This window comes from Candidatus Limnocylindrales bacterium (assembly GCA_035559535.1).
GTDB lineage: Bacteria > Moduliflexota > Moduliflexia > Moduliflexales > JAUQPW01 > JAUQPW01.
In genome coordinates, this window is the sequence record DATMBG010000006.1 from 1 (window position 1) to 57,671 (window position 57,671).

Below are 57,671 nucleotides of genomic sequence, written 5' to 3' on the forward strand. Positions count from 1 at the left end.
GATGGAGGTAATGAGGCCGGTTTCTTCGGCCAGTCGGATAAAGTTTCCTGGGAGGACCAGTCCCAATTCTGGGTGTTGCCAGCGGATCAAGGCTTCCACGCCGACCATCTTTCCGGTTTTGAGATTTACCTGGGGTTGATAATATACCACAAATTGTTCTTGTTCCACGGCACGGCGTAATTTGGTTTCCAGGGCCAGGCGCTCCATGGTCGCCTTGTTCATGGCCGGTGTATAGAACTGATAGTTATTACGCCCCTGCTCTTTAGCCCGGTACATGGCAATATCGGCGTTTTTCAGTAGGGTTTGAGTATCCTGACCGTCTGTAGGGTAGATGGCAATCCCTAAACTTGTAGTAATATGGAGTTCATGTCCATCCAGATAAAAGGGGGGTTTAAGGGTGTCCAGGATTCTTTGAGCAATCCTGGCTATGTCGTTTACATGATTGACTTTAGGTAGGAGAATGGTAAATTCATCCCCTCCCAAACGAGAGATGGTATATTTATCGCTTTTGAAACGAGAGATGGTATCTCCTTTACGGAGACAGTTTGTGAGCCGGTCGGAGACCTCGCGCAACAACCGGTCTCCGAGGGTATGACCCAGGGTATCATTGATGGTTTTAAAGCGATCCAGGTCGAGGAAGATCAGGGCCAACATGTGCTGGTCGCGGGAGGCTTGAGCCAGGGCCAGATTGAGGCGGTCGTTGAAGAGAGCCCGATTAGGTAGACCTGTGAGGGCATCAAAGTAGGCTAACTGCTTAATAGTTTCTTCTGCCCGCTTACGCTGGGTAATATCCTGAAAATAAACGGTGAGTCCCTCCTTAGACGGATAGGCTCGTACTTCAAACCAGCTATTGAGGGGCGAATAAAAATACTCGAACTCAACCCTTACCTGCTCGGTGATGGCACGATGGAATTGCTCATATACTATCGAGTTCCCCAGATGGGGGAACAATTCCCAAACATTCTTGTTAAGCACCTTCTCGCGGGTCAATTGGAGGCGTGTGAGGAGTTTTTCTGCTTCCTGATTTAAATATGTGATACACCATTCTTTGTCGAAGGTGCAAAAGCCATCGGCGATACTTTCAAGGATATTAGCGATTTGTTTTTGTGTTGCCTCCGCCCGGGTTCTTTCATTTTGGACCAATTCAAACAGCCGGGCGTTGTCTATGGCGATGGCTGCCTGGGCTGCAAGCCCCACTACGATCCGCTCGTGGCGTTCTGTGAAGACTCCGGCTTCCGGATGCCCAAAGAAAAGTCCGCCCAGTACCTCACCTGAACGGGAGATAACCGGAGCAGCCAGATAACTGGTCACAGGTAAATGACCGGGAGGCATTCCATAGTAAGGAGGGTTTTTTCCATAACGGGGATCCTTCGTCACATCGGCAATACGAATAACCTCCTCACCCCGAAAGGTAGGTCCAAAAAGATCTGTGTTGTGCGGCATGGGAAAATGACCAAAGGCCTCACGGGGAACGCCTGAGAGGGTGTAAAGCATGTAAGATTCGCCACGTTCATCTATAACATTGTAGAAAAAAGAGCCAAATGCGGCACCTGTGAGTTCGGTAGCAGCATCGGTCAGAGCCTGCACGACCTTTTGCAGATCAAGCTCTGCTGACAGTATTTGCCCGATACGGTTGATGGTCTCAACCACCTCGGTTTGCTCACGCAGGTTGGCCTCCGTCTGCTTACGCTCGGTAATGTCCTCCATGCTCCCAGTGAGGCCAGAGAGTTCTCCATGCTCATCCCAGACTCGAAAGGCACGATTTTGGACCCAACGTATTGACCCATCGGGTCGCAGGATACGAAACTCCTCATCCAAATCTGCCCGGCCTTCCATGAGTCTGGCTAAACTGTCAACCACTCGCCCACGATCCTCGGGAAGGATGGCCTCAAGAAAGGATTTCGGATCCTTGTAAAAACTTTCGCAGGTACGACCCCATACCTTCTCATAGGCAGGACTCATATAAAAACACCGGGTCATCGGAGGATCGACCATCCAGAGAACCGCAGGGATATTCTCCGCCATCTGGTGAAATCGCCTTTCGCTCTCCCGTAGTGCTTCCTCTCTTTTCTTACGTTCCATCTCTCTTACTTCGAGCTCGGCCAGTCGTCGGCGGAGTTCCGTTAATTCATTTACAAGCTGTCCTTTGGTTTTCGCTTCATCTTTCATTGCATCTTCTCTCCTGGAGGTCATGGGGTGAACCATCAAAAACCATCAAAAATAAAGATAAAAATGTCCCAAACTGATACAGTAATAAATTAGAAGGTCTTTCAAAGCCGAAAGGCAATCCATGGCACCCTGTTAGGCTAATGAAGCCGAATCAACTGAAAGATGAGGTTCTTAAGTGCAAAATATATGCGATGTATCTGTTGATAATAGAAACTACCCGATTCCCCTCGGCCTTTCCGGGGTAGGGTTTTTCTAACCTAACCCTTTCGCCCCCTACACGCCAGGTTATGGTGCCTCCCGCCCAGTCCTTCCTCCCTTTCCTGAAGAAGGGAACTTCGTTTCAGAGCTCCTTCCCCAATAGATTTGTCGAAAGTCTTTTTTCTCAAAGACTTCCAAGAGATGTGGGTAATGTATAGCTTGAGGGAGGAAGGGGATTCGGAGGGGTCAGGCCCAAAAAACCTGTCCCAGAAAGCCCTTGACCTCCCCTTTGGAGTAACTGAAGAAAGCAAAGAGGTGAGTATCTTATTCAGCTTGTCTTCCGTCAAAGTATAGAAGAAGAAACTGGATTCCGGCTATTTGCCGCAATTCGCAGAACCGGGTAACAAATTTTTATGGGATGTAATAAATGAGATCTTGACAAGAAAAAAGAATTCACACAATTTTTTAGCATGGTTTTTGATGGATGATATCAAGAAACTTAATTTCTGGTATAAGGCTTAGTAAAGGAGGAGAGGTAACTCATGAGTGTACTCAGAAAGGTTGCTATTGTTACAGGAGCAGGGACGGGAATTGGTAAAGCTGTCTCACTCGCTCTTTTACGGGAAGGATATTCAGTTGTTCTGGCTGGGCGTCGTTTGGAGCCTTTAGAGATGGCTGTAAAGGAAGCCGGGCCGCTGGGTTCTCAAGCGCTGGTTGTGCCTACCGACGTAAGAGAGCCTGAATCGGTTCGCGCCTTGTTCGCCAAGACTAAGGAGACCTTTGGTCGACTGGATCTTTTGTTTAACAATGCCGGGGTCGGTGCCCCCCCTGTACTTTTAGAAGATCTAACCTACGAGCAGTGGAAAACCGTCGTGGACATCAACCTGACCGGAGCCTTCCTGTGCACGCAGGAAGCCTTCAAGATTATGAAAAGTCAGACTCCCCGGGGAGGCCGCATCATTAATAACGGGTCTATCTCAGCCCATGCTCCCCGCCCTAACTCGGCACCCTATACGGCTACCAAGCATGCCATCACAGGTCTCACCAAGTCAACAGCCCTGGATGGACGTAAATATGATATTGCCTGCGGTCAGATCGATATCGGTAATGCGGCAACTGAATTGACGGCAAGAATGAAGGATGGGGTCTTACAGGCCAACGGGACAATTGCGGTTGAACCGACTATGGATGTCGAGCATGTAGCGCGTGCAGTGGTATATATGGCCAGCTTACCACTAGATGCGAATGTACTCTTCATGACCGTTATGGCAACCAAGATGCCCTTCGTTGGACGGGGTTGATCGAAAGATCACAAGATCTCCCTCTACGTCGCTGAAGCTTAGTCTATAAGGGTCTTTGAGGCAAAAATGATACGTGTGGTCTATCGGTGGAAAGTAAAGTTAAGTGAAGAAGACCTGTTCGTGAAGGCATGGATTCGGGTAACCAGGGCGATTCGAGCCCAACTCAAAGGAGCCCGGGGAAGTCAGCTACTTCGGAGCCGTAACAACTCTCAGGAGTTTATGGCCATTGCCCGTTGGGAAAGTTTCGAGGACTGGCAGGCTTTTCGACAGGGTGAGAGGGTAGATCTGGAGGGTATTGAAGCGATGCATGCCGTAGGGGAGCTTTTGTCCATGGAGGTATGGGACGAAGTGGAAAATCTCTTGAAGGAAGAGGTATAGCTTCCATCCATTGGAGTCGGGGCCAGGTAAACACAGGGACTGAGGAGTCCCTGTGTTTACCTGGCCCCGACTCCAATGGTATTAAGTTAAGATCAAATAGTAAAGCTGAAGGGCTTTTAGCTCCGTCAGGAGTGTTCTCTTTATAATCAAGGTGCGCGTCTAAAACCCTAAACCCTTAGAAGAGAACGGTAGAAGAGAACGGCGTTAAGTTAAGGTCTCCTTCCTGACCTTCCTCTGCTATCGCGGCTTTCTGGACTTAACCCCTCTGACTCCTATAGGCGCCAGGATAAGAAGGTCAGCCCCAGCGGGGCGACCTGTGGATAGCCCCTGGCGTAAGGGCACGGCGCCGCCGTGCCCCTACAACGTCGTCGTCTCTTTTCAGCTTAAAAAAGGCGCCTATGCCTCCGACTTTCCTTCCCTGTGAAGGAAGGGAAGAGTGGGGACCTGTACAATCTCCGAGTTCTCTCTTCCTGGGTCGGGAAGAGGGGTTAGGTTAGAAAAACCCTACCCAGAAAGTACTATCGCAGGGGAAGGAACGTTGCAGTCAAGATCTCTGCCCCTTTAAAGCAAGGAAGGGAATTGTGTCATTGCAAAGGCCGATGAGCCGAACAAAGCTCCGCTAACCTTAACCCCTCAGATAGCTTGTTGAAGATTCCTTTTTTTTAACTCCGACGGATCCTTCCACCTCATCGGAAATAATAATTTCTATAAAACGTTCCATCACCTGATCCCATTGAAAATTTTTTGCTACATAGGCCTGCCCGTTTTCTCCCATCCTTTGACGTTTTTCAGGATGGTTTAAGAAAAAATGAACACATTCCTCAAATTCTAAATAGTTCTTAAAAAAAAGCCCTCCTTGACTTCGACGGCAATGATCTGAGGTCACGGCACACCGTGCATGGACCAGAACCGGAGTTTTACAGACCCAGGATTCCATAATAACATAGGAAAAACTCTCATGGATAGAAGGCTGACAGGTGAAGGTAGCCGCTGCAAAAGCATCATACTTATCCGTTTCAGAAAGAAATCCCAGGTCCAGAACTTCCCCTTGCAAAGACTCCGGAATAACGACCTGACCTCCTCCACTGAGAACGAGTTTTAAAGGAGTCGAGTGACGGTCTTTATATTTTTTAAAATACTCCAGAAGCAAAGGGGTATTTTTCTCCGGAAGTTTTCTTCCCGGACAGAAAATAAAATCTTCGTTCAGAGAAAATTTCTTTCTGAAACGACTTCCATCAAAATCTTTTCGCAGATCTATCCCTAATCCTAACACAAGGGGCTCCCTTTTGAGATCTAATACCCGTTCTGCCAGTTGCTTTTCGGGTTCTGCATATAGAATGAGCCGTCGAACTCGCTCCAGGGCCTTACGATAGCCGATTAGATTTAGGTAATTTTCTTCATGTAAGCAAGGGATAATAAAGGAATTTTCCGGCGTAATCCAACTGCCCCAATAGGTCGTTCCGAAGAGATAAGGGGTAAAAATAAACCAATACTTATCTCGATGCTCTGCGATGTAGTGGTAAAGATTCTGACTGTTGATCATCTCTTCTATGAAACTCCTGGCTTCATCGACCGTCAGGGGTTCTCCCCGGAGAATTTTTAAGTTAATTCGATCGAAACAGAACCGATCCCTTGGATCTACTTCAAAACGTCGCACTTTTATCCCATGGACTTCATAAATTCCTTCTTCATAAAAATTTTCCCAAAAATAAAAATCCCGTGCACAAGTGGTCAAAATTTCTACGGGAATTCCCCTTTGATAAAGATGTTCTGCCAGCTCCCGACAGGCTCTCTCGGCTCCTCCCAGGAGGTTCTCCCCATACCAGGGAATAACAAAGGCAATGGGTTTGTGTATCATGGTTAAAAGTCGAAAATCAGGGAAGAAAGATCACGGTTTTCTATCTTCTATGCCGGATCTTTTCAAGGAGAAAGTTAGATGTTGGATTTAGAGGTTTAATTTTTTCTCCAGTTCCTGGATCTTTGTTTGCAATTCTTTAATTTGGGTTTCCATAATTTCCTGCCGGTGTTCCATAAACGCACAGTAGCTGGATACGGACGATATGGCATCTAACTTGGTCGTCAGATCCTGGATCAGTCTGGATTCGTGGGCCAGTTTTCTGTCTATTCTAAAGGTTTCCCGATCTATTTTTCGATCGATCCGAGTGGTCTCCTCTATCAGAAAGCGAACCACTTCATTGTAGAACTTAACCGCTTCTCCGCTCAAGGCTCTCTGCTTATCCAGCTTTCGTTCAAGCCTTATGATTCGTGAGAGAAGCTGAACCAGGCGGTCTACAAGTTCGTTAATGAATTGCACTAAAGTGCTGTTAAAGATCTGCTGAGCTTCGAGTACAGGGTGGAGCCAGGTATAGAGTTTGAGCCTGAGAGAGTTAAGAATTCGACCTATCAAAGGTCTGGGAGAAGCCGGAAGAGGTTGGATATGGGTGAGTTGCCATTTTTGATTGAGCGCCGTTAAGAAACGGTGCCAAAACTCAAATTTAACCACCTTTGTTTCTTCGCTCTCCAACTGTTCCTCGGTCATAAGTTCTTTCCATAGATTGTTGATCAATAAAAGATGCCGATCCCAGAAATGAAACTCCAGGTTCTTTCTATGCTGTTCCCAAAAGGCGTCCTGTTTGGCTTCATCGAAATTTCCCTCTTCTTCAGGCGATTCTAACTCAGGTGGAAGGACTTCTGCTCCTTGCTCTCGCTCGATCTTTTCGTATATCTTAGCCATGATTTCCTCAACCCTGAGGGGTTCTTTTTCTGAATTAAGTTCTGACATTGTTCTTATTTATTGTCGGTTGTCCGTTGCCGGTTGTTATCTGGCCGATCGATCTGCCAACCTTACTCCAGACAACTGACGGGTGATAAAATCCACATACTTTTTTTCTATGACATCTTCCGGATAACGGGCTTTAACATATTTTTTTCCCTGCTTTCCTAAATGATGGCGCAGGTTATCGTCTTGGAGCAGCAGGTCGAGACAGGCGGCAAATTCTGGATAATTTTTGTACCATAAACCCGCCTGGCTTTGGATACAATGATCCCTTAATACATCGCATTGTCCATTAACCAGAACCGGTTTTCCGGATCCCCAGGCTTCCAATATGGCAATGGATAAACTTTCAAAGGGAGAGGGGTTGACGATCACGGTGGCTGCGGCAATGGCATTGTATTTATCCGTATCCGGAACAAAACCTACATAACGAATTGCTGCATTCTGGGGAAGTGTCCCGTTCAGCCTTCCCATTAATACCAGTTGGATCTGTTGGTCTGATTCACGTCGGTATTTCAGAAAATAATCGAAGAGTTCCTCACAACCCTTGGATTTGGCAATTCGACCCATATAGAGAAGGAACTTTCCCTCGATTCCGTATTGTTTACAAAACAGATGAGGTTCTACCTTTTCAGGAAGGTTTAATCCTATCCCGATCACCTCAGAGGGAATTCCTTCATTATGGAAAACCCGGTTCACCAGGTTTTTTTCTTCTTCTGTCAGGTAAATAATGGCTCGAGGCTTACGGAAGACCGGCTCGAAGATTTGGAGGAAGAGCGGAGGTTCATTATGGGCGGTGGGAACTAAAATACTTTTATCGGGATTGAGCTGAATCCCGAAGTAGGTGGGGTAATACAGGTAAGTGAAGAAAATTATCAGGTCGTATCGGTCCTGGTGCTTCTGGAGATACTCCACCAATCGCGTCGATTGGGGACCTTGTTTCTTCATCCACTGAAGTTGATCATAATAGCTGGTCCCTGGTTGGAAAACCTTCTGAGATTGTTTAAGGAAGTCTTCGTAATTCCGTTCCGCCTCTACCGGAAACCGTCGAACCTTGACCCCATTAAGCCGTGTTTCTCCTTCAGGATACACATTGGTCCAGAGGTTATAATCCATGGCGCAGGTGGTTAAAACTTCCAAGTCAAAGTATCTGGATAGGTGCTCTGCAACCCACCGACAAAGGAACTCCGACCCCCCGGTGACTTCTAAGCCATAGCGTTGGACGACAAAAGCAAGTCGAGGACGTGACGATGCCAGGATAAGTTCTTCCTTCTCAGGTTTCTGTATCTTCCTGTCTCCGAGTTTCCATCTTCCCCTGTCATTATCAAAATGGGTCTTAACCAGTTGTATCAGTTCCTCCTCTAACCGCTTTTCGGTAAAGAGTTCTGCCCGTTCCCGGCATTTAATTTTTAGCTTTTGATAGGTATCCAGATCTTCCCATATCTGTTGGATGGTTTGAGCAATAACTTCGGGTTCTAACTTATCCACCAGGATTCCGGCATCTTCCAGAACTTCTGGAATCGCAGTAGCATTATAACCGATAACGGGAGTTCCGAAGAACATGGATTCGAGTAACGGTACACAAAAGCTTTCCCATTTGGAAAGGTAGAGGGAAAATCTGGCATGTTTATAGAAGCTGGCCAGTTGGGCAGGTTTAGAAATTCTTCCGGTAAATAGAATATCCTTTTCCAGCTTCAATTGTTTAACTAAATCTAGAGCTTTTAAATAATACCGATCTTGAGGAAAGTAGTGACCGACCAGAAAGAGTTTGATTTTGGAAGGGTCTGAGGTCTGGGGTTTATTTTCTCGTAGCTTTTTAAAATGGTAGAAGGTTTCCAGAATTTCTAAAATGGATTTCTGGGGAGTGATTTTTCCCACAAACAGAAGGTAATCCAATCTCTTTAAATAAGAGGAAAGTTCCAGATCTTCGATTGGCCGTTTTTCGTTATTCATTGTCTGTTGCGGGGGGGGAGGGTCTATGGGAGACGTAAATCGGGAAGTATCTACCACAAGGGGGATTTTGATAATGTGGGGGTAGCCCTTTTCTCGGAGCAGAGAAGCCGAATATTCAGAATGGGCTATGCAGAGGTCGAATTCTCCAGAAAGGCGGTTTAATAAAAGTTCCCCGCGTTGACACAGTTCTTCAATCCCCGGGTTATATTCAGCGGGAGATACGCCATGGAAGTCCATGATCTTAAAATCCTTGCTTTGTTGAATGATACGTAAATTCGGGGAGGCAATGGAATAATGATACCAGAGAATGTCGTGTCCGGTGGGACGATAATAGCTCGAATGTTGGCAATGGGACTTCAGATGGGGCTCATAATGATCTGCGAAGACCTTCACCGTAAAGCCCAGCTTAGATAAAATACGAAGCTGGGTTTGAATCCAATTGCCGATGGCATCCCCCTGGATATAGGTAGCCGTCATGATATTTATCGTAGGCATTTCTTTTAAATCTCCTCTGCAAAAGTTCCACGTAATTTTTCGAAAATAAGGTGTCCGACCACATAAGTGATTATACCAATGATAGCTACACGTGCCAGTTCATAGTAATTGGGAGCGCGCCCATAGTAGATGATATCATGATACGCGGCAATGAGAGATGCGACCGGGTTTAAAACGATGGTGAATCGCCATTTCTCGGGAATATCCAAGATTCGGTAGATGACCGGGGTTACAAAAAACCAGAGAGTTAGTACATTGGCCAGGATGTGTTGAATGTCCCGGAAATGAACGCAAAGGGCTGATACCATCAAAGCCAGGCCTAGGGTGAAAATCAACTGAATCAGCATAATAAGGGGTAAAACCAACATGACCGAATGGAGCTTAAATCCAAACAGCAGGCTGAGTAAAATGAGAATGGGCAACCCCAGGAGAAAATTAACTAAATTGGAAAGAACGGTCACAATAGGAAGAACTTCGGCAGGAAATAGAACTTTCTTAACCAGACTTCCACCTGCTAAAATAGAAACAGAGGCTTCCTGGAGTGAACTGGAAAACCACAACCAGGGGAGTAGGCCACTGAATAGGAAAACAACATAATGATCCATTCCAAAACGGAAATAAATGGAAAAAACCAAGGTGTAGACGGAAATAAGTAAGAGGGGATTCAAAAAAGACCATAAAAATCCTAAAATAGAGCCTCGATATCTTGCTTTTAATTCTCTGATTACAAGGCTTTGGATAAGGCTTCGAAATTTATAGAGTTCTTTCAATTGTGCCCAGATGTCATGAATCCACATAATACAAACCATAGACCTTCAGGGTTTTAAAAATCTGAGAGATCCGTAAAGGATCTATTTTACAACTTCGATTTCCTCGATCATAACCCCTAAATCCCGTAAATCTGGAACATTCAAAGCATCTCTGGGATTCCAGGTGGGTACGACCAGGGTTAGAGTTAAGGGATCTTCGATGAGATTTGCCGGTATGACCACCTCGTAATCCTGAAAATCTGAGGGTGAGCTACCGGGGGTAAGGAGTTGAATAACTGCAGCCAGGGTATTTTTGGTAAAAACTTCCATGTTAACTTTAGGGAGAAAATCGGGTCGCCAGGCTCGCATGCGAATCCGAAATTTAGACTCTCCAGGAACAAGTACTTTAGCCGTTCCCTTTGTCCAACGATACTTCCTGTTTCCATCGGGTAAATCCTCAATGTGATAAAAGCCTTCAATCAACCCAAAATCGTTAATTCCTAATTTCAAAAGATATTTACTTACTCCATCCTTTTCTGTCAACCGGTAAACATATAAATCGCTGTAAAGTTCATTGATTTTCTTCGGTAAATGTCCAATGGCATACTCCATTTCAGGTACTTTCAGGGTAAATTTTTTGGTCAGTTCCAAACTCTGAGGGAGCGGGGTTACAAAATAAACCTCCTGCCCTTCCTGGATCCACCGATGGACCAGTTGAATAAACTTTTGATAACTCTCCAGGGTGTTCTGATAAAGGACCAGGGCTTTTTTCTGATAAATATATTCTAAGGGAGGAGCGATCCGGATTGTGACATCAAAATTATCCATCACCACAACAGCATTACCCGGAAATACCTTGGCTATTTGATCCATCAGACGAATAATCCCTGAATATTCCCGGTGGGTCAGTATAGGTCTGGCAACCACCAAAGAATACGTCAGCAAGAAGATTAAAACGACGGAAAAGATCAATTTGGGGAGTTGAGGAGTTCCGTTGAAACTTAAGGTGCGAAACTTAAGAAGGTGCCAGAGTGCGTAGGCTGTGAACAGGAGAAACACCGGGATTACCACCGGTACAAATCGCCGCATGATCCAAAAATGATCCCAGGCATCTTCGGTACCCTTTAAAACAGAAAAAGAAAAGGTCAAACCGATGAGAAGAAAAAACAGGTTAACCCGGTCCAGCCGGTTGTGGATGAATAAACAGGCCCCCAGGACTCCCAGAAAAACGGCAACCGGAGATATGTACCATCCCAGATGAACCAGACTATCCATGGCGTAATCTCGATCCAGTCGGGCCATCTCGGGGTGATAGACTTCTTGGGCCAGTTGAGGCCGTATAAAGTATGCGTACAGGCTTAAAGCGATAACCAGGAGGGACAGGGAAAGGCGGAAATAGGGAGAGGTAAAAATCCCTTGGGATACTAAAATACGAAGGCGTGGAGATAATTTGATGCTTAACCAGAAAAGGATCCCCAGGATGATCAGCAGGGAGATTAAAAACTTATGGGATTGGAGTCGTTCCAGGTGTCCCAACATGTAATAAGAATTAAACCAGTAGATGTGAAGAACCGCATGGAGTAAATTCAGCAGGAAAGGAAAGATAAAGTATCCCTCCAGGGGGGTATAACCCAAAGAAGTTTTTCCATAAACATACAGACCGATGGGGATGAGCAAGAGAAAGGCCAGAGGTTTAACCAAAAGAGTTAGCCCCAGGGCAACAGCCGAAATCATACCTAACCACCTGTTGGTTTCACGTTGATAGCGGTCATAGGTATAAATTCCGGCAAAAATCAGAAATTGGAGCAAAATTTCCGGGGAAGGATAGCGCATATACCAGATTTGAGTTGCATTAACGGTCAGGAGAAGCGCGGATAGAAGTCCTACCAGGGGGTGGAATATTTGCCTTCCAGCCAGATAAACTCCAAAAATACCTAAAATCCCGAAGAACCCACTAACCCCCAAAGCTCCTTTTAATCCAAAGGTTAAATAAAAAATGGCTATCCAGACAGAAAATAAAGGAAGAAATTGAGGTAGGATCGTCGACCCTTCTCCAAAAAAGCCCGGATATTTCGCATAATTATAATAGGCCGGTTTGTAAAAAAGCTCTTGCTGGGAGGTATCCATACCTTCCAGCAGCTTATCCTGGATTATGAGGGAACCGGTATGGGCCAGGTTAATTCCAGTATTTATATAGACACCGGGATCCCGACCACCTAAAATGTACTCAAAAGAATAACTCCCTAAACCCAAGGCAAGTAAGAGGATACAAATAAAAAGAAACTGATAGAATGAAGGGGTCGGAGAAGGGGTAAGATCTCCTGCTCTTTCGGCCATCCATTCTTTGACCCGTAATTTCTTGGTGAAGAATAATCCTGCTAACAGCAAGAGACAATAAAACCCTGACAAAATTAAAAGCCTGGGGAGTGAAAAAACACTTAACTCGGCCAGGATGACTCCAAGGATAGAAACTACCAGGATACTGATCAGTAAAACGAGGAAGGAGGTCTCAAAAAAATCCCATGCTTTCTTTTTCACATAAGGAAAGGTTACAAGTCCTGGAAGAAGAAGGATACCGATGAGAAGGAGACCTTTTATTATCATGGCAGCTTTCTGGCTATAATGGCATAGTCCCGGTAGCCAAATAAAAGTGTATTCAGCTTTTCCAGGTTTTCGTTCATGACCTGAACATAACTTTGCAGGTCGGTATTTTTTAAAGTTTCCGTAAAAGTGAGAAGCTTTACCCCATCGGGTACCGGTGAAGTATATCGAATTTGTACATCTGTGAACCCATGGGCCTTCATAAGAAATTCTGCTGTCTGGGGATGGAGAGGTGTTTTATGGGAGAGGTCTACAAAGAAGAATAAAAAGGGTAAAATCGAGGAGACATTGACCGTCTCCAGAACCACATAGGAATCAGGTTTCAATTTGGCATAGCATAATTTGATCAACTGAATCAGGCTGTCCGGGTCCAAATGTTCTATCACTTGAGAAGAAAAGATCCCGTCCAGGGAGTTATCTGCCAGGGAATTCAGGTGAGTTAAGGCGTCTGCAACTTCGGCTTTGAGTCCTTTCCCTGTACAGTAGGCCACCATCTCCCCGTTGGTATCGATTCCATAGCCTCCAATGTGGTTTTCCCGCATCAGTTCAAGGAATTCTCCTCGCCCACAGCCAATATCCAGAACCTGTTCACAGTGTTGGAAGAAGGGGAGATAATCGGCCTGCCGCTTTTTGATTTCTAGAGGATCTCCCCGGAATTGATTCTCAAACTGAAGGTACTTATGGGCATCGATTTCCCTCCGGTACCGGGATAGCTCTTCTTTAAATTCAGCCGATAAAGAATTTCGATCTACCGGGTGGGGATAAAGTGCTGAATTATCCGGGTTTAGAATCGACAGTATCCGCTCGAACTTTCGGTTTTGAATATAATAGCCTTGCAAACAGCTCTCCAGCTTCTGTCGAAGCTCCGAGAGGGTTTCTTTACCAAAAGATATTTTTTCAAAGATAATTTGTTGGATATAGGCCGTTCTCTCGTTCAACACCTGACTGATATAGGCGATTCTCTCATCCAGAATCTGCTGGGTTTTCAAGGATCGTTCATCTAACAACTGACGAAACAGTTCCGTACGCTCGTCCAGCATTTTTTTTAATCCCATAACCTCTTTCTCCAGATATCTCAAAATGTCTCGATCGATATAGTCTATCAAGGCATTGAAGGATTGAACGAATTTGGCATTAACCTCTTTTTGAAGTTCTATCTTCTGAACCAGGATATCCAGGTGATCGGTTATTTTACCAAGGGTTCGTACAGTTCGGGCATTAAATTCCCGCTGATCTGAAAAAACAGGAGTAAGATACGCATGAATCCAGCGATAAACCAGCTTTTTTAAAGGAAACAGGAGATACCCCAGCCAGGAGGATGGGGGGGATAGGATGGGTTTTGGCTCGACCTGCCAGGAGTGATGAAGTTCCGAAAGACTTTCGCCTATGTTACCGGACTCGGGTGGGGTTCGTACACCTTCTAGATCCCAGATTCGGTTTAAGACCTTTAGATATTGGTCCCACATTTGAAAATGAAAAGAAGAGCGTTCAGATTGTGGAGAATTGCTTTCAGGCATATAGGTTTCCTATCAACAGCTTGATTTGGTCAAGATGGTTAAGATAACCCTTGCAAATAGATCAATGAATTATCAGTTACCAGGTTTTGGAGGTATTGTCAAGGAAATGTTAGGGTCTGTCCTGTAATCCTCGGATAGGCGGTATCTAAAAGTGTTATAGATTCCGGCTAAAAAAATCTTGACACCTTTTAAGGACAGGGGCTAGTCTGGAAGAAAAAAAGTCAGACTTTTTCTCAACTTAACTAAACCTACTGATGGGATGGGATATCTACTCTAGGAAGGAGACTTCTACCTATGGTTAAAAGAAAACTCTGGACGTGTTGGATTATTCCATTAATAATGGGGATTATACATTTAGTTTTGCTATTTATTAACTCGGGAAATCTTGTTTTGGCTCGGGATGCTATTTTAATCGGAGGTACCCTTTCTGAGACCGGTACTTTTAATACCGACGTAGGTCCTTTTCGAAAACTTATGGAAAGCTGGGCCGCCATGATCAATGAACGGGGAGGATTACCGGTGGATGGACAAAAGCTTCCCGTTAAGTTCATCCTTTACGATGATAAAAGTGATCGGGATACGGTTTTGAAGTTTTATGAGAAGTTGGTAACTGAAGATAAAGTAGATTTACTCATAGGTCCTTACAGCAGCTTTCTGACCCTGGCAGCCAGTACCGTTGCTGAGAGGCATGGGATTCCCTTTATTGCGGTTGAAGCCAACTCACCCAAGATCTACGAAAGGGGATTCAAATGGATTGTAGGGGTTTTAGCTCCTGCAACAATCTGGTCTGAGCATTATTTCAATATGATCCGGGCGGAAGGTAAAGCTAAGAGTATCGCTTTTATCTCGGAAGATATCGTTCATGCACGGGAAGTTTACGAAGGTGCCATCAAAAAGGCTGAAGAAATCGGGCTTAAAGTTCTCTTTAAAGAAATAGCACCCTCCAAAACAGTAGATTTCAGTGCACCTATCGCTAAAATGAAGGAATTGGATCCCGATATCGTTTACATTTCCTCTTTCCATCCCTTTGCGGTTGCCTTTATGAAACAGGCTAAAGAGTTAGATCTCAATCCCAGGGAGTTTCATCCTATCCATCATGGTATTGGTTTTCTAAGTGCTTTGGGCAAAGATGCCGAGTATGCCGTCGGTGAAACCTATTGGGTCCCAGGGATTCAAAAAGGGGATGCTAAATTCTTCGAAGAACTTCTCAAAAGATCTGGAATTGATGTAGGAGAGTGGCCCTGGGCAGGTATTCGAATGGGTGCCTTTGACGCCATTAAGGCAGGAATCGAAAAAGCAGGAACTCTAGAACCTGCCAAATTGATGAACGCTTTGAAGACTCTGTCGGTGGAGACCATTACGGGAACTCTTCGATTCGATGAAAAAGGGGTAGGTACGATGAATACGATTCCAACTCAGATTCAAAATGGGAAATATGTTTTGATCTGGCCAAAAGAGGAAGGGATGCCCACCGGTAAACACTGGTATCCGACACCTAAATGGTCAGAACGCCGGTAGATTGCAGGAGTAAGGAAGTGTGGAAGTGTGGGGGTATGGGGGTATGGGAGTGTGGAAGTGTGGGAGAATAAGTACTTATATTCCCATACCCCCACACTCCCATACCCCCATATATTCTACCTTTATTCAGTCAGCGCAGTGTCAGCTCAACTTTTTATACAGATCCTGATAGGGGGACTTCTCCAGGGTGGAATCTATGCCCTGGCAGCCTTTGGGCTTTCCATCTGCTTTGGGGTTTTGGGGGTTTTAAATGTAGCCCATGGGGAGTTCTTGATGCTGGGGGCTATAACAGCTTATGGACTTTTTAAGTTCTTACATTTTCCCCCCTTATTAACGGCTGTAGGGATTTTTCCTTTGTTTCTACTGATCGGTTTTCTCTTTGAACGCTGGCTACTACGACCTATCCGGGCAGGTTCACAACATGAGTTCTTAATTGCTTCGATTTTGGTGACCCTGGGGGCTTCCTTAACCATAGAGGACGTAGCTTTCTTCCTGCTGGAACAGGCTTCTATAAGTATTCCTTTTTCTCTACCTTCGCTGAAATGGAGGGGAATTGTCATTCCTTCGATTCGATTAATCATCTTAGGCATTATAGTTTGTTTAACCTTACTGGTTCACTTTTATCTCAGGTATTCCTTTACAGGAAAAGCAATGCGGGCTATTACCCAGAATCGAGAGGGCGCTCTGGTTGTGGGAGTGAATGTCTCCCGTATCGCCATGATTACCTTTGGAATTGGCACGGCTCTGGCCGCTACCGCAGGAGCGTTCTATGTGATTCTCTTTGCGGTAACCCCCTCTATGGGCATTCCCCTGACAGTTCGCTATCTTTCCATAGTGGTTCTGGGTGGACTCGGTAGTTTAATGGGCTCTTTACTGGGTGGGATCATCCTGGGTCTTACTGAGGCGATTACCAGCTTTTATGTGGGAGGTCATTGGGTTCCGGCTTCGTCTTTTTTTCTCTTAATTTTGGTTTTGCTTCTAAGACCTCAAGGATTGCTGGGATATAAATCTTAGTTTTGCCATTTTATCTATCTGCCTGCTGGCAGATAGAAACCAGGATCATCTATTATCTCCTTTGCCTATGGTCAATAGAGGCAGTAAATGATAGCAAGAACAAATGGCAAAGAGGGTAAGTTACAACGATTGGCATCCCTGTTCAGTTTGCAACGCCTTCCGATTTTCATTATTTTAGTTATCCTCTTGCTTGCTCCCTACCTGGTAGGGTCCTATAAGGTGATTTTCCTTTACCTGATCTTTAAATATTTATCCCTGGCCGCCAGCTATGATATAATAGGTGGTCGGATGGGGTATATGAATTTAGGGCATTCGTCATTTTTCGGTATTGGGACTTACACGTTTGGTATTCTTTTCTCCAAAGGATTTGGAATGGTTTTCTCTCTCACGGCGGCAGTTATATTGGCCGTTCTCTTTGCTTTAGGTATAAGTTACCCGCTCTTTCGCCTTAGAGAAGCGTACTTTGCTCTGGCTACCTTTGGCTTGATGACACTCCTTGAATTGCTGGCCTTCAATCTAACGGGTCTGACAGAAGGTGCAGCCGGATTATCCATTATGCCAGGGGTATCCGGTAGGTGGCTTCTTCTGATTTCTTACTATCTGGCTTTGACCACAGCCCTGGTAACGTTGATAACCAATTACTTGATTGCCAACAGTCGATTTGGACTTGCCCTCGCAAGTATTCGAGAAGATGAAGAAGTTGCAGAAACCTCCGGAGTTCCTACCTTTCGATATAAGCAACGGGCCCTGGTGATAAGTTCTATTTTTCCGGCTCTCATGGGTGGGATTAACATGTGGCAGTTAACTTTTACAGATCCCGAAGGAGCTTTTGGTATTGAAGTTGCACTAACACCCGTTATCATGGCTATGCTCGGTGGTACCGGGACTCTTTGGGGTCCCGTAATTGGAGTTGTTTTTGTTACCCTTGTCCAAGAACTTCTCTGGACGCGAATGCCATATTTGCATCTGGCTGTTTATGGAGTGGCGTTGCTTTGGGTAGGCCTTCTTTTACCAGGTGGCCTGGTGAGTATTAAAGGATTTAATTTTTTTAAAAAGCTATTTTTACCCATTGGTAAAAACAGTCGGAAATAGTTGGATGGAGGTAAGTTAGAAGGAATTTAACATCGCCAGGATAAGTGGTTTTGAGTAGAACAGCCTGCTTCCGGCTGTCCTGTTTAAAGGCAATTAGAAAAATTACCCCAAGGTAATCAGATAATACCTTCTTTAAGAGATCGGTATAAGAAGAGAGAATTAGAATCAAAAAAGATCTAAAAACCTCTTCTGGGAAGAATAACCGTGAGCAATCGGACCATTTTAATTGTTGACGATAACGAAACCGTTTGCAACCTTCTGAAAGCCCAACTTCAGGCAAAAGGATTTCCCCATGTTTTGACGGCATTTAATGGAAGCGAGGCCCTAGATGTTATTGTAAAGCAAACACCAGATCTTATTATTTCAGATATTCATATGCCCGTTCTAGATGGGTATCAACTCTGCCGGGTTTTGAAATCTGAGGAATTCCGAGAGTATAATCATATTCCCGTTATCTTGATTTCAAAATTTTATCAGGATAGCGATGCAGAGCGTCAGGCCAGAGAAGTTGGAGCTATTGCCTGCTTGCAGGTTCCTTATCAGGAAAAAGCCTTGCTGGATCTCATCCACAATAAACTGACGACCCCGACAACCCCTTCGCTGGAGCAGGTCAGGTATAAAGGGAAGCTTCTCATTGCAGAAAATGATCCTGAAGTCGCCAGAACCCTGGAACAATGCCTGGTTAAGCATGGATATCAGGTGGCTGTTGTTGAGGATGGGATCCGGGCCATGAATTATATTAAAAACCAACACCCCGAGTTGATTCTCTTAGACTTTCAGCTTCCTGAGCTTAGCGGTATAGAAATATTGAAATGGATTAAAACCGAGTATCCCGAAATCCTCATCATAGTCATGACCAATTTTGTCTCTGAACAAACGGCAGTAGAGCTTTTTAAGGCCGGGGCCGATGAATATCTTAGAAAACCCTTTGATGCCGAGCTGGTTCCTATAATCTGCGATAATGTCTTCAAACGTGCAAATATTCGGCTCATCTCAAAACAATTTGAGAAAAGAGCCAACATGCTGGCTGAACTTTATCAGAAAGAGAAAGAGGCCAGGCGGAGGGAGGAGGAAAAAACCCGGAAACTGATGGCCCTTATGAAGGCTACTCAATTTATGACCTCTTCCTTAAATCTGGATCAGGTTCTTAATTCTATCATTCGTTTATCTCAAGATTTTATCTACGGATCCGAATGCAGTCTTATGTTGTTAACAGAGAATCAAGAACTTAAGGTAGTAGCCAGTACGGCAGATTTTGAAGGTTGGGGGGCTCTACGAATTAGAGTAGGGGAAGGCTTACCGGGTTGGGTCATCGAGAATAAAGAAACCTTAGTCGTTCCAGATCTTCTCTCAGATGCACGTTGTTCTTCTTACGAGCTGGCTCGGGCCCATCAGTTTAAATGCTACCTGGGAATTCCGCTCCAGGTTAAAGAAAAAATCATCGGGGTTCTTAATGTTTATGCTGCCGGACCGGGCTCTTTTTCCGAAGAAGATATTCATCTGCTTCAAAGTTTCGCAAACCAGGCCGGTATTGCCATTGAAAATGCGCAACTTTACGAACGTGAACAAAGGGATAGGCAAATTCAAGAAAAACTGGCTATTACCGATGGACTGACGGGAATTCCTAATCATCGACATTTACAGGATTTCCTGGCTAAGGAATTTGAACGGGCCCGGCGCTATATGCATCCGCTCTCACTTATCATGCTGGATATCGACTCTTTCAAAAATATTAATGATACCTGTGGACATGAAGTCGGTGATTTGGTTCTGAAGGAAATAGCCAAACTTTTGGCTATTTCGGTTCGTGAAGTCGATCTGGTGGCCAGATACGGTGGTGAGGAATTTGCCATTGTCTTGCCGGAAACCTCTCTAGAAAGTGCTTTTAATACCGCTGAGCGGCTCCGGCTGAGAATAGAGAGGAGCAAAATCCAGACCCCTAAGGGAGAGCTTCAAGTAACAATCAGCCTGGGTATTTCTTGCCTGAAAGCCAGCCATCAAACAAAGGATGAATTAATTAGCGCGGCAGATGAAGCTTTATATAGAGCAAAAAGAGGTGGAAAGAACCGGGTCGAGCTTCAACGTGAATAAAGGGTCAAAACCCTGGAGGTTCACTTTTGATTTCTCTTCCCTCTTTCAAAATAGTTAAAGGAGATCTGATCTCCCTCATCGGAAGTGGCGGCAAAACCACCCTGATGTATAAACTGGCCCGGGAAGCCACCCGTATGGGAATGAAGGTTATCTCTACCACGACAACCCATATGTATGTTCCCACGCCGGGTCAGACGGAGAAGTTTATCCTCCTCCGTCAAATACAAGGAGGAATGATGGTAGGTCAACCGTCCCCGGTTGATGAATACGAACGGATAAAGACTTCCTCCCCCTCTTCATACTCTCAGACTCCTCTCTTTGATTATTTAAAGGCCCAGTTTCATCAATACTCTCATATTACTTTAGCACAGGATTATGTAGAAGATCGCAAGGTCAAAGGTCTTCCACCCGATTTAATTTGTGAGATTTATGCCCAAAACCTGGCGGATCTGATCTTAGTTGAGGCTGACGGAGCCAGACAAAAACTCTTTAAGGCCCCTAAAGACCATGAGCCGGTTGTTCCATCCTGTAGCTCAGGCTGCATTCTTGTTGTTAATCTGGCGGTCATTGGAAAGCCTTTAGATGAAAGATATGTACATCGGATCCAGCTTGTTTCTGAAATTACGGGTTTGACTCCAGGAGAAACCCTGACCCCTCAAGCGATTTGTGAAGTGATCAACAATCCAAAGACTTATCGAAATAAGATTCCACCCTCTGCACGAAGAATCCTTTTTTTGAATGGGATCCAAACTTTGAAAAATCAAAGCTGGGCGGAAGAAGTAAAAGCGAGAGTAGATCCGGAATTCATTCAGGAGATTGTAGGAGGGGATTGACCGTATTCAAAGTTCTGAGAGAATTTTCACAATCCGCTCGGCCGTCTTTCCATCCCACAGCTTGGGAATGCGACCTGCTTTTCCTTCCCCCCGTAGGATCTTTTGACTTTCGAAGATAATCTTCTCCGGGTCTGTTCCGACCAGGGTATTGGTTCCTTCGGTAATGGTTACAGGGCGCTCCGTGTTTTCTCGTAAGGTTAAACAGGGTATTCCCAGTGCTGTGGTCTCTTCCTGTAAACCCCCAGAATCTGTGAGGATGAATTTAGCCCGGGACATTAAACCGAGAAAATCCAGATATCCCAAAGGTTCTATCATTCCAATGAAGCCTTTGGTTGATTCTACCGAAGTAGTTTCCAGATCTTTAAAAAAAGATTGATAGCCAAAGGCTGCTATCTGTTTTCGGGTTCTGGGATGTACCGGGAAGATAATAGGGAGATGTTGAGAAACCCCGGTGAGTGCCTGGATAATTCTCAAGAAGACCTCAGGATCGTCTACGTTAGAGGGACGATGGAGGGTCAATACGGCATAGTCCAGAAGATTTTCCACCATAGGAGCAGTTTTCAGATTCTTCTGGATCAATCCTAATTTCTTCAAAATATGGGTCCTTTTAGCTTTTTCCAGATGTTGAAGTAGACTATCGATCATGACGTTGCCGACAAAAAAGATTTTTTCTTCCGGTATTCCTTCCCTTTTTAGATTGAGGTTTGCGTCTTCGGAGGTTGTAAACAGATATTCACTCAAGGCGTCTGTTACCACACGGTTAATTTCCTCGGGCATCGTGCGATCGAAACTCCTCAATCCAGCTTCCACATGGGCGATAGGCACAAGCAATTTTGCCGCTACCACCGAGCAAGCCAGGGTTGAATTCACATCTCCAACCACCACAATGAGATTTGGTTTTTCCTGTTCCAGGACCTTCTCAAATTCTACCATGATTCTGGCCGTTTGAGCCGCATGACTTCCAGAGCCAACTCCCAGGTAAATATCCGGTTCTGGAAGTTCCAGATCCTCAAAAAAAGCCCGAGACATGGTTACATCATAATGCTGTCCAGTATGAACGAGAATCGGGTTAAGCCGGGGATAAGAGGACATAACTTTCAGGATGGGAGCCATCTTCATAAAGTTAGGTCGAGCCCCTACCACATTGATAATTTTCATTTTCAACGACCCCTTGAGAAGGGGGTGCAGAAGTATGGGAGTGTGGGGGTATGGGGGTATGGGAGTATAAGTACTTATTCTCCAGTACTTATTCTCCCACACTTCCACACTTCCCTACTTCCCTACTCCCACACTTCCACACCCCCATACTCCCGTACTCCCATACCCCCATACCCCCATACCCCCACACTCCCATACTTCTGCACTTTATAAATACCCCAGCGTGCTTAATCGAATCCGAACTTTTTCTTCCTCTTCGGGGGAGTAGATTTCTGTACCAAAACCGTCCGATGGCGACAGATAACCCAGTTCTTCCAGTTTTCTGATGACTTTCATGGCACTCTCCTCTGGAGTTTCCTTATCGGTTTCCAGGACAACTTCCGGATTTAAGGGTTCTTCATAGGGATCTGAAATACCCGTAAAAGCTTTTACCTCCCCGGCCAGAGCTTTCTTGTAAAGTCCCTTGACATCCCGCTGAATGCAGGTTTCTAGAGAGCATTTAACGTAGACTTCTATGAAATGCTGGATTTCTTTTCGGGCATATTCCCGGGCTTCCCGATAAGGAGAAATGGCCGCTGCAATATTGACGACTCCATTTCGGGTTAACAGTTTACAGACAAAGGCAATTCTCTTAATATTGGTATCTCGATCTTCTTTACTAAAACCTAAGCCTTTACTTAAATTTTCTCTGATAACATCCCCATCCAGAATTTCTACGTTGGGAATCCCTCGATCCAGAAGTTTATTTTTTACAATATGAGAAATGGTTGTTTTTCCTGCTCCAGAGAGCCCTGTAAACCAAATCGTAAATCCTCGTCTATTCATGACCGGTATGATTAACCTCCTTTAATAAGCCGTTGATATTAAACCTAGAGTTCTGTCGGTTAAAGTATCTAAAAGGTAATTCCAAATTGAGCAAGAGACCAGCCCAGGTTTCTTATATGCTAAAAATGAGCCAAAAGATAAGGCATCGTAATGAAATAAAATAATCATAACAAAAGTAGAGTGTAAATACCTTCTAAAATTTTATATTTTATATTTAAGGTTTGGAGTGTGCCAGGAATTTTACAGAAAAGCAAAAACCTTTTCGCATTTATCCGGGTACTTTTGGTGTTGATGAAGGGAAAAAGTTCCCCCCTGTTCCCAGTCGGACCTTCGGTCAGTTAAGGATTAAAATCCCTCAGAGGCGGTGGACATAGGGTCACGGGAGTGTAATCTTTCTCAAAACCCTATAGAAGCGCTCTGAATAAGAGGGTACTTCCTGGAATAAGCTCAGAACCGTGACCCAAGGGCTCATGGGATGAACATCCTGGTCTGGCAGGTGGGGTTCTGAAGGATAGCCTGCCGGTGCGAATGGATGGAATCAAGATTTCCTGGTGTAAACCTTGCACGATGTATAAAGGAGAAAATCTCCTATTAACCCGGCTCCTAAGATTTAAGAAATTAGGAACTTAGTGTATTTAGCTTAGAGGAAAAAAGAATCATGCAGCCCTATAAAGTACTCGTTATTGGAATGGATGGAGCAACTTTTGATCTCATTTTACCTTGGACGGCCGATAATCGGTTACCCAACCTGGCTTCCTTAATTCAAAAAGGAACCAGATCCTTTCTTAGATCTACGATTCCGCCCATGACTCCGCCGGCCTGGGCTTCTTTTTTTACCGGTAAAAATCCGGGTAAGCATGGAGTTTTTGACTTTATCGAACTAAAACCCGGAAGCTACGACTTTCGTTTCACGAACGGTGCTTCGGTTCAAGCCAAATCCCTATGGAGTCTGTTAAGCGAGGCTCGCAAAAAAGTTGGGGTTATCAATGTTCCCATGACCTATCCCCCTGAGGAAGTAAACGGGTATTTGATTTCGGGATTGGATGCCCCGGATGAAAAAAGCCGGTTCACCTATCCGGGTGAACTTTACAAGATCCTGAAGGAGGCCATTGGTGATTACCAGATTGATATTCGACATCTAGGTAATATGCGAGGAGATAAAGAACGTGACCTGACCCTGGAGGCCTTCCATGAGATTGAAGAACGACGGGGAGCCGCTGTCCGATTTCTCATGGAGAAGTATCCGGCCGATTTGACCGTAGTTGTCTTTAACGCAACCGACCAGGTTCAACACCATTTCTGGCATTACATGGATCCTCAACACCCTCAGCATGATCCCATAGGGGCCAGGAAATATGGTCAGGCTATTTTGGATATTTATCGGTGTGTGGACAGGGAAATCGGCAAACTGCTCCAGAGCCTCTCTGAAGATACCATTGTTTTAGTCATCTCCGATCATGGGGCCGGGGCTACCAGCAACCTGGGGCTTTATTTAAACCATTATTTACAGGAAATAGGTTTACTCCGATTCGAAAGTAGATCTCTTTCTAAGAATTGGCTACATCAGGGTGCCGAAAAAGTGGATAAACTTCTACGGGGGACCCTTTCATCTAAGCAAAAGGCCCGGTTAGCTAAACTCTTTCCCCAACTGCGTACGAAGTTGGAATCCTGGGCCACGGCTCCTCTAGATTGGGAGTCGACCCGGGCTTATGTTAACGAAGCTTATATCTTCTCGCCGGGTATTTGGGTCAATTTGAAAGGTAAAAGACCCCGGGGAACTGTGGAACCCGGCAAAGATTATGAAAACCTGATTCAGTTTCTTATTGAGAAACTCTATGAACTAAAAGATCCTGATACAGGGCAGCAGGTCATAAAAAAGGTTTATCGCAAAGATGAGATCTACCAGGGTCGCTATATCGATCAGGCTCCGGATCTGATCCTTTCCTGGTGGGAGGAGAATAGTTTTACGGTCAAGGCCAGTCAGCCTGAGCGAAAAGGACTTCCCATTCTGGAACGAGATCTGGGCCCCATCGTAGGAGGTCGAGATTTGAGTGGGGCTCATCGATTACATGGGGTTTTGATTATGAGTGGAGGACCCATCAAGCAAGGTCTTTCTCTGAAGGAAACTCAAATTCTGGACGTAGCTCCCACAATCCTTTATTTGATGGGAATGCCGGTTCCAGGAGATTTTGATGGACGTATCCTGACCGAAGCCATCGAAGAAGATTTCTTACGGGAAAATCCCCCCCAATATGGACGAGATCTGGCATCTCCCGATGAACGGTCGGGTACCGGTTATTCAGAAGAAGATATGGAGAAAATTCGGGAACGACTCCAGGGCATAGGATACTTAGATTAATCCTTCTCGTGCCTATAGCCTTTTTTAAAAGGTTAAACCACGAGAGTGCCTGGAATCCCTCGATAGAGAACTTATGAGCCTAAACCTAGAAAATTATACCAAAAAACCCAGTTTATCTCTCATCTTTCCAGCTTATAATGAGGAACTTAACATCGAGCAGGTTGTTAAATCTGCCTTGATAGTAGCACCTAAAGTTGCAGAAAAGTACGAGATCATTGTTGTCAATGACGGTAGCCGGGATCGAACCGGCGAAGTTATTAACAAACTGGCCGGTCTTCATCCCCCGGTAGTTGCGATCCATCACCCGATTAATCAGGGTTATGGGGCAGCTCTTAAATCGGGTATTAAAAGGGCTCAAAGTCAGTTTATCTTTTTCTGTGACTCGGATTGCCAGTTTGATCTCTTCGAGCTTCCCCTTCTGCTGAATTGGATCGACCATTATGATATGGTTATCGGATATCGCCAATCCCGTAAAGATCCTATTCACCGACTGATCAATGCCTGGGGATGGAATATGTTGGTTCGTTTGCTGTTGGGATTAAAAGTTCGGGATATCGACTGCGCCTTTAAACTGTTCCGCCGGGAAATTTTCGATCGAATTGAAATTAATTCTGTCGGGGCTATGGTCAATACCGAAATTCTCTCCAGAGCCGTCAAATTAGGATTTACCATCAAAGAGGTTCCGGTTACCCACTATCCCAGGTTTCGTGGCCGGCAAACCGGAGCCAGGCTCCGGGTTATTGTGAAAGCCTTCAAAGAACTTATTCGGCTGCATAAGGAACTCCGCCTCTATTAAGGCCTCTTCCTTTTAAATAAGCTTACCGGAGGCCCGATCTCCCAGAGGTTGGACCTCTTCTTTCACTCTTTCTCATATCTCTTCACCGGGAAAGGGTTACCTGAAGAATCGAAGCGATCCCTTATACCTCAAGCTTTCATCCCCTTTCCATATGGAAACATCTCCTAAGGAGTAAGGGTAACCCCTGATAGTTACCCGGTTTCTTTGTCCAAACCAAAAATATATTTTAACAAAGCTTCGAAGAAAGTTATATCTAGCTTTAATAAAAAACCTAGCATTATATTAAATAAGTTTGTCTGGACTTAGATTTTAATCTGGAAATGATGGGCGAAATGAAGGAGGCGAGAAAGAATGAAGCGAGCTTTAATTACCGGTATTACAGGACAGGATGGGTCCTATTTGGCTGAGTTTTTGCTAGATAAAGGCTATGAAGTTTACGGGATGGTAAGACGATTAAGCGTTGAGAATTATCTTCGCATTGAGCATATTAAAGACCGGATTGTTTTACGTCAGGCGGATCTTTTAGACCAACTCTCTATCATTAATTTGATCCGTGATATCCAGCCCGATGAGATTTATAATTTAGCGGCACAATCTTTTGTCCCGACTTCATTTGAGCAACCTGTGCTAACCGGCGAATTTACTGCGTTGGGGGTTACGCGTATGCTGGAAGCTATTCGTTTAGTGAATCCCCACATTAAGTTTTATCAGGCCTCTTCATCTGAAATGTTTGGAAAAGTACGGGAAACACCCCAAAACGAATTGACCCCGTTTTATCCCAGATCCCCCTACGGGGTAGCCAAGGTATATGGGCATTGGATTACGGTGAATTATCGGGAGAGTTATAATATTTTTGCCTGTTCGGGTATCTTATTCAACCATGAGAGCCCGCGCCGTGGGTTGGAATTCGTGACCCGTAAGATTTCTTACCATGTGGCTAAAATCAAGTTAGGATTGGCCAACGAACTCCGGTTGGGTAATCTGAAAGCTCGAAGGGATTGGGGATTTGCCGGAGATTACGTGAGGGCTATGTGGCTCATGCTGCAACAGGAGGTTCCCAGTGATTATGTCATTGCAACCGGAGTTACGCACTCGGTTCAGGAATTTGTGGAGATTGCCTTTGATCATGTGGGATTAGATTGGAAAAAATATGTCGTGGTCGATCCCAAATTTATTCGACCGGCTGAGGTGGATTTTTTGCAAGGAAATGCCCAAAAAGCCAAACAGGAGTTAGGCTGGGAACCCACGGTCTCCTTTGAGGAATTGGTTAAAATGATGGTCGATGCAGATCTAGAACTTTTATCCAGAAAAAAGATAAATTAATCTTCGCCCGACTTTTGCAGATCCGGAGGAAACATGGGGTATTAAAGCTGCTTAACAAGGTGGAAAAGGTTTTCCACTCTTTCCAGTAGTAAGTATTAGAGGATTTCAGTTTATGTCCAGTGATAAAATCAAGGTCTTATATATCGCCGGTGCCCCAAGAACTGGGAGCACGCTGCTGGCTCTTCTGCTGGGCGAATTAGATGGCTTCTGGAGTATAGGAGAAGGTGCAAGGGCTCTTTTCAATACCAGATTAAGATCACAGGTAGTTCCCTGTAGTTGTGGCTCTCAAGTTTCTGAGTGTCTGTTCTGGAAAGATATCATCCGGGGGATCGATAGCGAAACCGAAAAGTTCGGTAGAGAGAAGATCCGAATCCCCTATCTTCCTTTTTTAGTAGGACCTGTGAAGCCTCGCACTTTTCAGAATCAATTCCAACACTTTCTATCCAAAACAGAAAATTTGTATAAACTCATTGCTAAAAATGCCGGTTGTAGGGTGATGGTAGACTCTTCCAAGAACCCACCCCATGCGTTCATGCTAGGTCAGATCCCCAGTGTTGACCTCTATGTAGTGCATTTAGTCAGAGATCCCCGGGGTGTGATCAGCAGTTGGTCTAAACCCAAAAAATATCTGAAAAAATTATCTGTAAAAAGAGTTATTTTGAATCTGTTATCCTTTAACTTTCTCTCTGAGTTGTTACGTAGGTATGCCAAGGGATATTTGTTAATTCGATACGAGGATTTGGTCTATAACCCTCCGGAGACCCTCAAAAAAATTGCTAACTTTGTGAACGAAGACGCTAAGGATCTGGATTTTCTGGAGAAGACCAGAGCGTGCATAGGGGTTCAACATTTACTGGCCAGTAATCCCGATAAATATACCCAGGGATGGATTTCCATTGAAGAACAAACCTGGAATCTCTCGCGGCAAAAACACCTGTTGGTTTCCTTAATGACGTTTCCTTTGCTTTATAGATACAGATACCCATTCTCTAAAACTTTTTCCTATGAGAACTAACTAAAAAATCGGAGCAGATGAACCCAGAGCGAAATGTATTTAAAAATTCTATTGAAGGTGTCCTGTCCCTGGGATTGGGATCTCTTCTACAACTTTTAGCCTTCTCTTTATTGGCCCGTTATTTAGGAACCGTAGGGTTCGGTCAGTACTCCTATATTATGGCCTTTGTAGGAGCCTTTCAGTTGTTTGCAGAGATGGGATTAACCCTTGTACTGGTTCGAGATATTACTTTAGATAAAAAAAATGTTAATAAATACATAGGCCAGGCTCTTCCTCTGTTGTGGGTTCTGGCTATTATAACCTTAGCCTTAATTATTCTGGCTGCTCGTCTTTTTCGTCTGACTCCAGAGCTTTTGTACCCTCTTTATATTGCCGGAATTGCCACGGTTGCAACTATTCAACCGAATATTTATGTTGCCGTTTTCCGTGCCTTTGAGAGCATGGAAATTAATAACCTTGGGTTTGTCTTACAAAAAGTTTTCTTTCTGGGGCTTATTTACCTGCTGGTTATTAAAGGAAAAGGACAGGTCGTTAGCTCATTTTTGGCCCTTGCGGGAGCTAATCTGCTTGTATGGTTTTTTTATTATCTCTGTGCTATCCGAAAATACGGTCGATCTCAACTTAGGATCAATTTCAGGTACTGGGTCTCCCTGTTAAAGGAGGCTGTCCCATTAGGCTTTGGGGCCATTTTGCGGAAGATTACTTGGCAGGTCGACACGCTTATCTTGGGAATTATAGATACGGCAGTTTCGGTTGCCTTTTATAATAGTGCTTATAGACTTCTGGCTGCGTTAAATATGCTTCCTCAAGTCCTTGCTATCTCCATGTTTCCTTATTTTACCCGATTAGCAGAGAATTCTCAGGATGATTTTGCAAAGGTCTATCAGAAGAGTTTGAAGTTCCTGTGGATTTTGAGTTTGCCTATCGCTATTGTAACAACGGTACTCGCCGACCGAATCATCCTTCTCTTTTTTGGAAGTAGCTATGAGGGAGCAGCGGCGGCTTTAAAGATTCTTATCTGGGCTTCTATTTTTCTTTTCCTTTCCTCCCAGTATAAGCATATTTTCACAATCCTGCGAAAGCAACATCTTTATACGTATCTGGTGATCTTCGCCCTGGTGGTGAACGCTATCTTGGATCTGGTTTTGATTCCGATATTTAGTTATATCGGCGCTTGTTTTGCAACTCTGATAACTGAAATTCTCCTGTATGTAGTAGGCTACTACCTTCTCAGAAGATTAGGGGTTTCCATTGCTCTCTTTACAACTGCAGTTAAACCTGTGCTGGGAGGGTTTATAACAGGAGCGATCCTTTACTTGGTTCGGGATCTTTCTTACTTACTTTTAGGGCTGGTTATTATTGTCGATTTTGGACTCTACTTTGCCCTGCTTTTTTCCTTCGGAACTTTTTCCCAAGGTGAGATAGACCGTATGCTTCGATTGGTAAAAAGATCTTAATGGCTTTTGTCTGTTATTCTTTACAGTAAACAAAGATAACAGACAATATAGACAACAAGAAAGTAACATGAAAGTTCACATAAAGGCCGGGGTTTGGAGCGGTATTTTGACCGGTTTTTTGGTTAGCTTCCTGGAATCGATATTTTTATTGTTTACCACCGGGAGCATTCTGGCAAACTTCCTCTTTTTCCTGAAGGCTGCACTCCTCTATGGAATCGTTGGAGTCGTAGGGGGATTGTTGATGGCTGCCCTTTTGAAGGGTTCCTTATTACGGGATGTCCCTTGGGAAGAGGAAAAGCTAAAATCCTTTTACTTTTCTCTGTTTCTCGGAATATCTCTTTTTGTAGAAATAACGGTTTATTTACTGGATATAGTTTTTCCCGTTTTGGGACGAGCCCCCAGTAACCTTCTCTATATTGGACTTGTGGCCGCCTTTTCAGCCATTTTGAGCTGGCTGCTGTTTAAATTCCTTCCTATCTCAAAGTGGGGTGGGAGCCGCAGAGGGTTTATTCCCCTCAGTTTGGTAATTTTGCTGATGGTTTATTACGGATTGTTTTTGATGGAAAAAAACAATGAACAAGAGTTCTATATGGCCAAAAAAATTTCCTCTTCAGATCAAAGGCCTAATTTCTTGATCATTTCCATGGATACAACCCGAGCCGATCGTTTTTCTTGTTATGGACATTATCGGCAGACCACGCCCCATATTGATCAGATAGCCAGAGAGGGTAGACTTTTTAAAAATGCCATCTCACCTTCGACCTGGACGGTTCCCTCCCATATGTCTCTGTTTACGGGAGTTTATCCCTCCAAGCATGGCGTGGGTTATCTGAATACTCATTTACCAGAGGATCTACCTACCCTGGCAGAAATTTTATCCAGAAATGGTTATCGCACTTTCAGTATCTATAATAATCCCTTTGTAGGAAGAATGGTGGGAGGGACAAAAGGCTTTAACGAAGCCATAGGAGTTAATCTGGATCGTCGGGTTAATTTAACCCTTGAGAGATTGTTCGAACGGTTTGTCTATAATGATATCGGAGCAAATTCCAAGAAAACGGTGGATCTGGCTTCTAACTGGATCAGTACCACCGCTCATACAGGGCTTCCGTATTTTGCCTTTGTCCATTTTAACGATGCCCATTCCCCCTATCGGGCTCGAGAACCTTACTTCAGCGAGTTTGTTAAGGACCTGGATCTTACTCAGGTGGATCTTTCTAAAGTTCAAAAAGTTAACGCCCATCGCCGGGCTTTTCACAAATATCTTACCGGAGAAGTACAACCCTCCCGGGCAGATTTCGAATATTTAAAAGCTTTATACGATAGTGAAATTAGGTTTGTAGACGAACAGATTGGAAAATTACTTGAATTTCTAAAACAGAAGGGACTCTTAAAGAACACCCTGGTCATTATTACGGCAGACCACGGAGAGTATATCGGGGAACATAACCTGATGAATCATCATTTTTATCTTTATAATACTGTACTCCACATCCCTTTGATCTTTTGGTATCCGGAACGGATTCAGCCGGGGGTGGACCTTCGCTATGCCTCTCTGGTGGATATTCTACCAACCGTTCTATCATTAGCAGGTCTGGAAGGTCAAATACCTTCCCATGTTCAAGGTGCAAATCTGATCACTCCGGAGAGCCAAGACGTGAGGGTTGTTTCATTAGAACAACCCAGGCCTGTTTATTCGGAGTGGTGGGGTTGGTTGTTAGGGGAAGCCGGCCAAGACAAGGCCCAAAGTGTATCTAAAGATGGGAGCAAAGCCATTTTGAAAGAAAATCTGACCCCGGCTGAAATTTTGAACTTTGCCAACCAATCCTCTAAAGATAGTTCAAAGGCTATTTACAACGGAGTTTGGAAATTAATCTGGTTGTCTAATGGCAAGCATGAATTGTATAACCTGGCTTATGATCCAAATGAACAGAGAAATCTTATAGAGGCTTATCCTGAAAAAGCTCAGGAATTGGAGGCTAAACTGGATCAATGGTTAGGTTCTTTTCAGCAAGCGCGTGCAGGGTCGAGTACAAATAAAAAGCAATTTAGGCAGATGTTAAGATCCCTGGGTTATGTACAATAACAATTATCAATTACCGGTTGTTAATTGTTTATTAAAACAATTGTTAACTTATGAACAAAAGAAGAGTGGTTGTTACAGGATTAGGAGTGGTTACACCTCTTGGAAATAACGTCCAGGAGTTCTGGGAAGGACTTTGTGCCGGCAGGTCGGGGATTGGCTATATTACCCGATTTGACACTCAAGACTTCCCAATTAAGATTGCCGGCGAAGTAAAAGGATTTGATCCTCTTCAATATATAGATAAAAAAGAAGTTAAGAAAATGGATACTTTTATTCATTATGCCCTGGCAGCCAGCGAAATGGCTGTGCAAGATGCAGGGATTAAGTTAGATGATCTGGATAAGGATCGTGCCGGCGTCCTCATTGGGTCTGAAGCAGGTGGCCTCCCGGCCATCGAGGAAGAACACAAGCTCCTCCTGGAGAAAGGTCCCAAACGTATCTCTCCCTTTTTTATTCCAAGCCTTTTGATTAACCTTGCTTCGGGTCAAATCTCTATCCGTTTTGGATTTCGAGGCCCCAATCTGGCTGTAGCTACCGCCTGCGCTGCGGGAACCCATGCCATTGGCGATGCCTTTAAGATTATCCAGAGAGGCGATGCCGACCTCATGATCAGTGGTGGAACCGAAGCGGAAATTACTCCCCTTGCCATTGGGGGTTTTAATGCCTTAAAAGCCCTCTCTCGACGGAATGAAGAGCCTCAAAAAGCCAGCCGTCCTTTTGATAGAGATCGAGATGGTTTTGTCATGGGAGAAGGATGTGGTCTTCTCGTGCTGGAGTCTCTGGAACATGCTCTGAAAAGGAATGCGGATATCAAAGCGGAAATTGTGGGTTATGGACTGACGGCAGATGCCTATCATATGACCACACCTTCCCCTGGGGGAAGAGGAGCTGCCCAATGCATGAAAATGGCCCTGGCGGATGCAGGATTGGTACCAGAGGAAGTAGATTATATCAATGCCCACGGGACTTCCACTCCTCTCAATGATGCTATAGAGACTGCTGCTATCAAAGCAGTCTTTGGTAAGCATGCCTATCGGCTGGCCGTTAGCTCCACCAAGTCCATGATAGGGCACCTCTTAGGTGCCGCCGGAGGAGTTGAAGCGGTTGCAACCGTTTTAACCATTCGAAATAATCTCATCCCTCCCACCATTAACTATGAAACCCCAGACCCCAATTGTGATTTAGATTACGTGCCAAATAAGGCACGGCCTGCAGAGGTTAATGTAGCCTTATCCAATTCCTTCGGTTTTGGGGGAACGATCGGTTGTATCGTTTTTAAGAAATTTCAGCAGTAGGTCTTAGGTCTGTGGTCCGTTGTGGGGAGTAACACAAATTACCTTATGTTTTACAACGGACCCCAGATGGCAGTCTTATGCCAGTCAGACTTTTTAAACCCCTCGATAAGGGACTGGATCTCCTGATAAATCTTTTAGAGAGTTTGTCGGTTGCGACTATTTTAGCGGGTATAGGAGCCGGTTTTTTTTTAGGCGGCTTTATTCTGGGGTGGTATAATGACCAGATTACCATCCCTGCAGGAGGTTATCTTACCCCTATTTTAGAGAACTCCCTGGGGAATCCCGGGTGTAAACTTCTCTCCTACATGAGCTTAACCATCTCAGCACCCGAGATAGCCTGTCATAATACACGTCCTGGATTAATGGAAATATTACATGCCATTCCTCGTCTCTCCTTTGGAAATCTGGCTCTGATATTTGGAATGTTGGGAAGTCTGACTATTTTTCGCCCCTTTCGTTTCCTTCGGATCCCCATTGGAACGGCATCTTTACTTCTAGGGATAACCTTCATTGCTAAGTTGACGTGCTTCCATTCAAACCTTTTAGAGCCTTTAGTGGATATCAATGACCAGCATATGAAGCTTCTGTTTTTCAGTACCGTGAATCTCCCTCCTAATAATCTGGCCTTTGAGCCGAGTTTTATACCTGGATTTAAAACAGATTATTTGTTGGATCGGATCGATTCGACTTTTTACTTTTTAAGCTGGGGCTGGTATCTGACTATGGCCGGAGGGGTACTTCTCGTAAGTACGGGTTTACCTATAGGTATAGAGAAATCTAAGTATCTGCCTTTATCGGTTATATTACGCAGGATTGGAATGGTTCTTTTCTTTTTATTTGTTTATAGCCTTGGTTTATTCCTGCCCTGTATGTTGGCCGAGTATGAACAGATAGAGGGAGATAATTACCTGGCTCAGGGGAACTACGAACAGGCCTTGATAAAATATTTTTCAGCCCAACGTTTGAATAATCAACTTTTTTATCATCAGGTCTTCCGTGAAAATTTGGGTGAAGTTTACTATAAGCTAAATCGAGCAGATACCCCTGAGTATTATATCTATCGAGGAACTCTTCTTTCTAAGGAAGGTAAAACCCTGGAAACCCTGGCGACTTACCAACAGGCTCTGAGGATGAGTCCGGATGATCCGGTGATAAAGAAATATCTGGTTTCCCTCTATATTCAGCAGGGATTAGATTATTTTAATGCCGGTTCCAATGAGTATAGTGCCATCCAAAGTTGGAAGGCTGCTCTAGAGATCGATCCTCGCCAGTTACAAGCCCACTTTTATATGGGGAAAGCCTATTTTGATATGGGTAATTATGAACAAAGCATCATAGAAAATCAGACTTTTATTGCTAAAACTACCAATAGCATTTTGAAAGCCAATGCTTATTCTAACATTGGGGATTGCTATGTCAAGATGGAAAAACCCAAAGAGGCTAAGGCTGCCTATTTACTATCAAGAAGTTTAGATCGAGTTCTCAATAACCGGATGACAGATAGTCTGGCCGGAGGTATATAGGAGGCTGATAGTAAAGTGTTTAAAGTTTCTTTTAGCTTTAGACACTTCAGGTATTTTTATGGAAGAGCGTGGGGATATAGAGAAAAAGGACGGAATGATAGAGGGATATGGAAGTGAGGGGACTCTCTCTGCATCTTCATCCTCGCGTTTCCAGGTCCCTATTTCGCTGACCTGTGCGCTCCTGGTTGCAGGATTTGGAGCCCTTTTGGGCTATTTTGTTTGGAATACTTACGCCAACCGTACACTCATTCATTCTTACCCCTTGAGCTGGGGAAATGCCCAGTGGATCGCGACTCAGACAGAAGCACCCCAGGGATATTTCCGCAAAAATCTTTACCTGCCGCGCAAAGTTAATCATGCCTGGATTAAAGTGGCCGCCCCGGATTCCTATACCCTTTTGGTCAATGGAATATCTGTAGGTAAAAAGACTTTTCATGCCATCAATGTTTCTGGGGTTTATGATATTACTCCCTATTTACGTACCGGAAAGAATGTAATTGGGGTCTTGGTTCGATTATCCGTTTATCCCGGAACAGGTCGAACTTTAGTGGAGGGGGCTTATGTCGATGATGTGAATCAAGAAACTCGATTCATCTCAGATGGTACCTGGAAGGTTAAGATTGTTGAGGAAAGACAGGGAGAGGGAACTATTTTGTGGTCAAGTCCGTCGTTCGATGATGGTAACTGGCCTTTTGCTAAAGTCCTGGGCCCTGCCAATATAGAAAGGGTTTACCCCCTCAACGTGGATTATGGAGCTACGGAGGATTCCGTCACGGCTATCGAAATCCCCCCCACGCATCCTCAGCTTATTACAGAGGCTCCACACGGGGAGTGGATCTGGTATCCGGATCCAGAGGTACGAACAGCCTATTTCCAGAAAGTACTGGATTTATCCCACCGAATCCGGGAGGTTTGGATTCGTGTTGCGGCCAGCCAGCGCTATAATTTAGAAGTCAACGGTATTGAAATTGCGAGTATTGATCAATCCCTTAATCCCACCATTCAATCCACCAGCACCACAAATATCGTTACATCGACCACTTCTATCGCTCCGGTAACGCCTACCCGTTCTACAAATCGCATACCTGCTGGAGTTCCTCAGAATCCGGCTGAAGGAACCGGCTCCCCCGCTCCCTCTAAATCCGGTCAGCTATCGGGATCATTGGATATCTATAACATTACTCCTTTTATCCATCCGGGCTCGAACAGGATAGGAGTGAGTGTTCACGGGGAGCGCTCCTCACAGGCCTTACTTGTAGATGGCCTCATGGTTCATCAAAATGGCGAGGTAGAATGGTTTAAATCCGATTCTTCCTGGAAAACCTTACCTGTAGAGGATCTGAGTCCGCAACACTCCCTGGAGACAGTCCCTTCAAAGTCCTTACTTAAAGATGCCCGAATCGTGGGGAAATATCCGGATCTGCCCTGGGGTCTTCTCAAGAAAAACGCAAAAATTATAACCCTACCGAGTAATCTTCAAACCATCGCCTGGCTACTCCTGCTGGCTTATATGTTGGCAGGTGCTCTGATCATGGTATTCTTCTGGATTCTCTCCGGCTATTTACGCTATCGGCTTAATCCCGAAAGCATTCGGCAGAAAGCCGGGAGGAGTAAATTACCCGTTGGTTTAAATCAGGCCCTTAGTTTAGATACCCTCGCTCACGTTCCTCCTGCCCTTTTTCTGGGTATTTGCTACCTGCTCCAGTATGATGTACGCTTTGATTATTCTTTTCCCTTTCAACCCTGGATTATTGCCGTGGCTATCTTGCTTCTGATAGGATTCAAACTGGCTTTCATTTTGGAAGCTAAAAAGGTAATGCGAAATGGTATTTCACGCTACCTCCCTTCGGTTTCTCGCCTTCCTGTTGATACCCTCACCTTAACTACTCTGGAGGAGAGTAAAAAATTTCAATTGGGGTGTTTGTTGGTTATTTTGATCTGTGGGACCTGGTTGCGAATTCATAATATAGATTTTGAATCCATCAACGGAGATGAATGTGGAACCCTGCGGGATGCCCTATCCATTCTTGTCCGTGGGTATGCTTTCAGGACCTTGGGAATTTATGAGAAACCCCTGGTAACCTATGAACTGCTTCCTTATCCCATTTCCATTTCCTTCTTACTTTTCGGAGTTAGCGATTTTGCTTTGCGTCTCCCTTCAGCCCTATATGGAATTTTCAGTATTTTTCTGATCTTTTACGTGGGGAGTAAATTGTTCAATAAAAGAATAGGTCTACTCGCTTCCGCTATCTTCGCGTTCATTCCTCTTTCTATCCATTGGGCACAAAACGATCGCTATCCACAACCTACCCATACCTTGGGTCTGATAGTTAGCTATCTCTTCTACCGGGCCATCAATGAAGAAAGAATAAGACCTCGATACATCTACCCTATTGCTGTTTTATATATCTGGATGTTCTTGACCTGGGAAGGAACCGGCTTTATGCTTGGAGCTCTTGCTTTGGGTCTGGTTCTGGTTAGATGGAAAGATTACAAATGGATAAAAGAGCCCCATCTTTGGGCGGCTCTCATAGGAATTGTAACGGTTGTTCTGGTCCAGGGATTCCGACGTAAGGTTTATACGGCAAAATACCTGGTAATTGGAGAAGGGCTCTTAAGTGGAGTAACTTTAGCACCTGTTTTTTTCGATCCTTTATACGATCCGTATTATTATGTGGATAACTTTTTCCGGGCTGAGAATCATTCAATTATGACAGCCCTATCCCTCGTCGGATTACCCCTTTTTGTTATGAATCCGGGATTGCGCTTCTTTGCTACTATTCTGATTACCGTCTGGTTTCTGTTCACCAACCTCTTTCCCTTGCCTACCAACCGATATCTTTATCATGTTCAACCGTATCTAATTATTCTGGCTGCGGCTACCTGTGTTTATTACGGAGATTATCTCATTTCCCTTGGCAAAGGGGTTATTTCTCAAACTAAAAGCTGGATCAATACGATGATCCTGGTTATTCCTCTTTTGGTTCTATTCCTTGCCACGAATCCTTTTATTTTACAATTGTACCGACTATCGAGTCTTCCTAATACCGGAGTCGTGGATACGCGCTACCGTACCTATCAGTCGGATCAAAAGACCTCCAATCAGTATATAAGAGACCATTGGCAGGAAGGAGATTATGTGATAAGCGCAACTCCTGATGTGACAAAGTATTATGCCGGGCAATCCGATGCCTTTCTGGAAAGTTTTACTACCCTCATCGTAGTATATGCCGAGCAGGGAAAGGACTTCATATTGCAGGATAAATCTATCGGTGTACCCTCTCTCATAGGACTACGAGATTTAAAAGACGCTGTAAACCAACATCAACGGGTCTGGATTGCGGCCGTCCCAAACAGTATGTTTAACAAGCTAAATACGCCTGAAGTGTTAAACTATATTAACACAAATTTCAAGGTCGTATATGAATCCTACAACGCAAAGATTTACCTTTGGGAAAAATAACTCATTGTCCCTTGTCTAAGGACTCTAGGCAAGGGACAAAAAAAGACAAAGGATAAAGAATATGTTTTATAATCCCGCTTATTTTGATTTTGTAAAACTCCTTGAATCTAACTGGCTAAAGATCAGAGCAGAGGTTGAGCGGCTCCAGGGGGAGAATTTTAATCCCTGGTACGAGAAACACCTTTATAATAAGGACTGGACTGCCTTTGGTTTATACAATGGATATAAACAGGAGAGGGGGCAAAAGATAGAGGAAAACTGTGCCTTATGTCCGGAAACTACCAGGATTATTGAAGCTATTCCGGGTTTGATGACGGCGGGTTTTTCGTGTCTGGCTCCGGGTACCTATATAAGACCCCATAAGGGTTATGAAGGAAATGTGCTGCGTTGTCACCTTGGCTTGATTGTTCCAGAAGGGTGTGGCATAACCGTTCAGGGAAAAACTAAAACCTGGACGGAGGGAAAATGCATTGTATTTGATGATACTTTTGTTCATGAGGCCTGGAATTTTGGAAAGAGTAAAAGAATTGTATTGCTGATGGATATTAAAAAAGATAAGGATGTCCTGGGAATAGATCTTTCTGATGAAAAGTATATAGAACCTTTCACATGGGGTGAAATTCTTAGAAGAGAGTTTCAGTATACCCGGCTTTTCTACTATAAAGTAACGACTAAGTTAGCTAAGATGAAGCAGGCCTTGAAGGGTTCTGGTGAAAAGCCATACAAATCCGCTGCCTGACCCCCTTCTCTGTTTTGAGGACGAGGCATTCTTCAACGGTCAGGGTTATCCTCTCCTACTTTCACCGATGAATGCTTTGTCCTTACTCAAAATATTGCTTGATAAATCTGGATTTTAAGCCTATCTTATTGTCGATAAACGCTGGTAAGTTATGTCTCACTTTAAGAGCCGGTGGTTCTTGCTCCTTATTTTTTAGAGAGGAATATCTAAAATTAAATCCAATGAGATCGTCATGCGTAAAATTCGACCTATTCTGTATGTAAGTATCCTGGTAATTCTTTTATTTGCAGTTTTCCTTAAAAGACATCACTTCTTCAAAAAAATCCTCATAACCCAGAGCCAACGAACCTCCGAGCAAACTCAAAAAATCAATCGAATCAAAAAAGATGTGAATATCATTCAACCCGAGCTAACCGACCCCAATATTGATACCTACCTTCATCCCCATATTGCTTATCGAAATTTAGAGGTTCCCGGGAAAGATAAACTCTTTGTGTTTCTGCCGGGTACCGAAGCTAAACCCAGTGGCGTGAAGCAACTACTTAAAGTAGTTGCGGATACCGGAACCCCCATTATTGGGCTAAGCTATCCTAATGAGCCTAGTGTTCGAGACCTCTGTCGGAGTGATTCGGAATGCTATGGTAAAGTTCGGGAAGAGGTCATTTACGGAGCGGATACATCTCCACTGGTTAATGTAAATCGTGCAAATTCTATTATGAACAGGCTCATCAAGCTGCTGCAATATCTGGATCGCCAATCTCCGGAGGAAGGATGGGGGGAGTTTCTTAGGGAGGGTAATCAGATTAACTGGGCAAAGATTATCATTGCAGGTCATTCCCAAGGAGGGGGACATGCCGCCTTTATTGCAAAAAATCATCTGGTGAGTCGTGTGGTTACCTTGGCTGCACCTTTTGATTCGCCCAACGAACCGGAGGATCCGAAAATTAAACCTGCCAGTTGGTTACTTGAACCCCATGTGACCCCGGGTAACCGTTATTATGGTTTTGGTCATGTAGAGGATTTTGCATTAACGGTTCTTGTACCGATCTGGAGAACTTTACAATATCCTGGGGAACCCGTGAATGTTGATAAAACAAGTCCTCCCTATAATAATAGTCATCAACTTTATACTGCTTTGGAACCTTCTGCAGTAAAAAACGTCCGTATAGGTATCCAAAAGGAAGCTCATATGATGATTGTATCCGATATAGCAACACCCCTCGACAAAAATGGAGAACCGGTATTTGCTCCGGTGTGGAGGTATATGTGTTGCCAAGAATAGAATGCCGTGTAAAGATGAGATGTCTATTATTCATAAAATCTTTTTCATTCTCTATAACCAGGGAATTCTTCTTTTTTTACTTGTAATTCTTCTGGGATGTACCCAAATTGGGAGGGGGAGCCCTGTGGGTAGATTACCACCCGAATTTGAACAAATTAGAAGAGAGGTTCATATCATTCGGCCTTATCAAACAGACCCCAATATTAATACCTATCCTAATCCGCATATTGCCTATCGAAATTTACGGGTTCCAAGGAAAAACAGACTTTTCGTGTTTTTACCGGGTACAGAAGCGAAGCCCAGCGGGGTTAAACATCTCCTTAAAGTCGTTTCAGATACCGGCATACCGGTTATTGGGTTGAGTTATCCTAATGAACCCAGTGTTCGAAGTCTTTGCCAAAACGATCCTGATTGTTATGGTAGAGTCCGCCACGAAATTATCTATGGGGTCAATACCTCTCCCCTTGTTAATGTAGATCCTGCAAATTCCATTGTCGGCAGACTCACCAGACTATTGCAATATTTAAATTACCAGTTTCCCCAAGAAGGATGGGGAGAATTTCTTATCAATGGTAATCAAATTAACTGGTCCAAGATCATTCTGGCGGGTCATTCTCAAGGAGGAGGACATGCAGCCTATATTGCTAAGGATAACGTGGTCAGTCGCGTCATTACCTTTGCTTCACCTTTTGATACCATCAGTCAGCCGGGAGATCCAAGAATCAGACCTGCAAACTGGTTACTCCAACCCCATGTAACTCCTGCAAATCGTTATTACGGTTTTGGTCATATTAACGATTTTGCACTGGATGTTCTTGTACCCATCTGGAGAGCCCAGCAATACCCGGGCGAACCTGTAAATGTAGACAGCGCAAATTCCTGGTACAATTACAGCCATCAACTTTATACTACCAGACCTCCTCGAACCGGAAATACCTATCGCGATGCGCACATGAGTATTGTTTTGGATATAGCAACCCCCTTGGACAGGAATGGATATCCCGTTTTTGCTCCTGTATGGAGGTATCTCTGCTGCTCAGGTTAACCACGTATATTTAAAGGGGCTGGTTATTTTCCTTAGAGTTATCTTCCACCCGAGGCCGCTACAGGAATATCTCCGGGCTGACCCCATATATTGAGAGTAGAAATTCTAAACCCGGAGGAAGAAGTCAGGATAAACCATTCTCCCGTAGAAGCCTGAAAAATTCCCAAGTCAGTCCGTCTATCCCCGTCAAAATCTGCCTGAACCGGGAAATCGCCAGGTCGTGATACTTTTTGAACCATTTCACCTTTTTTGAGCAAAACGATCCAGGTATGAGTGACCGATCTCCAGATGGCTACATCAGCCAGTCCATCGCCATCGTAATCTCCAGGTACCGGAAAATCTCCCGGCTGTCCCAGGATGGAAATAGTACTCCCTCCACTGGAGTTAAGGATGTACCAGGTTCCGTTGGAAGGTCGAAAAACGGCTATATCCGTTTTTCCATCTCCATCATAATCGGCCGGTGTAGGGATATCTCCGGCAATACCCCAGGAGGTAACCATAAAGTTAATGGGATTGGAGGGGGAAGATCCCGATAAAGAAATCCACCATTCTCCTGTCGCAGGCCTCCAGATAGCACGATCTGTTTTTTTGTCTCCGTCATAGTCCCCCGGAACTGGAATATCTCCCCGGATACCCCAATTCTGAACGTCCTCACTCCCATTCAAAAGAACATGCCAATCTCCTGTAGAAGGTCGCCAGAAGGCAAAATCTGCAGTTCCATTTCCATCATAATCGCCTGGAACCGGAATATCTTCAGAGGATCCGAAAAATACAGGAGAAGTTCCCAGAACTAACCACTCCCCGGTAGAAGGTCTATAAAGGGCAATATCGGCTTTACCATCTCCATTGTAATCTGCCGTGTAGGCTACCGGGACTGTGTCAGAAATTTTAGCGATAAAAGCGTCTCCGAACCCCCCCCCAAAATTTGGTTGAAGCGCATTTACGGTTGGGAAGTTGGTTGAAGCGGCTCCACCGGCTATGTAAGCGGCACCTGCCGCGTCTACGGCCACCGCAAGACCAAATTCTCGGAAAATATCATTATTACCGCCGAGGTAAGTTGCATAAACAATGGAAGAACCTGTGGCATCCAACTTCGCTAGGAAGGCATCGCTAAATCCTCCTCCAAAAGTGGATTGTATAGAATTTGCTGTAGGCATGTCGGGTGAGCTGGTATCACAAACCACGTAAATATTCCCGGAGGTATCCACGGCGATATCGTTACCGATGTCAAAGTCACTACCTCCGAGATAGGTCGAAAAAACCAGAGAAGACCCTGTTGGATTCAACTTTGCGACAAAGGCATCAAAAGCATCACTGGGATTGGTATAACCCCCCCCAAAAACTGCTTGCAGGGCATTCACGGTGGGAAAATCTAAAGAACGGGTAAAACCGGTCACATAGGCATTACCGTATTTATCTACGGCAATCCCGTGCCCAGTTTCTCCCTTACTGCCACCCAAATAAGTGGAGTAAATAAAAGCAGTACCGGTAGCATTTAGTTTTACCACGAAGGCATCGGTGGGGAAGTCTGAATCTCCCCCCGCAAAGGAAGGTTGCAAAGCCTGAGCTGTCGGAAAGTCGACCGACTCGGTAGTGCCCATGATGTAAGCATTACCCAGGGTATCGACTGCAATATCATAACCCGATTCTCGACCACTCCCCCCCAGGTAAGTAGAGTAGACAAGGGCAGAGCCTGTTGAATTTAACTTGGCCACGAAGACATCCTCGCAGGGAGGAAGGGCACAAAGATCTGCGCCCTTATTTGGCTGCAAGGGGTTCATAACGGGAAAGTTGGTGGATCGGGTCCCCCCGGTTATATAAGCATTGCCAGAAGCATCTACGGCGATACTGTGACCCAGATCACTCTCACTGCCCCCGAGATAGGTGGCATAAATGAGTTTAGAACCTGAGGAATTCAATTTTACTACAAAGGCATCATCAAATCCGCCTCGTTTGGGTTGTAAAGGATTTACCAATGGGAAATCCGGAGAACTGGTCTGACCGGTCAGATAGATATTATTCAGAGGATCCAGGGCAATCCCATAGCTAAAATCACGGCCACTACCCCCCAAATAGGTGGCATAGAGGAGGGTAGATCCTGTGGAATCTAGTTTTGCAACAAAGGCATCGATGAAGCCGTTAAAAGTATTCTGGAAAGGTTTCTGGGTAGGAAAGTTAATCGAATCCGTGGTGCCCGTTACATAAACGTTACCTAACGTATCTACAGCGATGGCACGGCCAAATTCACCATAAATGTTGGTACTCCCCCCCAAATAGGTTGAGTAGATTAACACGGGATCTATAATCAGGGTTTTGGAAGCCATGTAAGTACCCAATTGAAATCCGATTTTAGCTGGCTTTCTGTCTTTTTGTAGGAAGGGATTCTCCGTAAGCTCCTCCTGGTTGAGTATCACATAACGACCAGGAATTACCTGCCTTGTACCATTGATCTCTTGATAGATAACCGGCTTTTGTTGCCGGATTTCGCCTATGGGAGTGTAAAGTACAAGATCCCCATTGAGATCAATTTCAAGTTTCTCTACCCCTTCAAAAGAGAATTGGATAGCCGTAAGGTCTGCACCTGGAGTAATGACCCAATCATACTCTAAATGGCCTTGGTGACTGTGATAAACCAGATTTACACCGGGATACACATCCTGATACACCACTTTTCCATAAGTTGGGATCTCCGTACGCCACCTGTCAGGATCATTACCGATAAAATAATTGCGCTTGCCTGGTAATTCATCTAGCCCATTTATAAGGGGCTGAGGGTTAGCACCTATGAGTTGCATTCGAAGTACTGCGCTCGTATCCCTGTATAAATCGCTATCTTGTTTAAATAAATCCTCGATTTGTTCTACCTTTCGAGCCTTCCTTTCTTCCTTCTTAAGGATCCATACCGCCTCGGTAGGGGTCAAATACAAGTGGTAACCGCTCCCACGAACCAGGAACTTTACTTCAGGATCGGTTTGGCCTTGATTGATCTCAAAACTCAGGGATGGTTGTGTATAGGTCGGGGGTATCTGGGTTGGTTGTTCAGGAGTTAAGGGAGGTTGTGGTGGGGCCGCGAATACTGGCTGCAAATAGGCTGTCGGTCCTGGAAACCCCGATACAAGCCAGACTAAATACCCAACCCAGAGGATCAGGTGTTTTAAGTAGTACTTCATGGTAATGTTATAACTCCATCCGGGGCGAGTAAGCAAATGAAGCCATAAGGGAATGAAGCATTTCTCCTCCCTGACTCCCGTCGACGAGGGAACGAGGGACCGGTCAAATTAGCTATTTTTTTTAAACGGTCCAAAAATCATCCCTATGATGGCTCCAACGGCTGCCCCCATAAGCCCTATGAAAATGACTCCAATGGTACCCTGGAAAATACTCTCCAGAATAGCTCCGAGAATTTCCATACCAGTCCCTTCATGCACTCCGATTAGTATTCCAAAACCCATTCCAAGCATTGCTCCGAGGATCGCGCCAACCGTACCTCCCACCAGAGCCCCTCCGAGCGCCCGGTCTGGGAGACGGTGGGACTGTAATTCGGGAGGCAGTAGACGATAGATCTGGGATATGCTGTTTTCTAATCTCTTTTTTCTATCTGGGGTTGATCCGGTTTCAAACTTTGAGCCTTTATCCGTGTTCATGGGTCAAGGAAAGGGAGACTATACAGGATGTATTTACCAGGGTTTTATATTCTTTATTCAAATTACTACTACACTGTTTACTTAATTTTAGCCTCATAGGGCTACTTTCACTCCCCAGCTCCCCTCTCCCGCAGCGTGGGAGAGGGGCCGGGGGTGAGGGTAACTCTATAGGATCAAATTTAACTTTACAAAGTATTACTGTCCCTCAATAATTGTAATCTCCTGGTTGACCGGAACATTCTTCAAGGTCTGTTTTATACCACTGGGCCATTCGATTGAAATCCGATCAACCAAGGTAATCTGGCCCAACCCAAAGTGGAGAGGGCCGGCTCCCTGGGAAAGATAATGTCCACCTCCACCACCATTGGCCTCTCGATATTGAATAGTTTGGCCGCTCTTGATCTGAACCTTGGTTCCCAACCCTTGTCGGTCGCTTAGGGTTCCTATGAGCTTGATCTTAAGCCAGTTGTTTCCATTTCCTTCGTTATGATAAAGAAAATGCGGTCCTTTTTGAAAGGGAAAGGGATCCTGTCCATTGGTAACAAAGAGATCTAGAAATCCATCGTTATCATAATCCCCCCAGGCAGCACCACGGCCTCGACCTTCCCCTAAAGCTTCAACACCCCTCAAGCTGGCTACGTTGGTAAAAGTTCCATCCCGATTGTTTCTATAGAGATAGTTGGGAGCATCTCCTGCAGAAGCACTTCCAGAGTTGACTACATAAAGATCTAGATAACCATCGTTATCGAAATCTCCCCATACCGCAGCGTTGTTATTACTGGTGCTTCCGACTCCAGCTTGATCGGTTACATCTGTAAACGTCCCATCTCCATTATTCCTATAAAGGGTATCCTTCAAAATTTGCGCTTGAGAGGATGGCGTAATGCGGAGAAATCCTTGTAAGGGAGTAATCGAGGTTAGGCAACACCCCGTAATGACCCCATAAAATTGGTAATTGCCATTACCATCTCCACTCCATCGAACGTGCCAGATTCTTGTGGAAGAAGTTCCATCCAGGTTATCTGCCCAAATGAAGAAACCTAAATTAACTCCCGGTACATAAATGGGTTGTCCAAGACTGGAATCTCCGGTTATCGAAAAGGGAATTTCTCCCGGATGAATCCCTCCCTGCCCTATGAAAACCAACGTGGGCTGGTGATTTTTTCCCACATATAAATCGAACGTAAGGGACTCTGCACTCGTTTGAAAGTCAAATCCTGTACCGGTATGACCGGTTATTTTATCGGTGAAGGAAACCACGGAAGCATTCCAGGACAGGCTCCCATTTTGATCATTGAAACCTCTGGATATGAAAAGATCCAGGTTACCATCGTTATTATAATCCCCCCAGGCAATACCTTTTCCATTGGTTAGAGGACCAAGACCTGCAGCCTCTGTGACATTCTTAAACTTTCCATGTTTGTTATTCTTCAGCAAAATATCAGGCCCATCCCCTACACAGAGGATATCCGGAAAGCCATCTTTATCATAATCTGCAAAAGCGCACTCGGGATACTGAAGTCCCCCAAGACCGGCCTGTGCCGTCACATCTGTAAAGGTCCCATTTCCATTATTCCTATAGAGGACTAAAGGCGTGTCCAGATTCCCAATCAGAAGGTCCAGGTATCCATCGTTATCATAATCTCCCCAGGCTACACTTCGTCCCCTCCCAAAAGCATTGGGAACCCCTGCTAACAGGGTAATATCCCTGAAATGTCCGGCTCCGGTATTCAAATAAAATCTATCCCGCTTCCCACCCACATCGGTTCCGTTACTTGCTCCGATAGTTATGAACAAATCCAGATCCCCGTCATTATCGAAGTCTCCCCATGCGGAGCCGTGATAGTCTTGCTCTGCTACAATACCGGAGTTTTGTTGAATATTCGTAAACGTTCCATTTCCATTATTTTGATACAACCGAGGAGCAAGTTCATAGTGATTATCCACAAAGAGGTCGAGATTTCCATCATTATTGAAATCACCCCAGATGGGATTTCCAAAGGTATAGCCTTCCGGGGAAAGTCCTGAAGAAAGTGTAACATCGGTAAAAGTGGGAATTACCAGTCGTTTTCGTAGCTCCCCCTGAACTCCCTTTGCTTCTAACACAATTCGATCGGGATTAGTCAATACAGTGACGAGGCCATATCCCGCATTTCCATTGTTACCGGATATAATTCCTTCACTCCAGGTTCCTTTGGGACCAGAGTCTCCACTCAAAAGGTTCGTATGGGGAACATTAAGCTCAGGAAGCCCGGCAAAAGTTCCGTCATCGATCCCACCTCCTGAATGTAAGTCTGCAGAGATAAGGATAACCCCCTGGATGTTGTTCTGTCGGATAAAATCTAAAATTTCGATCCGTTCTGTGTTATAAGCTCCCCAACTATCCCTGGGCTTACAGGTGGGATTAAAGCATACGGTGGAGATCAAAAACTTCCATCGAGCTGTTGAGGCTAATAAGCCGGCTTTTAGCCAATCTTTCTGCCCATCGGGAATATGATCCCCGTCAAGCATGGACTTCTCCGGTCCATCCGGGTCGGTACTGGGATCTCTTTGGGACCGTAGGTCCAACATGAAAAATTCGGCCTGACCGTAAGTAAATTTATACCAGATACCGCCTGTGGGGTTCGCCAAGTCAGGGGATGGGTAATACTCCCGAAAAGCTCGTATGGCATCTGCCCGCCCCGGAAACGTCTTGTCCCCATTATTGGTTCCATAATCATGATCGTCATAAACATGGAATAAAGGAAATCGAGGAGCGAGGTAATAAAAGAAATCAAACCCCGAAGCAGTATATAATCCTCGAACTTCCCGGTGCATGCGCCGCATCTCTTCCAGTGTCTGAGGATCTCTGTGATCAAAATCGCCAATCTGAAGGATAAAGGCCGGAGACTCTGCGGTTACCTGGGTATAAACCGGAGCCGGAACGGTAGGATATTTTTTAGTATTGATGAGATCTGCCAGAATAGCAAAACGGAAATCTCTAGCTGTACCGGGAGGAGGAAAGGTGGTAAAGGAGGGAAAAGGAGTAATCTGTTGAGGAAAACCATCCACCAGAACACGATAAGAGTAACGCGTCTCAGGTTTCAGGCCATTAAGCGTAATAAGGGTTGTAAAGTCCGTATCTGTTCCTGTCAGAACAGGAGCAGTCTGAAGAGGTGAGGTAAGGGCCGCATCCTCAGAAAATTCAATAACCACAGACGCGGCACTATCGGTCCGGACAAAAACTTTGGCAGAAGTATCTGTTACAGCGCCAACCAATGGACCATCGGTCTGAACAGCAGCTAACAAAGGTTCTACCGGTAAAAGTAAGAAGACGAAAGACAAAAGACAAAAAATAAAGACCCCAGGTAGGGTGTCTTTATCGAATCTAACTGAAGAAATAAAAGGGAAAAGATCATGGTTCGTAGGTTCTTTTGGTTTTTGCTTTTTTAAATAAAAAAGCGAGAGCAGGAAAACTCTCCTTTTCATTTTTATTGGTTTCCTTTCATTTTTCCAGAGGCGATTCATTTAAAACTTCTATTTTTGCCGACCTCAGGATCTGGAGGGTTTCTCGATATAATCGCCTGGCTTCAGGCAGGTTATTACGATGGAGATGATCTATGATTTGGTTCAGTTTGGTTTGAGCTTCAAGAAGTTGATCCCCAACCTGGGGATAGTCTTTCTGGAGGAGATCCAGGGTATTTCTGGCTTCCTGGAATTCCTCTATGGATTTAGGTAAGTCCCGGGTAGAAAGTGCCCTTCTAGCCTGGCGCAATTGTTGGGTTAGTTGGCGAATTGTAGAAGTGGAAAGTTCATTGCCAAGGGGTTTCGATCCTTCCAGGGTGGAGGTTCCATTATCTATTGTTTCTGAGCTTTTACTTGTACCGGACTTTTGAAATTCAGAAGATTTGACCGAGACCCTTTGAAGTTGGGTAGCTGCAAATTGGATATCTTCCCTAAACTCTGGATTAACCACATCAAACTCATAAATTTCCAGGTAACTCGCTCCTCCTGCAAGGCCATTTTCTATAGCTTTTCGTAAGTTCCCCACCCGATTGGCCGTACCCAACATCTGAAATCCAATCGTCGTTTGCTTACTGAACTGTTGCAGGACCTTTAACCTTTCGGGGGAGGTATTAGCACTTAACCAATTTCCCTGGATAAACAACCGGCTCTTATAGGTCCCGAGGCCATAATCGATAATTTGTTGAGGAAGCTCCCGGTTTCCTAGGATTTGAAAAGCCATGTTTAAGACAATCGCTTTATTTGGAAAGGCCCTGGCATAGGCATCTATGCATTGTTTCCAGGCATCGAGTAGTTTAGCCGGGGTATACCCAAAACTTTCCCAGTCTTTTTCTTTACCTCGGAGATGGAATTCCACTGAAGTAACGGTAGGCCCTGCAACGGCAACCGCATAAAGGTTAGGATTGGCCCGGTATCGCTTTCCCAGATTATCGATAAAATTTGTCCACTTAGCTAAATAAACGGGATCCCAGGGGACCGGTAGAGAAGGCAGTCTATCCTGAACAGGGGGTCCACCATCTGGAAGCCCTTGTTCATTGCCTATAAAGGTCTCTCCTCTATCAGGGTTGGAAGAAAAGCGCTTTTTGCGGGGAGAACGTCCCCTATCGTCTGGTCGCTGAACCCTTTGAGCGCCCGCTTGATAGACCCACTCGGGTGTAAAAACACCGGGGTGAACCCGAAGGATAACTTTTTTATTGTATTGGGCGGCCGTTTGAAAAACTTCATCGAGATAACTCCAGACATAATGACCTTCCACAGGCTCTAGGGTCCACCATTTAACCCGGGGACTTATTCCTCGAACATACGGAGAATTTAACCCTGTTGGATTAAAAGGTTCCTCCATTTTATTCAGGACATAAACCCCATAACCTTCGCTAGAGATGCCACTCATCTCCGTTCCTTCTTCCTGCGGTGAGTCTGTCGAATCCATAAAAGCTAAAGAAGAAGTAGGGACACAGCAGGTTGTGCCGGTACGGGATGAAGGGACAGAAGGTAGAAAACAAAAAACAAAAAGTAAAGAAAAGAAGAAAAAAAACCTCTTTCTGATTAATAACCAAAATTGCATATATCTTCTTTGATTTTATTCTATATGGGTAAGTCCTGTCGCAAGCAATAATTGAATCACAGGAACTCCATTTTCAACTCTTTCCTTCTCCATACGTGTCCAATAAAGCCAGCTATCTGGATATCGCGCAACATAATACTCCAATTGTGTGAAGTAATTCTGGACAATTCCTTTGAAGACTTCCTCATCTTCTTGCTGGACTTTGATAGGTTCCTTAAAAACAAAATGATGGGTTCCGTCTTCCCGTCGGATTACAAAGCTTAGAACTATAGGCGCACCGCTTTTTGCAGCCATAAGAACAGGTCCAAGCGGCGCTTTCAGCTTGACATTAAAGAAGTTGACTAAGGTGAATTTTTTTCCTAGAGGTCCGTCCCCGGCTGCACTGATAACTCGATTTTCTGCCAGGGATCGATACTGGTTTATAACTGCAGAAACCAGGGATTTTGAGGAGGTAATAATCTGGAAATTTCCTCGTTCTTTCCAGATCGAAGATCTGAGGTCTAAGATTTTCTGGGAAATCCAGGGACTTGCCCCTTTCGTCCCTGTTAATACCAGGATAGGACTCATTTTGTAGCCTTTATAGGTCAGATAAGTAGCTATCAGATTGGCAGAGCTAAAATGAAAATTTACTCCTACAACACCTTTCCCTTCGGCTAAGGCCTGATCTAGATAACTTATCCCTTCATTGCTACAGGCGTCAAAATATTTTTTATAATCCTCTCTCGCCATAATAAAGAGATCGGTATAGGCCTTTTGTTTATGGATATAAATACCCCGTACAACGGCTTTTTTCTCCTGAAAATTAAGTTTATCTCCCAAAACCATATCCAGATTATGGATTATTTTACGTTTTTGTTTAGAAGGGACAAACAAGTAATGGATACTACCCAGTAAGGTGGCTATCTGATAACCGATCCGGAAAGGTAAAACTTGAATTAGCCAGCGATAGGGATAATAAACCAGAAGTAAAGAAAAATCCTTAAGATAGCGCTTTATGGGGAATTCTTTCATAGAGTTTGACTGAGCTCACCAGAGGTTTTAATCGGTTATTCCGGGAATTACCTGCATTACAGGAACTCCATTCTCAAAACCTTCCTTCTCCATGCGTGCCCAATGGGTCCAATAATCGGGATGCTGGGAAATATAATGCTCTAAATGCCGGATATATTCCTGAACAGCTCCTTTTAAGATTTCTTCCTCCTCTCCCTCGACCTGAATCGGTTCTTTAAAGACGAAATATTGCGTAAAGTCTTTTTGCAAAATCACAAAACCAGGAACTATCCCTGCGCCGCTTTTTGCAGCCATGAGGACAGGTCCCAGAGGAACTTTTAGTTTTACATTAAAAAAGTCTACCAGAGTAAATCTTTTCCCAAGTGCCCCATCTCCCGTTGCATCGATAATTTGATTCTGCTTTAAGCACTCATACTGAATTCTAACTAAAGACAACAGAGATTTCAAGGAGGTAATAACTTGATAATTTCCCCGTGTTTTCCAGATGGAACTTTTAATACCCAGGACCTTTTGTGAAACCCAGGGGCTGGTATCCTTGAGATGGGTGGGCAATACCAGTAAAGGAGTTATTTTATAACCTCGATAAGCTAAATAGGCTGAAACCAGATTAACAGGACCAAAATGAAAGGTGACGACTACTAAACCTTTACCTCGAGATAAAACTTCGTCTATATAATTCAGACCTTCTACCTTACAGGCCCGGAAATACTTCCCATAATCTTTTCTTCCCATAATAAAAAGATCCATGAGGATCCTGTGTTTAGTAGCATAAAAACGTTTTAAAATAGTTTTCTTTTCTTGAAGGTTAAACTTATCGCCAAAAATGAGATTTAAGTTAGTAAGAATTTGATGTTTTTGTTTAGGGGAAGCGAAGAGATATTGGATATTTCCCAATAAAGTAGCCAGCTTATAGCTAATCCGAAAGGGTAAAGTCTGGATTAGCCAACGATAGGGAAAATAAACCAGCAAAAGCAGGAGGTTTTTGAAATACAGCTTCATGTTAATGATCCGGAGCGCCCTTGAACCCGGTACCCGGTTTTGTGAAATCGTATATGCACCTGTATAACAGAGGTTACGGCTTAAGACCTTAACACAGGCACAGCATGCTGTGTCCCTGCTACTTTGTAAAGTTAATGCTGTGTAACGCTCTGCCCTCACCCCAGGCCCCTCTCCTACGCTGCGGAGAGGGGTGAGAAGATCTCTGGGTTAGCTTCTGGTGAACCCCTTCTTCCGAAGCTTCGGGAGAGGGGTGCTTTGGGAGTTGGCCTGTTTAAGGACTAAATCTCTATTCGTCCTATTCGATGAGATTCGGTCTCAACAAATTGTTCTGCCACCCCTTGTACCCATATAACCGATCATTTGGATGCTCGGCAATCCCATAGGCGAGTTAGATAAATACTCCCGGGCAATACCCTTTAGCCTACCTGATCGGTCAAGTGCATAATTCCTGCCAGAAGTGGATTTTTATGGATTGCCTACTTCATAAGTTCAAGGGTAAGAATCGAAATCTTCGGGAACTTTGAACGTGTCTTTAAGGCAAGGGGAAAATGGAGGTTTTAAGTGGGATCGGAGAGATCAATGAAAAAGCCTAACTTCCTCCCTCCTGTCCTACAGAACCAGGAAGATGAAAGTTAGGCCGATAAAAGCTACTTTATAAAGGTTGAATTATCGTGGAACACATAAACAAACGAAGTTTTTCTGGGCATACTCTTTCCCGTTAAAAGGCACCAGGCAATTAAAGGTATCAGTTACATTCTTACCGGGAACATAACCTGAAGAATATTGTCTTCTCCCCCTCTTTGCTGATGTGGGTACACCGCAGACAAATAGCTGAGCCGTTGCACCTGACTTACTTCCTTCAGCTCCCGCATAAACCGGAGCCTGACCGGCTCTGGTACAGGTCGTATCGCAATTGGTTCCAGGAGGTGCAGCTAACCAACTATAGTTGGCAGCCCAAACCAGATCTTCTACTAAAGAAATTCCTGTCAGTAAAACAGCTAAAGAGGCAATTAAAATTTTCGTTTTCATAGCTAACCTCCCTTTTTAGAGAAAAATTATAAAAACTGCCCACCTTCGATCCCTTTATAAGAAGACGCACAAATAACTTTAAGGTTTCTAGGCTGATAAAGAAATGTCTCCTGGGCTTACTTCTCATTAACCTCCCTTGTAGGAAAAAATTTCTTTCCCTACAAGGGATTTCCTCCTTAGAAGGATAAATTATCGAGGAACACACAAGCAAACAAAGCTTTGTATGACGTTTTCTTTTCCATTAAAAGGTACATTGCAGGTCGTTGTTGCCACTACATTCTTACCGGGGACAAATCCGGAGGAATATTGTTGTCTCTGTCTCTGATATATTTTAACATCCACGCCACAGACGTAAAGTTGCGTAGCTGCACCTGATTTGCTCCCCTCGGTTCCAGAATACACCGCGACCTGACCGGCTCTTCCGCAAGTGGTATCACAGTTGGTTCCCTGGGCAGGTATCCAGGTGTAATTGGCGGCTAAAGTACTCTGGGAGAATAAAAAAATTCCTACCACCAGCAAAGAGGGTACTAAAACTTTGGTTTTCATAGGAGCCTCCTTTTTATCCGAAAGGTTAACAGTTGTTTTACTAACTTTTGTTAATTAAACGGATTATTACGGAGGCTAGATACTAACGTTTTTTTATTCTTCCGTCAATCAAAAAGTTTATAAATTTTCTCCGGGTAACGGTATTTTTTCTTCAAAACCGCCAGGTCATTGACGCAAAAACCAATCTATCCAGGACGGCAACTTCACTTTCAGCATGGGGATCAACAAGATTTTGACCCGTTACGGCGACTTCAAGGGTATCATTCAAGAAAGTTTTAGCCACTCGAACATCCAATCGGGTGTATGGAGGCAAGGAAATAGTTGGATCGGAGAGGGGCGCAGTATGATCCACGTAGCTTAACTGAAGATTGGTCGAAAACCCATTTGGAAACTTAGCCCTCAATCCCAGATTGACTTTATGCCGGGGCGTTGACTTATCCAGATCTCCGGGGCGCAAAGCGCCCTCATCGCTAATATCAATAAACTCATAGGTATAATTGGCTCTTCCCTGTAACCAGTCTGTTAAAGGGGTCATGACCTCTAATTCAACTCCCTTGGAAAAACCATTAAATCCATCACTGATAAAAGTAGCTCGTGTGACCCCTGGAGGAGGTGGTGCAGGAGCGCTCCTGGGGAATTTGTCGATATCATTATAGTAGAGTTCTACGTTAAGGCGGAGTTTATCCCACAGATAAGTCCGGTAGCCTATTTCATAGGCGGTATTAATTGCAGAATCCAGGTTTGGGTTGGAAAGTCGAGCAACGATGGCACCGGTTGGTAGAGTTACCCGGGTTTCATTAAAGACCTCAAATTGGGAGGGGGGTAGGATGGCCTGTCCCATAGCAAATCGAAAGGTATGATTCTTCCAGGGAGTATAAAGGAGAGTTCCTCGGGGGGCCACATCGGTTCCAGAAAGAGTATTATCCTGAACCCGTATTCCGGCAACCAAAGTTAACTGATCTGATGGTTTGTATTCATCCTGAATATAGAAGCCCAAGGCGCTATCCTGGCGACTGTGGATATTACCCTGGGGAGCATCCAAAAAATCCAGAATATAATCTCCACCGAATACCAATTGATGTTGGGGGAGGAAAGAGAAGTTATATTGAAATTCTGCACCCAAAGTATCCATATCAAACTCTCGAATCCCGGAGACGGGATTCAAGAAGATGAACTTTGCGTTGGTGACATTCCAGTATCCTTGAACAAAAAGAGTTGAAGTGGGAGAAAACCGATTTTCATACCAACTCTGTAGGAAAAAACTTTCGAACTCTTCATGACCCGGTTCTCCGGCCGGATTTGCAGGAACGGGAAAACTTCCGGATCGGTCTCCGGTAAGATAACCTGTGGAGAGATGAAAATCTGAATCTTCAGACAGGTGATATTTAGCCCGAAAGGTCGCCTTGGGAATACGTTTTGCGTCCTCTAAGGGAGTTCCCTGCAGGCTCTTATCGAAACCGGTATCCTGTTCATAACTGGTGGAGAGCCGATAGGAAAATTTATCATTATACACCTGATCATAAATGAGCGTTGCGAGGCCTAATTCCTCATTACCTCCAAGGGTAGAGGAGAGAGTCCATCCCTTATACTTTTCTGGATCTTTCGTAATGATATTAATAACCCCTGTAAAGGCATTAATCCCATACAAGGTAGAACCGGGACCTCGAAGGATTTCAATGCGCTCGATATCCTCTAAAGAAAGGGGGAAGGTTCTCCAGAAAGTTCCACCCTGTTGATGGAGAAAAATAATACGTCGATCGATCATCACGAGCATGGTTCTGGCGGTTTCCGAAGCAAATCCACGGGCTGACACTACAGAGCGAGGCCCATCCAGGGTTATAACATCCATACCCGGGATCATCCTGAAGAGATCTATAACATTCGTAGCTCCAGACTGTCGAATATCGTCAGCGGTGATAACGGAAACTGCTGAAGGGGATTCACTTAGATGCTGGAGTCTCCGGGAACCGATGGCAACAAGTTGCTCAACACGAAAAAACTCTTCTTCCCGGAAGATCGATCTATCCTCAGAAATAACCTGAGCGAGTATCTGGGGAGTTAAGAGATAAGAGATAAAAGATAAAAGAAAAAAAGTTCCTTCTAACAGCCGGACCCAAAAGGTCTCGCATTTCCAAGTAGAATGGCCTGGTCGTATGCTTTTCATCAACTTATTAAGTAAAGAAAGACACTTAAATTCAGAAAGGCAGTAACCCTCGTAGGGGCATGGCGGTGCCATGCCCCTACATAATCGGTTAGTAGCCAAGGGAACTTATTTATCTCCGTTTGCCAGGTTCCAGCCAGCAGCGTTCCCGCTGCCAGGGATAAGAGGGCAGTCCGACGCACTGCCCGTCGGTTGGATAGAGCCAGCTCCAGTCGATGGAATACCCCAAGGTATAGAGGGCACCCAGAGACCGAAGCATGGTCATTCGGTCTTCTTTTCCATCGAGAGGGGATCGATCCATGATTCCTTTCTGGTCATTAGAGTTTGAAGTCTTTCGGCCTGAAGAGATATTCGGGTGAACTTCTCCCCGAAGAAAAATCTCCAGACACCGGATGAGTTCCTCCCGCGAGCGAAATACCAGGGCCAGGCGGTAGTCGTGATGACTTCGCCGTACACTGGCCGTATAACACAGATCTCGTAACGAAACGGCAGAGCCAGTATTTCCAACTCCTAAAAAGCTCTGATATGCCTGTACAAGAGCCTGAAGAGCTTTCTGGCTGTGTGCGGATAACGGAAGCAGGTACGGTGGATCCAAAGGGAGGTCTTTCTCCTGTTTATAGGCTTCTGGAACTCCTGGAGTTCCCTCTAAAACGGCATGGGCGTTGGTTCCCCCGAAGCCAAAGGAACTCACTCCGGCGAGAGTTGGACCGGATTCCTGGGGCCAGGGGCCCAGAGTTTGTTGAACTAGCAGTAGGAGCTCCTCAAAAGGGATATGTGGATTAGGTTTGTGGAAATGTAAGCTCGGGGGGAGCTCGCGGTGTCTAAGGGCCAATACGGTTTTAACCAGACCGGCGATACCTGCTGCGGTTTCCAGATGTCCAATATTGGTCTTGACTGAACCTATAGCACAATAGTGTCCGGGAGGACGGTCTATTGCAAGGACAGTCCCCAGTGCCTGGGCTTCAATGGGATCCCCCAAGAGGGTTCCTGTACCATGGGCTTCAATATACTGAACCTGACCCGGTGAAACTTCGGCCTGCCGGTAAGCTTCTCGCAACACCTCTTCCTGAGCCCACCGGTTAGGAGCCGTGAGTCCGTTGGTGCGTCCGTTATTATTGATAGCACTTCCCCGAATAACAGCATAAATCGGATCATGATCGGTCAGGGCGTTTGACAGGGGTTTTAAGACCACCATACCGGCCCCTTCACCACGAACATAGCCATTTGCCCCTGCATCAAAAGCCTTGCAACGACCCTCGGGAGATAGAGCCCTTGCTTTACTGAAGCCAATGGTAAGTTCTGGTGATAGGATGACGTTTACCCCCCCGGCCAGGGCAAGGGAAGATTCATGGGTCCAGAGACTTTGGCAGGCAAGATGGACGGCAACCAGGGAGGAGGAGCAGGCCGTATCTATGGAAATACTGGGTCCTCTAAAATCAAAGAGATAAGAAATACGATTCGATGCAATGGATAATAAGTTACCGGTATTCGTGTAAGCATTGATGAAATCAGGATTGCTTAATTGCATCCGACCGTAATCTCCGGGTCCAATTCCAATAAATACCCCCGTTCGGGTACCTGCCAGCCGATCTACCACCTGTCCGGCATCTTCGAGGGCTTCCCAGGCTACCTCCAACAAGAGTCGTTGTTGGGGATCCATTCGAGCAGCTTCCCATGAGAGGATCTTGAAAAAGTGATAATCAAATTGATCTATCTGCTCCAGAAAGCCCCCCCAACGCGTGTTCATTTTGCCCGGTGCTTTAAGATCGGGGTGGTAAAAGGCTTGCAAATCCCAACGATCCGCCGGAACTTCTGTGACGGCATCTACTCCGTCCCGGAGAAGCCGCCAGAAAGCCTCTAGATTTCCGGCACCCGGGAAACGACAAGCCATACCGATAACCGCGATAGGTTCCATTTTCTCCCGTCCTCTATAGCTTTTCCATTAAGTACGGGCGATCTGCTGGTCGCTCCTACCGTTCCAGGATTGTTCCAGGATCAGATTAATCAGGTCTTCAACGGTACTAACTTTTGTAAAATCCACCGAATCCAGCCGGATAGAAAATGCTTTTTCTATAACAATAATCATCTCTACCGTATCCAGGGATTTGATACCCAGATCTTCTTGCAAGCGGGTATCCAAAGTAAGGAATTCAATATCTTCG

At 44.7% G+C, this 57,671-nt stretch carries 39 protein-coding genes (1 of these 39 running past the window's edge); 19 read left to right on the forward strand and 20 right to left on the reverse strand.

Going from position 1 to position 57,671, the window contains the following annotated elements; translation table 11 throughout:
* A partial coding sequence (locus tag VNM22_01110; protein ID HWP45734.1) for a diguanylate cyclase occupies positions 1-2,169 on the reverse strand: 2,169 nt, incomplete at its 3' end.
* Between the two features lie 740 nt (positions 2,170-2,909).
* Here VNM22_01110 and VNM22_01115 point away from each other — a divergent pair.
* Both VNM22_01115 and VNM22_01120 read left to right on the forward strand, forming a co-directional pair.
* A complete protein-coding gene (locus tag VNM22_01115; protein HWP45735.1) occupies positions 2,910-3,668 on the forward strand; it encodes an SDR family oxidoreductase in 759 nt (252 codons plus the stop codon).
* Positions 3,669-3,734: 66 nt separating this feature from the next.
* On the forward strand, positions 3,735-4,046 hold the full coding sequence (locus VNM22_01120; GenBank protein ID HWP45736.1) for an antibiotic biosynthesis monooxygenase: 312 nt from the start codon (positions 3,735-3,737) through the stop codon (positions 4,044-4,046).
* Between the two features lie 625 nt (positions 4,047-4,671).
* Here VNM22_01120 and VNM22_01125 read toward each other — a convergent pair.
* The 6 genes from VNM22_01125 to VNM22_01150 all read right to left on the reverse strand — a co-directional run bounded on the left by VNM22_01125 (position 4,672) and on the right by VNM22_01150 (position 14,137).
* Complete coding sequence (locus tag VNM22_01125) at positions 4,672-5,904, reverse strand: glycosyltransferase family 4 protein (GenBank protein HWP45737.1); 1,233 nt, start codon at positions 5,902-5,904, stop codon at positions 4,672-4,674.
* An 87-nt stretch (positions 5,905-5,991) separates the two neighbouring features.
* Positions 5,992-6,780, reverse strand: coding sequence for a hypothetical protein (locus VNM22_01130; GenBank protein ID HWP45738.1), 789 nt, complete (start codon positions 6,778-6,780; stop codon positions 5,992-5,994).
* Between the two features lie 84 nt (positions 6,781-6,864).
* Entirely contained in the window at positions 6,865-9,270 is a 2,406-nt protein-coding gene (locus VNM22_01135) for a glycosyltransferase (GenBank protein ID HWP45739.1), read from the reverse strand.
* Positions 9,271-9,275: 5 nt separating this feature from the next.
* On the reverse strand, positions 9,276-10,079 hold the full coding sequence (locus VNM22_01140; protein HWP45740.1) for an ABC transporter permease: 804 nt from the start codon (positions 10,077-10,079) through the stop codon (positions 9,276-9,278).
* Positions 10,080-10,121: 42 nt separating this feature from the next.
* Complete coding sequence (locus tag VNM22_01145) at positions 10,122-12,623, reverse strand: glycosyltransferase family 39 protein (protein ID HWP45741.1); 2,502 nt, start codon at positions 12,621-12,623, stop codon at positions 10,122-10,124.
* Positions 12,620-14,137, reverse strand: a complete 1,518-nt coding sequence (locus VNM22_01150; protein HWP45742.1) for a class I SAM-dependent methyltransferase — start codon at positions 14,135-14,137, stop codon at positions 12,620-12,622. Before VNM22_01150 ends, VNM22_01145 begins: the two co-directional genes overlap by 4 nt.
* A 294-nt stretch (positions 14,138-14,431) precedes the next feature.
* On the opposite strand from VNM22_01150, the gene VNM22_01155 reads away from it, so the two are divergent.
* The 5 genes from VNM22_01155 to yqeC all read left to right on the forward strand — a co-directional run bounded on the left by VNM22_01155 (position 14,432) and on the right by yqeC (position 20,685).
* The gene (locus tag VNM22_01155; protein HWP45743.1) at positions 14,432-15,655 is read left to right on the forward strand and encodes an amino acid ABC transporter substrate-binding protein; all 1,224 of its coding nucleotides are present in this window, start codon (positions 14,432-14,434) and stop codon (positions 15,653-15,655) included.
* A 51-nt stretch (positions 15,656-15,706) separates the two neighbouring features.
* Entirely contained in the window at positions 15,707-16,669 is a 963-nt protein-coding gene (locus VNM22_01160) for a branched-chain amino acid ABC transporter permease (protein ID HWP45744.1), read from the forward strand.
* An 87-nt stretch (positions 16,670-16,756) separates the two neighbouring features.
* Positions 16,757-17,761, forward strand: coding sequence for a branched-chain amino acid ABC transporter permease (locus VNM22_01165; GenBank protein HWP45745.1), 1,005 nt, complete (start codon positions 16,757-16,759; stop codon positions 17,759-17,761).
* Positions 17,762-17,965: 204 nt separating this feature from the next.
* Complete coding sequence (locus VNM22_01170; GenBank protein ID HWP45746.1) at positions 17,966-19,852, forward strand: diguanylate cyclase; 1,887 nt, start codon at positions 17,966-17,968, stop codon at positions 19,850-19,852.
* A gap of 26 nt (positions 19,853-19,878) precedes the next feature.
* The gene (gene yqeC / locus VNM22_01175) at positions 19,879-20,685 is read left to right on the forward strand and encodes a selenium cofactor biosynthesis protein YqeC (protein HWP45747.1); all 807 of its coding nucleotides are present in this window, start codon (positions 19,879-19,881) and stop codon (positions 20,683-20,685) included.
* A 6-nt stretch (positions 20,686-20,691) separates the two neighbouring features.
* Here yqeC and wecB read toward each other — a convergent pair whose 3' ends face one another.
* Together wecB and cysC are read right to left on the reverse strand one after the other, a co-directional pair.
* Positions 20,692-21,843: a UDP-N-acetylglucosamine 2-epimerase (non-hydrolyzing) gene (gene wecB, locus VNM22_01180; GenBank protein HWP45748.1), complete on the reverse strand. Its 1,152-nt coding sequence runs from the start codon at positions 21,841-21,843 to the stop codon at positions 20,692-20,694.
* A 207-nt stretch (positions 21,844-22,050) separates the two neighbouring features.
* On the reverse strand, positions 22,051-22,668 hold the full coding sequence (gene cysC, locus VNM22_01185; protein ID HWP45749.1) for an adenylyl-sulfate kinase: 618 nt from the start codon (positions 22,666-22,668) through the stop codon (positions 22,051-22,053).
* A gap of 658 nt (positions 22,669-23,326) precedes the next feature.
* Between cysC and VNM22_01190 the strand changes: the two genes are divergently transcribed.
* The 12 genes from VNM22_01190 (at position 23,327) to VNM22_01245 (ending at position 41,051) form a co-directional block, all read left to right on the forward strand.
* Positions 23,327-25,027, forward strand: coding sequence for an alkaline phosphatase family protein (locus VNM22_01190; GenBank protein ID HWP45750.1), 1,701 nt, complete (start codon positions 23,327-23,329; stop codon positions 25,025-25,027).
* Positions 25,028-25,100: 73 nt separating this feature from the next.
* Entirely contained in the window at positions 25,101-25,823 is a 723-nt protein-coding gene (locus VNM22_01195; protein HWP45751.1) for a glycosyltransferase family 2 protein, read from the forward strand.
* A gap of 351 nt (positions 25,824-26,174) precedes the next feature.
* A complete protein-coding gene (gene gmd / locus VNM22_01200) occupies positions 26,175-27,146 on the forward strand; it encodes a GDP-mannose 4,6-dehydratase (GenBank protein HWP45752.1) in 972 nt (323 codons plus the stop codon).
* Between the two features lie 112 nt (positions 27,147-27,258).
* On the forward strand, positions 27,259-28,161 hold the full coding sequence (locus tag VNM22_01205; GenBank protein HWP45753.1) for a sulfotransferase: 903 nt from the start codon (positions 27,259-27,261) through the stop codon (positions 28,159-28,161).
* A gap of 17 nt (positions 28,162-28,178) precedes the next feature.
* Positions 28,179-29,618 carry a flippase gene (locus VNM22_01210; GenBank protein HWP45754.1) on the forward strand — a complete coding sequence of 480 codons (1,440 nt, stop codon included), beginning with the start codon at positions 28,179-28,181 and terminating at the stop codon, positions 29,616-29,618.
* Positions 29,619-29,685: 67 nt separating this feature from the next.
* On the forward strand, positions 29,686-31,704 hold the full coding sequence (locus tag VNM22_01215) for a sulfatase-like hydrolase/transferase (GenBank protein ID HWP45755.1): 2,019 nt from the start codon (positions 29,686-29,688) through the stop codon (positions 31,702-31,704).
* Between the two features lie 50 nt (positions 31,705-31,754).
* Positions 31,755-32,999 carry a beta-ketoacyl-ACP synthase II gene (fabF, locus tag VNM22_01220; protein HWP45756.1) on the forward strand — a complete coding sequence of 415 codons (1,245 nt, stop codon included), beginning with the start codon at positions 31,755-31,757 and terminating at the stop codon, positions 32,997-32,999.
* Positions 33,000-33,076: 77 nt separating this feature from the next.
* Positions 33,077-34,522, forward strand: a complete 1,446-nt coding sequence (locus VNM22_01225) for a tetratricopeptide repeat protein (GenBank protein ID HWP45757.1) — start codon at positions 33,077-33,079, stop codon at positions 34,520-34,522.
* Positions 34,523-34,580: 58 nt separating this feature from the next.
* A complete protein-coding gene (locus VNM22_01230) occupies positions 34,581-37,985 on the forward strand; it encodes a glycosyltransferase family 39 protein (protein ID HWP45758.1) in 3,405 nt (1,134 codons plus the stop codon).
* Between the two features lie 61 nt (positions 37,986-38,046).
* Positions 38,047-38,724, forward strand: coding sequence for an aspartyl/asparaginyl beta-hydroxylase domain-containing protein (locus VNM22_01235; protein HWP45759.1), 678 nt, complete (start codon positions 38,047-38,049; stop codon positions 38,722-38,724).
* Between the two features lie 232 nt (positions 38,725-38,956).
* Positions 38,957-40,006, forward strand: a complete 1,050-nt coding sequence (locus VNM22_01240; GenBank protein ID HWP45760.1) for a hypothetical protein — start codon at positions 38,957-38,959, stop codon at positions 40,004-40,006.
* A 124-nt stretch (positions 40,007-40,130) separates the two neighbouring features.
* The gene (locus VNM22_01245) at positions 40,131-41,051 is read left to right on the forward strand and encodes a hypothetical protein (GenBank protein HWP45761.1); all 921 of its coding nucleotides are present in this window, start codon (positions 40,131-40,133) and stop codon (positions 41,049-41,051) included.
* 38 nt (positions 41,052-41,089) lie between these two features.
* On the opposite strand, the gene VNM22_01250 is transcribed toward VNM22_01245, so the two are convergent.
* From VNM22_01250 to VNM22_01300, 11 genes are all read right to left on the reverse strand, one after another.
* Complete coding sequence (locus VNM22_01250) at positions 41,090-44,221, reverse strand: SBBP repeat-containing protein (GenBank protein HWP45762.1); 3,132 nt, start codon at positions 44,219-44,221, stop codon at positions 41,090-41,092.
* 108 nt (positions 44,222-44,329) lie between these two features.
* Positions 44,330-44,545: a hypothetical protein gene (locus tag VNM22_01255; GenBank protein ID HWP45763.1), complete on the reverse strand. Its 216-nt coding sequence runs from the start codon at positions 44,543-44,545 to the stop codon at positions 44,330-44,332.
* 345 nt (positions 44,546-44,890) lie between these two features.
* Positions 44,891-47,983: an FG-GAP-like repeat-containing protein gene (locus tag VNM22_01260; GenBank protein ID HWP45764.1), complete on the reverse strand. Its 3,093-nt coding sequence runs from the start codon at positions 47,981-47,983 to the stop codon at positions 44,891-44,893.
* Between the two features lie 196 nt (positions 47,984-48,179).
* A complete protein-coding gene (locus VNM22_01265; protein HWP45765.1) occupies positions 48,180-49,589 on the reverse strand; it encodes a beta-galactosidase in 1,410 nt (469 codons plus the stop codon).
* Between the two features lie 189 nt (positions 49,590-49,778).
* On the reverse strand, positions 49,779-50,774 hold the full coding sequence (locus tag VNM22_01270) for a lysophospholipid acyltransferase family protein (protein HWP45766.1): 996 nt from the start codon (positions 50,772-50,774) through the stop codon (positions 49,779-49,781).
* Between the two features lie 27 nt (positions 50,775-50,801).
* A complete protein-coding gene (locus VNM22_01275; GenBank protein HWP45767.1) occupies positions 50,802-51,773 on the reverse strand; it encodes a lysophospholipid acyltransferase family protein in 972 nt (323 codons plus the stop codon).
* A 666-nt stretch (positions 51,774-52,439) separates the two neighbouring features.
* Positions 52,440-52,802, reverse strand: coding sequence for a hypothetical protein (locus VNM22_01280; GenBank protein ID HWP45768.1), 363 nt, complete (start codon positions 52,800-52,802; stop codon positions 52,440-52,442).
* A 189-nt stretch (positions 52,803-52,991) separates the two neighbouring features.
* Complete coding sequence (locus VNM22_01285) at positions 52,992-53,348, reverse strand: hypothetical protein (GenBank protein HWP45769.1); 357 nt, start codon at positions 53,346-53,348, stop codon at positions 52,992-52,994.
* 151 nt (positions 53,349-53,499) lie between these two features.
* Positions 53,500-55,512: a TonB-dependent receptor gene (locus VNM22_01290; protein ID HWP45770.1), complete on the reverse strand. Its 2,013-nt coding sequence runs from the start codon at positions 55,510-55,512 to the stop codon at positions 53,500-53,502.
* Positions 55,513-55,621: 109 nt separating this feature from the next.
* Positions 55,622-57,424 carry a beta-ketoacyl synthase N-terminal-like domain-containing protein gene (locus tag VNM22_01295; protein ID HWP45771.1) on the reverse strand — a complete coding sequence of 601 codons (1,803 nt, stop codon included), beginning with the start codon at positions 57,422-57,424 and terminating at the stop codon, positions 55,622-55,624.
* Positions 57,425-57,451: 27 nt separating this feature from the next.
* Positions 57,452-57,671: the 3' portion of an acyl carrier protein gene (locus tag VNM22_01300; GenBank protein HWP45772.1), read on the reverse strand. 86 nt of this gene lie beyond the right edge of the window; only the last 220 of its 306 coding nucleotides appear in the window; the start codon falls outside the window, past its right edge; the stop codon is at positions 57,452-57,454.

Bases quoted from the DNA above. Each gene is read 5' to 3' on its own strand.
- VNM22_01230 (HWP45758.1), top strand. From the start codon at position 34,581: ATGGAAGAGCGTGGGGATATAGAGAAAAAGGACGGAATGATAGAGGGA.
- fabF (HWP45756.1), top strand. From the start codon at position 31,755: ATGAACAAAAGAAGAGTGGTTGTTACAGGATTAGGAGTGGTTACACCT.
- VNM22_01155 (HWP45743.1), top strand. From the start codon at position 14,432: ATGGTTAAAAGAAAACTCTGGACGTGTTGGATTATTCCATTAATAATG.
- VNM22_01135 (HWP45739.1), bottom strand. From the start codon at position 9,270: ATGCCTACGATAAATATCATGACGGCTACCTATATCCAGGGGGATGCC.
- VNM22_01205 (HWP45753.1), top strand. From the start codon at position 27,259: ATGTCCAGTGATAAAATCAAGGTCTTATATATCGCCGGTGCCCCAAGA.
- VNM22_01285 (HWP45769.1), bottom strand. From the start codon at position 53,348: ATGAAAACCAAAGTTTTAGTACCCTCTTTGCTGGTGGTAGGAATTTTT.
- VNM22_01165 (HWP45745.1), top strand. From the start codon at position 16,757: ATGATAGCAAGAACAAATGGCAAAGAGGGTAAGTTACAACGATTGGCA.
- VNM22_01145 (HWP45741.1), bottom strand. From the start codon at position 12,623: ATGATAATAAAAGGTCTCCTTCTCATCGGTATCCTTCTTCTTCCAGGA.
- gmd (HWP45752.1), top strand. From the start codon at position 26,175: ATGAAGCGAGCTTTAATTACCGGTATTACAGGACAGGATGGGTCCTAT.
- cysC (HWP45749.1), bottom strand. From the start codon at position 22,668: ATGAATAGACGAGGATTTACGATTTGGTTTACAGGGCTCTCTGGAGCA.
- VNM22_01295 (HWP45771.1), bottom strand. From the start codon at position 57,424: ATGGAACCTATCGCGGTTATCGGTATGGCTTGTCGTTTCCCGGGTGCC.
- VNM22_01240 (HWP45760.1), top strand. From the start codon at position 38,957: ATGCGTAAAATTCGACCTATTCTGTATGTAAGTATCCTGGTAATTCTT.
- VNM22_01210 (HWP45754.1), top strand. From the start codon at position 28,179: ATGAACCCAGAGCGAAATGTATTTAAAAATTCTATTGAAGGTGTCCTG.
- VNM22_01290 (HWP45770.1), bottom strand. From the start codon at position 55,512: ATGAAAAGCATACGACCAGGCCATTCTACTTGGAAATGCGAGACCTTT.
- VNM22_01215 (HWP45755.1), top strand. From the start codon at position 29,686: ATGAAAGTTCACATAAAGGCCGGGGTTTGGAGCGGTATTTTGACCGGT.
- VNM22_01195 (HWP45751.1), top strand. From the start codon at position 25,101: ATGAGCCTAAACCTAGAAAATTATACCAAAAAACCCAGTTTATCTCTC.
- VNM22_01235 (HWP45759.1), top strand. From the start codon at position 38,047: ATGTTTTATAATCCCGCTTATTTTGATTTTGTAAAACTCCTTGAATCT.
- VNM22_01270 (HWP45766.1), bottom strand. From the start codon at position 50,774: ATGAAAGAATTCCCCATAAAGCGCTATCTTAAGGATTTTTCTTTACTT.
- VNM22_01140 (HWP45740.1), bottom strand. From the start codon at position 10,079: ATGGTTTGTATTATGTGGATTCATGACATCTGGGCACAATTGAAAGAA.
- VNM22_01120 (HWP45736.1), top strand. From the start codon at position 3,735: ATGATACGTGTGGTCTATCGGTGGAAAGTAAAGTTAAGTGAAGAAGAC.
- VNM22_01130 (HWP45738.1), bottom strand. From the start codon at position 6,780: ATGGCTAAGATATACGAAAAGATCGAGCGAGAGCAAGGAGCAGAAGTC.
- VNM22_01125 (HWP45737.1), bottom strand. From the start codon at position 5,904: ATGATACACAAACCCATTGCCTTTGTTATTCCCTGGTATGGGGAGAAC.
- VNM22_01280 (HWP45768.1), bottom strand. From the start codon at position 52,802: ATGAAAACGAAAATTTTAATTGCCTCTTTAGCTGTTTTACTGACAGGA.
- VNM22_01250 (HWP45762.1), bottom strand. From the start codon at position 44,221: ATGAAGTACTACTTAAAACACCTGATCCTCTGGGTTGGGTATTTAGTC.
- VNM22_01150 (HWP45742.1), bottom strand. From the start codon at position 14,137: ATGCCTGAAAGCAATTCTCCACAATCTGAACGCTCTTCTTTTCATTTT.
- VNM22_01275 (HWP45767.1), bottom strand. From the start codon at position 51,773: ATGAAGCTGTATTTCAAAAACCTCCTGCTTTTGCTGGTTTATTTTCCC.
- VNM22_01115 (HWP45735.1), top strand. From the start codon at position 2,910: ATGAGTGTACTCAGAAAGGTTGCTATTGTTACAGGAGCAGGGACGGGA.
- VNM22_01265 (HWP45765.1), bottom strand. From the start codon at position 49,589: ATGAGTGGCATCTCTAGCGAAGGTTATGGGGTTTATGTCCTGAATAAA.
- wecB (HWP45748.1), bottom strand. From the start codon at position 21,843: ATGAAAATTATCAATGTGGTAGGGGCTCGACCTAACTTTATGAAGATG.
- VNM22_01190 (HWP45750.1), top strand. From the start codon at position 23,327: ATGCAGCCCTATAAAGTACTCGTTATTGGAATGGATGGAGCAACTTTT.
- VNM22_01225 (HWP45757.1), top strand. From the start codon at position 33,077: ATGCCAGTCAGACTTTTTAAACCCCTCGATAAGGGACTGGATCTCCTG.